A 55,311-nucleotide genomic window follows, 5' to 3' on the forward strand; every position below is an offset into this window, starting at 1 on the left:
TCTCCAACCCATCCCCAAAGAGATAGGCCGGGGTAATGCCATATTGGCACTGGCTTATCAAGCACCCTGTTGAGTTCTCAAAGAACAACCGCACATCGAATCTAAGCCCCGTTCAGAGGCCCGTCATCAAGGCAACCGTTTGAATCTACCTGGTCGGTTTTCACCGCGCAAAGTCGGAACCTTGCTGGCATCGCCCAAGTGTTTTCCCGCTGCTGCGGGAGTGGCTCATGCAGACCGGCCGACGATCGTTCGAGACGATCAGTCCGCCCGGCTCCTGCTGGCCGGTTCACTCTACCCGGTCGGTGTCGCGTTCGCAAATCCGGTTTCCCGAATGTTTCGTCCGCATCGCCCGGCGCTGAAGTTTAGCGTAACTCTCTCCAGCTGCTTGCGGGGCCCCGATCCGGATTGTCACTTTCGTGTCGTTCCGTACCGCTTTCCCGCTTGCAGAGAGAAAGTTACGGGATCAGCGGCCGCAACCGCAAATCGACGATCATGCGCGGACCACCCGGCGCGGCGGCACACCGTGAATGGAAACCGTGACAGAGTGGCGTCATGAACGCATCCGAGACGCTGGCGGTCGACGCGTTCCTCGGACTGCTGGCGCCGCTCTGGCAACTCGTGATCGGCGTACTTGTGCTGGTAGCGATGGTTGTCGCGGTCGGCAAGCTGCTGTCACGCGGCCCGTCCCGGATGGGCGGTGCGCTTCTTCTGGTGGGCAGCGCGGTGGTCGGTCTGGCCGTCGTCAGCTACCTCGTCCAGACTCTGTGACCCCGGATACATTCCGGTCAGAGCCACCGATCAGACACGGCTGAGAGTCAGAGCCGGCGGTTGGCCAGGCTCGGCAGCTCCTCGCGGATGGTCGCCTGACGCTCCAGGTCCAGATCCGCGATCGCGATCCCCACGGTGTCCGGCGCCTGCGCGAGGACCGTCCCCCACGGGTCGATGATCATGCTGCGGCCGAAACAGGTCCGCCCCGGCTCGTGATCGCCGATCTGCCCGGCCGCGAGCACGAAGCACTGGTTCTCGATCGCCCGGGCGCGCAGCAGCACCTCCCAGTGGTCCCGCCCGGTGTGCAGCATGAACGCCGCGGGCACCACGAGGACCTTCGCGCCGGCGATCGCCAGGCTCCGGTACAGCTCGGGGAAGCGCAGGTCGTAACAGATGCTCAGCCCGACCGGGACGTCGCCGACCGCCGTGACCACGGTCTCCTCCCCCGGAGCCACGGTCCGCGACTCCTGGTACGAGACCCGTCCGGTGAGCTCCACGTCGTACAGGTGAATCTTGCGGTAGGAAGCGGCCAGCGAGCCGTCGGGCCGGAACAGCAACGTGGTGTTGAAGGTCCGCCCCTCATCCGGGCCGGTCTCGTGGAAGGAGCCCGCGTGCACCCAGAGGCCGAGCTCGCGCGCCGCGTCCGCGAAGAAACGGGCGAACTCTCCGTCGGCGGGCTCGGGCTTCGGTGCGTCGGCGGAGCGGCCGAGGAAGTCCACGTACTCCGGGAGCACGGCCAACTCGGCACCACCGGCCGCGGCACGTTCGAGCAGTTCACGGGCGACGGTCAGGTTGTGGGCACGGTCTTCGCGGGAGTTCAGCTGGCAGACGGCGACGCGCATGAATTTCAGGGTACGGCCTTCGTAGCCTCGCGGTTGGACACCACCGTCACCACCCTGCGCTCCCCGGCATCAGCAGGACCTCGGAGCCGACCGGCCGGTAGCCGGCGGCGAGCAGTGCGCGCAGGCTCGCGGCGTTCCCCGGCGCGCACTGCGCCCAGACCGGCCGTGGTCCGGGGATCAGGTGCCGCGCCGCGGTGGCCAGCAGGCGGCCGTGCCCCCGCCCCTGAGCGGACTCCGCTACTTCGAAGGCGACCTCCCAGCGCCCGCCGAGACCGCGGCCGACGGTGAGCATGCCGCCCTCCCCGGTGACCCAGACCCGGACGTCCCGGCGGTAGCGCTGCGCGCGCAGTGCCCGCGGGTGGGAGCTGGTGTCGAGCGGGGTGAGCGCCAGCGGCGGATCGCCCGGGAGCGGGCTCGCCAGCAGGGTCACGTCGAGCGCCCCGGCGTGCAGGCCGAGCCGGTCCTCCAGGGCGCCGAGGAACCGGGGGCCGCTGGGCGCCGCGAAGTCCTCCCCGGCAAGCTTCTCCGCCCAGGGGTACTCGATGTCGGCCGCGACCACGACGTGCCCCGGAAACGCCACCACCGCCGCCCGGTCGGACGACGGTGGTGGTACGACTTCCAACCAGGGCTCCGGAACGAACCGGACGCCGCGCTCGACACCGGCGAGAATGCCCGCCAGGTCGCGAACGCCGATCAGGCGGACTTCTCCTCGCGCTGGTGACGACGGCGGCCGACGAACTCCCGCGGCACGATCGTCGGGTTCACGTTCTCCAGGACCACCTCACGGGTGATCACCACGCGGGCCGCGTCCGGGTTGCTGGGCACCTCGTACATCACCGAGAGGAGGACCTCCTCCATGATGGCGCGGAGGCCACGGGCGCCGGTGCCGCGGAGCATGGCCTGGTCGGCGATCGCCTCCAGGGCACCCGCGTCGAACTCCAGCTCGACGCCGTCGAGCTCGAAGAGACGCTGGTACTGCTTCACGTACGCGTTGCGGGGCTCGGTCAGGATCTGGATCAGCGCCTCGCGGTCCAGGTTGCGGACCGTGGTGATCACTGGGAGACGGCCGATGAACTCGGGGATCAGGCCGAACTTCAGCATGTCCTCGGGCATGACCTTGCTGAAGATGTCGTCGGTGTTCCGCTCCGAGACCGCACGGAGACGGGCACCGAAGCCGACGCCGCTCTGGCCCACGCGCTGCTCGATGATCCGGTCCAGGCCCGCGAAGGCGCCACCGACGATGAAGAGCACGTTGGTGGTGTCGATCTGGATGAACTCCTGGTGCGGGTGCTTCCGGCCGCCCTGCGGCGGCACGTTCGCGACCGTGCCCTCCAGGATCTTGAGCAGGGCCTGCTGTACGCCCTCGCCGGAGACGTCCCGGGTGATCGACGGGTTCTCGCTCTTGCGGGCGATCTTGTCGACCTCGTCGATGTAGATGATGCCCTGCTCGGCGCGCTTGACGTCGTAGTCCGCCGCCTGGATCAGCTTGAGCAGGATGTTCTCGACGTCCTCGCCGACGTAGCCGGCCTCGGTGAGCGCCGTGGCGTCCGCGATCGCAAACGGCACGTTGAGCATCCGGGCCAGGGTCTGCGCCAGGTGGGTCTTACCGCACCCGGTGGGGCCGATGAGCATGATGTTGGACTTGGCCACCTCGACGTCACTGCCGTTGCCGGGGGCGCTGCTCGATTCGGCCTGGATCCGCTTGTAGTGGTTGTAGACCGCGACGGAGAGGGCCTTCTTCGCCTGTTCCTGGCCCACCACGTAGTTGTCCAGGAACTGGCAGATCTCCATCGGCTTGGGAAGCTCTTCCCACTTCACCTCGCCGGTCTCGGCCAGCTCCTCCTCGATGATCTCGTTACAGAGATCGATGCACTCGTCGCAGATGTAGACCCCAGGGCCCGCGATGAGCTTCTTGACCTGCTTCTGCGACTTCCCACAGAAGGAGCACTTGAGTAGGTCGCCACCGTCACCGATCCGTGCCACCTACGTTCTCCTTGCGCTCAACGACTGACCACTGGCCGGTCCATGTCCGAGGACGGATTGCCTCGTTGCCATCTCATCGTCTGCCGACCCGCGTAACTGAGGCTGCTGGCTCGACGTTACCCGCAATGGGGCTGTTCTCCGACCCCCCAAAACGGGCGTGTCAGGGACCGGCCAGTCTAGCCCGCACCGGCCCGGCCCCTGACATCACGTGCACGTCGTCAGACGCCGGCCGTCTGGAGGCTCTTCTTACGGCTGACCAGAACGGTGTCGACCAGCCCGTACTCCTTGGTCTCGTCCGCCGTCATGATCTTGTCGCGGTCGATGTCCTTCTTGACCTTCTCGACCGACTGGCCGGAGTGCCGGGCCAGCATCTCCTCGAGCTGGGTCCGCATCCGCATGATCTCGCGCGCCTGGATCTCGATGTCCGAGCCCTGACCGTAACCACCCTCGGTGGCCGGCTGGTGGATGATGATCCGCGAGTGCGGGAGCGCCATCCGCTTACCCGGCGTGCCGGCCGCGAGCAGCACGGCGGCCGCGCTGGCCGCCTGGCCCAGGCAGACCGTGCTGATGTCCGGACGGACGTACTGCATGGTGTCGTAGATGGCCGTCATCGCGGTGAAGGAGCCACCGGGCGAGTTGATGTACATGGTGATGTCGCGGTCCGGGTCCGTGCTCTCCAGGGTGAGCAGCTGGGCCATCACGTCGTTCGCCGACGCGTCGTCCACCTGCACGCCGAGGAAGATGATCCGGTCCTCGAACATCTTGTTGTACGGGTTCGACTCCTTGATGCCCCACGAGGTGCGCTCGGAGAACGAGGGCAGCACGTAGCGGTTGTGCACCGGAGCGAACCCGGGAGGCATGGAAAGGTCGGTCATGGTTCAGCTCCTCAGTTCAGCGTTCCGGCACCGTCCGGGACCTGGACGGCCCCGGTGATCACCTTGTCGATGAAGCCATACTCCTGGGCCGCGGCGGCGGTGAACCAGCGGTCCCGGTCGAAGTCGGCGGCGATCTGCTCCGGGGTCTGACCGGTGTGGAACGCGATCCGCTCCTGGAACATACGCTTGGTGTACAGCATCTGCTCCGCCTGGATGGCGATGTCGGCGGCGGTGCCGCCCATGCCACCGGACGGCTGGTGCATCATGATCCGCGCGTGGGGCAGAGCGTACCGCTTGCCCGGCGTACCGGCGCAGAGCAGGAACTGACCCATCGACGCGGCCATGCCCATCCCGACGGTCGACACGTCGTTGTCGATGAACTGCATCGTGTCGTAGATGGCCATACCCGAGTAGACAGAGCCACCCGGCGAGTTGATCCACAGGTGGATGTCCCGCTCCGGGTCCTCGGCGGAGAGCAGCAGCAGCTGGGCACAGATACGGTTCGCGACCGCATCGGTCACCTCGCTGCCGAGGAAGATGATCCGCTCACGCAGCAGGCGGTTGAAGACCGAATCGTCGAGATTGCCGCTCAGGGCGGCGCCGCCGCGCCGCAGCACGGGCCCGGCAGGGGTGTGGAGATCGGTCATGGCAGCCCTTCACAGCTTGCTGTGTCGGCCGAGGGATCCGGCCGGCAGGTTGTCCGTCGTACGACCAACCTAACTGGTCGGATGCGCATCAGCTTCCCGCTCGGGCAGGTGTTCGCTGACAGCGCACCGGGCTCCCGCCGTACCCGGAAACAACGCGACCACCGCGCGCCGTGAGCGGTGCGCGGTGGTCGCGGGAAGACTGCCTCGATCAGTGGTTGTGACCGGCGTGCTCGTCCTCGCTGGCGGCCCGGAGGTCGTCCAGGGTGAGGACGTTGCCCTCGGAGTCCTTCATCGTGACCTGCTCCATCACCGAGGCCAGCGCCTTGCCCCGGCGCACGTCGCCGAAGACGGCAGCCGCGGCACCCGAGCGGACCAGCTGGTCGTAGTACTGCTGAGGCTGCATCTGAGCGCGCTGCGCCCGGTGCACGATCTCGTGGCCGAACTCGTCGTCGGTGACCTGGACGTCCTCGGCGTCGGCGACCGTGTCGAGCAGCAGCTGGATCCGGACACCCTCCTGGGCGGCCTCGGTCAGCTCCTGGTCGATCTGCTCCTCGGTCTTCTCCTCGGAGGCGAGGTAGTCGGCCAGGGTGGCGCCGATCCGCTCGAGCTGGTCGGTCATGGCCTGCTTGCGGCCCTCGACCTCGTCCTTGACGACGCCCTCCGGAGCGGGGATCTCGGCGGCCTCGACGAGCTGCTTGAGGGCCTCGTCGCGGGCGGCGTAGATCTGCTCGACCTTCTTCACCTTGGCGAGCCGCTCGCGCAGGTCGCCGCGCAGCTCCTCCAGGGTGTCGAACTCGCTCGCCAGCTGGGCGAACTCGTCGTCGATCTCGGGCAGCTGCTTGTCCTTGACCGTGTTCACCACGACCTTGACGTCGGCGTCGCGGCCCGCGAAGTCGCCACCCACCAGCTGGGTGGTGAAGGTGGTCTCGTCACCGGCGGAGAGGCCGACCAGCACCTCGTCCAGCCCGGGGAGCAGCTGCTTGCTGCCGACCTCGTGCGAAATGTTCTTGGCCGAACCGCCCGGAACCTCTTCGCCGTCGACGGTGGCGTTCAGGTCGAGCTGAACGTAGTCGCCCTCCGCAGCGGCGCGCTCCACGGTCTTCAGCGTCGCGAACCGCTCCCGCAGGCCGTTGATCTGCTCGTCGATCTCGCTGTCGCCGATCGCGACGGCCGGGACCTCGACGGTGACCGTGGCCAGCTCCGGGACGGTGATCTCCGGGCGGACGTCGACCTCGGCCGTGAACTTCAGCGGCGCGTTGTCGGCGAACTCGGTGATCTCCACCTCGGGACGGCCGAGCGTCTTGACGTCGTGCTCCTGGACCGCGGCGAGGATCTGCTGCGGGATCGCCTCCTGGACGGCCTCGTTGAGGACCGCGCCGCGGCCGACGCGCTGGTCGATGACAGCGGCCGGCACCTTGCCCTTTCGGAAGCCCGGCACCTGAACCTGCGCGCCGATCTCCCGGTACGCCTTCTGCAGGCTCGGCTTGAGCTCCTCGAACGGCACCTCGATGGCGAGCTTCACCCTGGTCGGGCTCAGAGTCTCGACGGTGCTCTTCACAGGCGTACTCCTTGTTGCTGCTGCGGAATAGTTGGTATCAGTCGGGGTGGCGGGATTTGAACCCACGGCCCCTCGCTCCCAAAGCGAGTGCGCTACCAAGCTGCGCCACACCCCGTGGCGTCGGCCAGTGTATGCGGTCTGCTTACCCGCGTGTGCGCTGGAGTCACCTGCTGGGGAATCCGGTTCGCGCGGACGGGAGTTGATTCAGTAAGCTGTAGCCGAGTCCCGGGCCAACCGGGGCCGCGCGGGCGTAGCTCAATGGTAGAGCCTCAGTCTTCCAAACTGATTACGCGAGTTCGATTCTCGTCGCCCGCTCCACCACGAAGGCCCTGGTCAGGGGTTACTCCTCCGACCAGGACCTTCGTCGTTCACCCGCCCGGATGATCTTGCGGGCCATTAGCTCTTCTCGGCCTTCCGGCCCTTGCTCTTCTTCTTGCCCTTCGACTTCTCACCGGCCTTCGCGATCCGCCGATCCATCGCCGACGCGATCTCGCGGTCCCGTTCGCTCGTCGCGTGCTGGTAGATCAGCGCCGCCCGCATCGACGCGTGGCCCATCCGGTGCATCAACCCCCGGGTACTCGCGCCCGACGACGCCGCCAGGGTGTTGCCGGCGTGCCGGACATCGTGGAAGTGGAAGTCCCCCAGGCCCAGGTCGGCCACCGTCTCGCGCCAAGCCGTCGCTCCGCCGAAGAACTTTCACCGCAGCAACTGGCCCTTGGAACCGGTGAACACCAGCGATTCCGGGCTCACGCCGACGAACTCGGCCATATGCTCGGTCAATGCGTTGACGGCGGCGGCCGGCAGCGCCATGACGCGTACCCCGGCCGCGGACTTCGGCGGGCCGAACTCGACCCGGCCGTTCAGGACCGCAAGCTTGCGCGCCACCCGCACGATCCCGGCCTCCAGGTCCAGGTCGCAGCGCGGCCACTCGCCCCAGCGCAACCCGGACAAGGCCGCCGTCACGATCAGCGCCCGGAACCGGGACGGCATCGCGCCTGCGAGGGCGAAGACCTGGGCTACGGTCGCGGCCGGTCGCTCCGGAGTGTGGTAACGGTCATAGCCCGGGATCCGGCACGGGTTCTGCCGAATGATCTCATCCTCCCGGATCGCCGTGTTGAAGACCGCCCGCAGCAACGCGTACGCCTTCACCGCCTGCGGCTCCGGGGTGCCGCCGTCGAGCAGCTTGCGGCGCCACGCCCGGATCGTGGTCGGCAGGACCGCGCCCAGCGCCATCCGGCCCAGGTGAGGATCGATGTGCAGGGTGAACAAGGTACTCGTAGCCCTGCCGGGAGCGCGGGGCGAGCTTGCGTTCGGCGATCCAGCCGCAGCCGTACTCGGCGCAATACCCAATGAAGACACCCGGATCGACGCTTCGCCTTCTAGGCGCAAGTTTCAGGCCGGAAAGAAGTAGCGCGCGTGCACCGGCTGGCGGACCCTGGTCGCCGTGACGACGACTCCGAGCTTGCAGCCTCCGTACGGCCTCGCCCTCAGCCACGCTTGGCTTTGGGCAAAGGCCTGCGAGGTTCCAGCAGCGCGTCTACTCGGCGACGGCAGCGGACTTCCGGATGCGCTCCTCCTGCTGGTTGCTCTGCGGAACGTCCGGCGGGCTGCCGAGCTGGCCGCCACATCGCTCACGAATCCGGAGGCACAGCGACGCCTCACCGATGCGCTGGCTGAGTTCGATGCGGCATTGCCGGGATTGAAGCCTGCCCGCGACGTCATCGAGCACCTGGACCAGTACGCCATCGGTACCGGACACGAGCAGAAGGCCCTGCAAGCCGCGAGGCCCAGCCTTACCCGGGCGGAACTCGCAGCTCAGTACGCAGTTCGACTTGAGGGCACCTACGACGAACCGATCGTGCAAGTCGGTCCGTACGCGATTGAAGCGGTCAAGGTGCCTGGTACAGCCGGGCGACTATTCGAAGCCATCGGGGCCGCCGCAGATGCAGAGGAGGGACGCCAAACCAGGCAGGAAACCCGGCAGTCATGACAGCGGGTAGGAGTCCTCGATCTCGTGCCGACTCCCAGGCATGACAATCAGCGAGGTCATGATCGCTTCACCGGTGGGACTGGTTGGCCGTGATGACGACGCTGAGGACGGCTTCGTCGGCGGGTACGTCCAGGGCGCCGGCCTCCACGTCGTCGACGCGCCTGGCAGTGAGTCGCTCGGTCGCGTAGTCGGCGCGCGGCTTCTTCCGGCTCGTGATGTGGTCCAGGAGGCTTCCTGAGGTCGGGGCCGGCTTGATCACGTCAGTCCCGACAGCGATGTCGACCGGGACGAACGTCGAGATCAGGTCGATCGGGCCGGACGGCGAGGTGGTACGCCGACACCGCTCGTAGACCGGAGTCCCCTCCGGAATCCCCAGCGCAGCCGACACCCACGGCACGGCCAGAACCGGGCCGACGTGCAGGATCTCTGTCTCGGCCGTCTCGGCCGTCTCGGCCGTCTCGTCCAGGTCGATCGCGTCGCGCGCGTACTGCGGCCGGCCGCAGTACGAAGCTGCCCTTGCCCTGCTGGGACTCGATCCAGCCGTCCTGCTTCAGGATCCCGAGCGCCTTCAGCACCGTCGGGCGGGACACGTCGAACTCGTTGCACAGTTGACTCTCAGACGGCTAGCCGGAGCCGGGAGCATAGGCCCCGTCCTCGATGCGGCCACGGAGCGCGTTCAGGACGCGCAGGTATTTCGGCGTCGGAATCTCGTACGCCATCGGGATCCACCCATCGGGCTCAGCTTGAGATCACAGCATGCCAATACAGGACCATAAGGCCTGTAAGAACGACTGAACAAGATGGGTCAGCCCGTTGGGTCCTCGACACCCGTCGACGCCTGCAACCAGCCGGACCACGCCTTGGGTGTCCCGACCTCTTCCGGTCGTGAGGCACCCGGCCAGCGCCGCGGGAGGCAGCCGTACCGGCCGAAGACCCGCAACGCGACTCGGCGGAGCGAGCACGGGTCCTCCTCGCCACAGACCGCGCAGATGCCGTCCGCGCTCGGCGCCACATGCCGGTCGAGCTGGGCTTGCGCGAAGTCCAGTTGCTCACGGACCCCACCGGAGATGAAGACGCTCATCGGTTGCGCTCCTTGTTTCCGCCGGGGTGGGACTGGTAGCGGCGCAGCCCGGCGTGCTGGACGTAGATTTCTCGGCGCTCGATCGCTTCACCCGCGCTGTTCAGCGAGTAGCCCTGAAGCCAGGCCCAGCCCTCGTAGGTCGGCTTGCTCCCGACCGAGATCACGCGGAACAGCAGCCGGCGCGTATCGGCGAACTGCACCGACGCCTTGCCGTCGACGATCACGACATCCCCGGGACGCGGAATCACGGGTCCTCCCCCACCACACCGATTGGGAAGACGCCGAGGCGGGCGGGCATCAGAGCCGCACCCGCCCCGGTGCCGGCTCATGAGGCCGTCGCCACCAAGTGGCCACGCCCACCGCAATCCATGCAGGAGCGGCGGGCGGTCACCCGCGAATCCCGGCACGTCTGCGCCACCATCCGCAGCGCAGTCCGGTGGGTCGTGTACTTCCAGCCCACACCAGCGCACGAGCGGCAGGCAGCGGCCGGGGCGGAAGGGCTGAGAACGGTCATGGAGACAGGCTGTGGCCAAAACTGCCCCAGAACCCGGAAAATCATTCCGGGGTCGCCGATCTCCATACGGGGAGGGTCAGCGGATGCACGGCATGACCATGAAGTTGACGATTGGCGAGCGAGTCGCCTGGTACCGCCGCCGGCGCGGCCTGTCTCAGGAAGTGCTCGCCGGCCTGATCGGCCGCACCGCGGACTGGCTCGGGAAGATCGAGAACAACCGCATCGAGCTTGACCGCCTGTCGGTGATCAAGTCGCTCGCTGATGTCCTGGACGTGTCGCTCGGCGATCTCCTCGCCGAGCCGTCGCTGGTCGAGTGGACGACGGACAGCGGGATGGAGACGGTGCCGGCTCTGCGTACCGCGCTTATGGAGTACCGGACTATCACCGCGCTCGGCGCTCAAGACGAGGGTTCCGTTCCACCGGACCTGGATGATCTCCGGAAGGAGACCGAGAAGCTCTGGAACGCGTACCAGGCGTCGCGCTTCGGGTTCGTCACCGGCCGACTCCCTGGGCTGCTCCGCCAAGCACAGGCCGCCGCCGACGAGTTGGAGGGCCGTGAGCAGGAGGATGCCCGGAGTCTGCTCGGCCTCACCTATCAATTGGCGGCGACTCAGCTCACCAAGCTCGGCGAGACCGATCTCGCGTGGATCGCGGCCGACCGTGGTCTCACGGTTGTCCGGCCGACGGGAGACCCGACGATCACCGGGTCGCTGTTCCGTTCAGTCAGCCACGCGCTCTTGTCTACCGGGCGCTACCAGGACGCGGTGCGGCTAACCACCGACGCCGCCGACTACCTGGACAAGCACCTCACCGACGCCGGGCCGGAGCTGCTGTCTGTCTACGGGACGTTGTTGCTCGGCGGTTCGGTCGCCGCAGCCAGAGCGAACGACGCCGGCACAGCGCGGACCTTCCTCGCCGCCGCCGACGAGGCCGCGGGCCGGCTCGGAGGGGATGCCAACCACCTGTGGACAGCTTTCGGACCGACGAACGTCGCGATCCACCGAGTTGCCACAGCCGGTGAACTCGGAAACGTCCAGGTGGCGATCGACCTCGGACCACGGGTGAACACCGCCGGCCTTCCGATGGAACGGCGAGTCCGTCACGCCCTGGAGGTGTCCCGGGCCTACGGCGCCTGGAACCGCCAGGACGAAGCCCTATCTGCTCTCCTGGACGCCGAGCAGATGGCCCCAGAGCAGGTTCGGCACCACTACCTCGGTCGCCAGCTCGTACTTACCTGGATCAGACAGCAGCGCGGCAAGCCGTCCTCGGAGCTTGTCGGCCTTGCACGCCGTCTCCGCGTGCTCGACTGATCCGCTCGCTTTACCCTGCTCGATGTGACGACATCCGAGACTCCCCCGATGGCCACTCCGCGCGTCGCCGCCGGCGCTCTCTTCTTCGACGACGCCGGCCGTGTTCTGGTCGTCAAGCCTTCATACAAGGATGGTTGGGACATCCCGGGCGGCTATGTCGAGCCCGGGGAGTCACCACGAACAGCCTGCGTTCGGGAGATTCGGGAAGAACTCGGCCTGTCGACCGCCGTGGGCAGCCACCTGGTAGTCGACTGGGCACCAGCCCCGGGCGAGGGCGACAAGGTGCTCTTTATCTTCGACGCCGGAGTCCTACCCGAAAGCGAACGCGATCAGATCAAATTCCGCGACGGCGAGTTGACCGAGTGGCGTTTCATCGCTGACGACGACCTAGACGAACTCATGCCTGCCCGCCTAGCGCGACGGATCCGCACCGCCCTCGCGGCGCAGAGGCGCGGCATTCCGGTTTACGCCGAGCACGGAAGCGCACCACAGGCGCTGTAACCAGCACTGCACCGCGCGGATCCGCAACAGGCCGGGCAGCCATTCTTTGATCCGATATAAATCATGCTTCGACCAGGCGACTCTCAATCAGGCGCGCCAGTATCAACGATGTCGCAGACGACGCGCCTAAAACTTAGATATAGAACGATAGGTCATCGCACCGTTTAGCCAAGTCTCAAGACAATTGTTTTTAAGCGGCAGAATCATTAGTAGTATCGTCGGCGTCGGCGTCGGCGTCGGCATCGGCATCGGCATCGGCATCGGCATCGGCATCGGCATCGGCATCAACGAGAGCCTCAGGCGGAAGGTACTCCGCATATTTCTGCCGGAGGTGAGCTAGGCCGGTGTCATGGGTCGACTCGTACTGCAAGGACCGCTCCACAAACTTGAGACGGTGGCGCGCATCAGCAGTAACTTCCGACCACGTGCGAACAATGATTCGGTACTTCTTACTTTTTTGAACTACGCCGAATGGCAAGTGGTCCTGCTCGCGCATTTCATCGACTTCACGCGTTGTCGCATTACCGACGAGCCAGAAGTCCCAGGCCACATCCGGTCTGTCAAAGCGTTCATCATTGACGATCGCGCTGGCATAGCTTCTCAATTGCGTCACATCATCGGCATCCAGCCGGTGACTCGGCCTCTTGAGTTCAACTACCAACTGAGCGGTATGCGCCTCACTGGTCTGAAGACTTCGCCCGAGTACCAGATCAGGTATCGCCTTGGAACCATCTTCCCTCAGAATGGGAGTTCCGGAGGCAAGTTCTACATCCTCACCGAGCTTTTCAAGAAAATTGCGAAGCACCGCAACTAGCGGCTCGTCGTCTCCTGTCAGCGACCATTCTTCCCCAAAGATCCAGGTCTCATGAGCAAGAATACGGTGCAACTGCCGTCGTTCAAGAAGCCTCTTCCGTATCTGACGGTCGAAGAGGATCATGTCTAATCCGTTCAGGAAGTCAATTCTACTCCCGACTTCCTTACCCACTTGGATGAGCTGGGCCAAGGAGGTGCGTTCCAAAATTTGACGAAGCTCTTCTATACGCGTACCAGGAAGCTTCGCCACCTTCTTCAAGATGGGAAGAAGAGACTCTGGATTGTTCTCTAGCGTCTCGCGCATGAGACTAAGAGAAAGTGCCTTAACATCTCGCGATCGAGAGTCTTCCAGCGCACGAGAAGTAGCCATAGCCACTACGTTAAATACATCCCTGGCCGCACTTTCGACTGCATCTCTAGGACGACCCCTGTACGGATAAACACCCTCAGCCTGCCAGCGCTGAACCGTCCGCGCTTCACGACGCCTGAGACTTTTAAGCAGATAATCCCTTAAAGCATCTCGGCCAGCCGTGATAATCCTGCCCGCGGGCGAATCTAAGTCACCCTCCAAACGAAGGGGGTCACTTGGCGCAAATCCACCCCATTCTAGATAGGCGGTAAATTCCGCTCCGGGTGCCTGGACCCCGGGAGGCAACTCATCAACAATCGCACCCTCGCCAGAGCAAAGATAGAGGCGGCGCTCAACGCCAGATATTTTCCATTCAATAATTGTTAGCCGCGCGACCTCCTCCACACCTTCCGCCTGGACTTCAATAGTCTCCCTTTCCTCAATGACGACACTCGGGTCTATCAAAGCGCCCAGGAACGTTATTGAGAAATCACTATACCTATCCAGGTGCAAAGCAAATTCCGCAAGAATTTTGTTACGTAGATCGTCGGTCTTATCGAAAGCTGATCTAGCGTCATCTGACAATAGACCAATATGAACACGAGTCCCTGGCGTCGAGTCCTCGGGCGGAGATACGGAAATCTCCATGTACTGAAGGTGCGATCGGCTACCCGCGACATGGACAGTCTTCAGCCCACCCTCGATGGCAACAGCCGTAGAGTGCCACTGGACCGAGTCACCCAGGCCAAATGCGGCGAAACGACCCCGCCCATAACGCCCATGCACAGGCCGATTCCCGCCACTACGAGTGCCCGGCATGTGTTTCCAACTGTCGCCCACGGTAGAGAACGCTTTTTCAGCACGCTCCAAAGTCATGCCGTTGCCGTTATCCTCGACCAGAATCTCTTCGAGGCCACCCAAGTCATTACTGACGATGTTCACTCTAACGTCAGTTGCATCCTCGTCGAAGGCGTTCCAAATCAGCTCGCACAGTCCAACTCCGGGCTTCTTAACATAGCTTTCGAGCATGGAGTGTCCGGCTTGGACCTGGATGCGAGTCATAAGCGCATCGTTGCACAGCAAGCTAGTCCAACACTACCCAGCGGATGGGAATCGAGACAGGGGGTCACTGCCGATTGTCGGGATCGTCAGCTAAGTGTGGCTACCCCTTGCCGAATTGATCTCTTCTAGATCAAGGCGCCGCGCGAGCGCGGCGCGGCCGGACCGCTCGGCCTGCTGGCGGCCTTCGGCCGGCATCGGCCGGCGGGCCGGCCAGACCTGGAATCTCGTTCGAGGCGACCCGTGATCGCTGCGATCATGCGGCAATGGAGATCTGGTCCCATGACGGCAAGCTGTACGAGATCGTCTCGATGTACAGCCTTCCCGACGACGCCTGGCAGTACGAGCTGACCGGGCTGTCCGGATCTCCCGGCACCGGACCCTACCTAGCCGTCGACATCCCTGACGCGACTCCGGACGGTCCGTTCACGCCCCGGGCAGCTCGACACGTCGTGGTTCACGCAGGCGGTGGCGTCGTGCCCTGGCTAATCCTGGAGAAGCTGATCGCACTTCTGGACTCCAGCGGCGACCTGGTCGATGAGGACCGGGACTTGTCCAGCGAGGCAACCGCTCTGCCCTTGACGCTCAATGTCTGGTCGCACGGAGACCGACGCTTCGAGGTCAACCAATTCCACTACGGCGACGCCGATTCTTGGAGCTACGAGCTGTACGAGGTCGACTCAGGCTCTACCGAGAACAACTACCTGGACGTCCGGATACCCGACGCATCGCCGGAGGACGGCCCGTTCATACCCATGCTGGCCGACCATGTGACCCTGACCATGCACGGCCGCTGGACGCTCCCCTGGCCGGTCTTCCGGTGCTACGTCGACGCCATCCAGGCCGCTGGGGACATCGTCACGCCCATCGGCGAGAAACCCGCACCCGCGGACCGGCCCTGACGATCGCTGCGGGTGGTCACCCGCCGCCGTGCGTCCGGCGATCGCTGCCGCGCCGCTTCGCGGCTTGCCACCGGGACAGGTGGTCACCGCGGGCGGTAGGCCGGCGGTCCACGGGCAGGCAGGGCGGTGCGGATCCGGGCCATTCGCGGGCCAGTAACCGAGATCAACAAGGGCCGTGAGTGGTCATGATCGGGCAGTCAGTCAGGCATCCTGAGCAGGTCATACGCCTAGATCATGATTCTCGGGGCGATCTTCCAAACTGATTACGCGAGTTCGATTCTCGTCGCCCGCTCGCCGATAGGCGGGCGCTGCTCACGGAAAGCGTGAGCCTCGCCGCCTCGCCTTTCCCCCCGGGGGCCGAGCCCCCGGACCCCGCGGTGCGAACTCCAGACCCGCCGTTCGGCGTCTGGCCGCGGGTGGATGCGCTCTGGCTTCGCCAGACTTCTCAACCAAGCCTTCTTGTACGGCTATGGGTCTACTTGCGCCTCAAAAGGTAGTGATCTACGCCACTTGCTGGGGTAGATTGCCTGCGGTGAGCGGCGGGGGTTTGGCCGGTTTCGTGGTGGATTGCTCTTGTCATGTGGGGCTGGTCGGCGAAACCGGCGTTCGTGGCCACCGTGGCCAGGTCGGCCGAGGGATCCGTCAGGGCGTCCAGGGCGGCGCGGACCCGCAGGCGGCGGCGGTAGGTGCTCAGGGTGCAGCCGGTGGCGTGGTGGAACTGGCGGGAGAGGTACCACGGGGACCAGCCCACGTGTGTGGCCAGCTCGGTCAGGGTCGATGCCGGGACCGTGTGCAGGAGCGTGCGGATCTCCTCGATCTCCGGGCGGGGTGGACGGGCCTCTCCGGGTGGGATCAGGGCTGCCAGCAGGTCGGATGTCAGGGTGGCGCGGTCGGCGGGGTGGGCCGTGAGCAGGTGGCGGTGCAGCAGGTCGGCCGGGGTGGTGACCCGGAGCGGGCCGGCGTGCGCGAAGCGGTCGGCCATCTCCGGCGGGATGCGGATCGAGGTGCAGACGTCGCCGCCGCGGGGATGCGTGATCCGCTGGGACTGGCCGGGGAGCGCGACGTAGCCGGTGGTCACGTCGGCCGCCGCGGGGCGGCCGTCGACGGTCCGGACGAAGACTCCACGGCGGACCAGGACCACGGCGGGCGCGGTGACCGGCTCCTCGGGCGCCGTCCGGCCGGACCTGCTGTGGCCGGGCGCCGTGTGGCCGGAACAGCGGACGGCCGAGACGCGGGCCCAGGTCTCGTTCAGGAGCGGGGTGGAGTCCAGCACGGGTTCGACCGTAGAGCGCGGGTACGACAAGACCGTTCAAGACCGGCGGGCGGGCGCCGGGACACGATGCGGGCATGGGACTCATCGAGGTGCTCGGCGCGAGCGTCACGGAACCGCGGGCCGGTCTGGAACTCTACGGACGGCTGGTCGGGGCCTGGGACGTCAATAATCGGTATCGGTCACTGGACAGTGGAGAGTGGACGACCGGGACGGCGGTCTGGACGTTCGGCTGGGTGCTGGACGGGCTCGCCGTCCAGGACGTCATGTGGTTCACCGACCGCGGGGCCGACGGTTATCCGGTACGGAGGACCGGCAGCACCATGCGGCTCTACGACCCCGGAGCGGGCCTCTGGCACGTGGTCTGGTTCTCGCCCCGCGGCCACACGGTCACGCTGACCGGCCGCCCCGGCCCGGACGGCGGGATCGAGCAGGAGGGCCGCCGCCTCGACGGCACCCCGGTCCGCTGGACCTTCGAGGACGTCACCGCGGAGAGCTTCCGCTGGCTCGGCTACACCTCCCCGGACGACGGCACCACCTGGGACCTGGAACAGGAGATGCTCGCCCGCCGCCGCACGGCGGGATAGGCCCGGCGGCCGTTCGGCCGGAACCCGTCAGCCGTACGGGCGATATGGCCAATTTGCGGCAATCCGGCGGGCGCCGGGCCCCGAATCGGGCGGACAGGGTCGTCACCGACGACGGCCCGTTAGCCCGAAGGGGGCACCACCATGAACGTTCTGACTCGTCGCCGGACCGGACCCGCCCGTACTCTGCGGAGCTGGGCGGTTCCGACCGCCGCCGCCGCGGTGGTGCTCGCCGGCGGCGGTGGCGCCATCGCGAACGCCGCCGTCGACGCGGACGCGGGCGCCGGAACCTCGGTCGCCACGGCCGACGGTCACGGGCCCGACGAGTACGGCATGACCATGGGCAACCACGCCGGCCACACGTCGTCCTTCACCTACAACCACGGCTTCTATTGCGACACCCGGGTCAGCGCCGCCTCGACCACCGGCTGCGAGGCCGGCGCCGCGGCCGAGAAGGCCCCGGCCAAACACTTCGACCCGCTCTTCATCACGGTGCCGCTCGGGTTCACCGCCAAGGGACTGGACTGCCCGGACAAGCTCACCTGCGTCGACCACCCCATGAGCCTGGACATGACCCGCCTGGCCACGGCTCTCGCCCCGCTGTACAAGACGACGCCGGAGAAGCTGAAGCCGGCGCTGGAGAACTTCACCACCCCGGGGCACGACCACTTCATCACCACCAAGAACAAGGGCAGGGCGGAGTGGTGGGACGTCCAGGTCGTCGGCGTGACCGATCCGGCCACCTACCGCGCCATCCAGAAGCACCAGAGCTGGAAGTACCTGAACGGCCTGATCAAGGCCAAGAACAAGAACGTGGTCGGCCCGATCCCGACCAACATGTTCCTCTTCTTCGCCGCGCACTGAGCCGCGACGGCACGAGCGCCCGGTGTGCTTCGGCACACCGGGCGCTTCGTCGTTCAGCCGACGGTGACGGTGATCGTGTGCCAGCCGGTCGCGCCGTCCGGGAACGGGGTGACGCGGGTACCGGGCTGCACGGCACCGGTCCGGTCGGTGGCGCGTACCGCGATCGAGTGGGCGCCCGGGCCCGCCGTCCACGTGTGCCGCCACTGCACCCAGGTGTCGATCGACGCGGTGGGCAACAGTTCGGCCTCGATCCACGCACCACCGTCGACGCTGATCTCGACGGCGGCGATGCCGCGCCGCTGCGCCCAGGCCACCCCCGCGACGGTGACCGGCCCGGCCGCCACCCGGGCGAAAGGCTTCGGCCGGTCGATCCGGGAGGCGGTCTTCACCGTGCCCCGGGGCGACCAGCCGCGCTTCACCCAGTACGCGTCGAACCGGTCGAACGTGGTGATCTCCAGCTCGGTCACCCACTTGCAGGCGCCGGCGTACCCGTACAGCCCGGGGGTGAGCATCCGGACCGGGAAGCCGTGCTCGGCCGGGAGCGGTTCGCCGTTCATCCCGACCGCGAGCATGGTGTCCCGGCCGTCGAGCGCGGTGGCCAGCGGGGTGCCGATCGTCATGCCCTCGACCGACCGGGCGACGATCTGATCCGCGCCCGCCCGCACACCCGCCTCACGCAGCAGGTCCGCGAGCGGCGCGCCGAGCCACCGGGCGGTGCCGGCGTACGGGCCGCCCACCTCGTTGGAGACGCAGTTCAGGGTGATGTCGCGTTCGATCAGGGGCCGCCGGAGCAGGTCGGCGAGGGAGACCACGACCTCCCGGTGGACCATGCCGTGGATCCGTAGCCGCCAGGCCGCCGGGTCGACACGCGGCACGGTCAGTGCGGTGTCGACCCGGTAGAACGCGGTGTTCCCGGTGATGAGGCCGGGTGGGGAGCCGGACGGCAGCGACGGCGCGGGATCGGCGGGTGGGGGTAGCCGGATCGCCTCGCGTGATCGCCCGGTGGCGGCCTCCCGGCGGGTGGCCAGCGTCAGCGCCGCGGCCTCCGCGAGACCGGCACCGGCCGCCAACAGCGACAGGCGAAGAACCAGGCGACGATCAACCCCCTTCTCCGGTACGGCCGGAGCCCGCTCGCGCCGTTCGCGCAGCAGCCACCAGAGCGCCACCCCGGACAGCAGAGCACCGGTCAGCGCCGGGATCGCGTCGAACGCCGTCGAGGCCGGGCGGGACAGCGCGGCCGCCGCCCCCGTCGCGCCGAGCAGACCGGCGCCGACCGGGATCGCGGCCCGCCACCTCGCCGCCGCGGCGCCGGTGACCGCCGCCAGTTGGACGAGCACCAGGGCGATCACCGTCAACAGCACCGGTTTGTCGTTGGTGCCCAGCTCGCGGACGGCGAACTCCTTGACCACCGTCGGGGTGGCGTCGATGACCGCTCCGCCGACCGCGACCAGTGGCCCGGCCGCGGGCCGGATCGCGGCGGCGAACAGTTCCGCGACCGCGATCCCGGCGCCCGCCGCGACGATCCCGCAGATCGCCCCGCGCAGACGGTGGCTCATCAGCTCGTCGGCATCAGGACGGAGTCGATGATGTACACCGTGGCGTTGGAGGTCTGCACGTTGCCGCAGACCACCGACGCGCTGTCGCCGACGGTGAAGCTCTCGCCGCTACCGGTGACCGTGAGCTCCTGGCCCTGCAGCGTGGTGTGTGTGCCGGCCAGCTCCGACGGGGTCAGGCGGCCGGGGACCACGTGGTAGGTGAGGATGCTGGTCAGCGTCTTCTTGTCGGCGAGCACCTTGGTCAGGGTGGCCTTCGGGATCTTGGCGAACGCGTCGTTGGTCGGCGCGAAGACGGTGATCCCGTCGGCGGAGTTGAGCGAGTCCACCAGGCCGGCTTTCTTGACCGCGGTGACCAGGGTGGAGAGCAGCGGGTTGCCGGAGGCCGCGGTGGCCACCGGCACGGTAGCCATCGCCTCGAAGCTGCCCGCGTCCGCCGGATCGGTCGGCACCGCGGCGCATCCCGATCCGAAGTCGACCGTGTCGGTGCCCGTGCTCGAGTCCATGGTCGTCGCCGCGGTGCTCGACATCGGCGCGGCACTGTCCGTGCCGCTGTCGCTGTCGCCGTCACTGCCGCAGGCAGCCAGGGAGACCGCGAAGACCGTGGCGGCCGCCAGGGCGGTGAGCTTCGTTACGTTCATGGTTCATTCCTCTCAAAAGTGAGGTTCCCCATCTTTGGGGACCTTCACCCCTGATTCGGAGCGAACCCGGCGCCGGATTGGCGGGATCTCAGATTGTTTTCACGGCGGCGACCATCAGCGTCGGGGCCGACGATCCCCCAGCCGGCTCCACCGAGACACCGACCGCGGAGGCCGCCGAGATGCCCTCGACGACGGTCACCACCGAGGTCTGACCGGCGGCCAGCACGCCCTCCGACACCGGTGTCCCGGATCGGACCGTCCAGAGCTGGAACACCCGGCCACCGGTGGGCGCGGCGTCCGCGGCCATCATGACCACCCCGGAGTCCCGCAGCCGCGAGTACGCCACGGTGACCTTGCCCCCGTCGGCCAGCGCCTGGTCCCGCAGCACCACGTCGGGGGCGGCCAGGATGCCCCGGATCCGGTTCTGTTCCGCCTGCGCGGCCACGGCGGCGCCGCGCTGATCGCGTACCCGCTGCTCCTGAACGACGACGGCGACACCCGCGCCGGCCACCGCGACCACCGCGGCGGCCGCGACGGCCCACCGCGACCGGGACACCCACCGCGGACGACCCGGCGTCATCGCCGGAGCCGGACGGACCGGTGTCTCCACCGGCACCTGGCGGGTGGTGGCGACCGCGGCGAGGACGGTGTCCCGGAGCCGGGGCGGCGGCACCGACCAGGCGCCGTCGGCCATCCGGGCGGCCGCCTCACGCAGCTCGGCGACCTCGGCCCGGCAGGCCTCGCACTCGCGCAGGTGCCGGTCGACGGCCGCCCGTTCGAGATCGTCGACCGCGTCCAGCACGTACGCGCCGACCAGTGAGTGAATATCCGCGGTCATACCGTCACCTCCACACCCAGGCAGTCACGCAACCGGATCAGCCCGTCGCGCATCCGTGTCTTCACCGTGCCCAGTGGCGCCTTCAGCAGCTCGGCGACCTGCGGATACGAGTGCCCCTGGTAGTACGCGAGGGTGACCACCTGCCGCTGCAGATCGGTCAGCCCGTCCAGACAGCGCCGCACCTGCTGGCGCTCCAGCCGCCCGGTCACCTCGTCGGCCACCGCGTCGTACGGGGTGTCCAGCGCCGCGGCGCCGGCCCGGACGGTCCGCTCGGTCGCGGCCTGTTCCGAGCGGACCCGGTCGACCGCCCGCCGGTGGGCGATGGTGACCACCCACGACGTGGCGGACCCCCGGTCCGGATCGAACCGGGCCGCGGTCCGCCACACCTCCACCAGCACCTCCTGGGCCACCTCCTCGGCCTGGGCGGGATCCCGCAGGACCCGCCGGATCAGGCCGAAGACCCGGGGCGCCACCAGGTCGTAGAGCCGGGCGAACGCCTGCTCGTCACCACGGCCGACGGCGCGCAGCAACGCGTCCGCGTCCGTCGGCGCCGCCGGATCGGGCACCGGGACCAGGTGCTCCGGCCGACGGCTCACGCCACGCTCCGCCATCGATTCACCGTCCTTCGTCATACGCGAGGGCTACAGCGACCATTCGGAGCCGGAACGCCCGCGGATGGGTGGAACCTCCTCATCATCGCGGGAACGGGTGCCGCCACCGCCGTGTTCCGCCATCCGGCCGCGGCGGGCGACCGCCGATCAACCGGGGATGCGGATGGTCTCGATCCACGACGGCGGGGGCGCGGCGTTCGCGGTGCCGACCAGGCCCGCGATCACCCGGGCCCCGGACGGTGCGGACGCCGGCCACGGGGTCTCGCCGTCGGTGAGGACGATGACGATGGTCGGGCGGGGCGCGGTCGTCAGCGCCCGGTCGACGCCGACGCGCATGTCGGTGCCGCCACCGCCGTCCAGGACCACCTCGCCGACCGTGCTCACCCGGCGGACCGTGTGGACGTCGGCGTCGCAGGCGAGGACCGTGACCCGGTCGCGGCCGACGCCGACCGCCCGCAGCACGCCGGCGACCTCGGCCAGCGCCGTGCGGAGCTCGTCCGGGCCCATCGAACCCGAGGTGTCCACCACCACGGCGACCCGGGGCATCGGGCGGCGCAGACTGGGCAGGACCACACCGCGGACGGCGGCGCCCCGGCGGGACGGGCGGCGGTAGGTGTAATCGACCGCGCCGGACGCCCACGACGCGGCCTCCCGGACGGCGCCGGTCAGCGCGCGGCGCCAGTCCACGACCGGCTCGAGGATCTCGTCGGCCCAGCGGCGCCAGCCCTCCGGGACCCGGCCCCGGGCCCGTACGCGCGCCCGGAGCGCCGACGCGGTCTGGCGGCGGATCGCGGCGGCCTCGACCGGGCTGACCCGTGGCGCGCCGGTGGACTCCCAGGAGCGGGCGTGGCCGTGCGCGCCGGAGCCGCAGTCCGGGGAGTGGCCGGGTGGGATCGAGGGGAGGTACTCCTCGAAGAGGCGGCCGTCCGGGAGGCCGAACATCGCCGGGCGGAGGGCACCGTCCGGCAGCGAGGAGAGGTCGTCGTTGATCTCGCAGTCCTGGGCGACGTTGAGCCGGTGGTGGTCGTGCCGGAACGCGGCGGGCACCAGCGTCGCCCGGTGGTGGTGGTCGCGCAGCAGGTGGGCGACCTCGTGGATCCAGACGGCGGCGAGCGCGGGCACCGGGGTGGCGTCGACGAAGGCGGGCGAGACGTAACAGCGCCAGTGCCGGTCCACGCCCATCGTCGGCACCTCGTGGCTGGGCACCACGGTCAGGCTGTAGAGCGCCGACGCGAGGTAGGGCTGGGCCCCGGCGGCTCGCAGCCGCGCCGCCAGCAACTTCGTCCGGTCCAGCGCCGCCGGCGCCGGGACGGATGGACCGCCCGGGGAAGACGCGGCGTCAGGCACCGGTGAGCAGTCCCGACGCGGTCAGGACGCCGATGAACGCGTCGATCGCGGGTGGGACCGGCCAGGAGGGGTCGCGCATCCGGGCCAGGTCGAAGGCGGCGCGGGCCGCCACGTCCGGCACACCGGCGTCGACCGCCTTGGCGAGCACCGTCCAGCCGGACTCCCAGCGGGCACGGTCCGGTGCGCCCTCGATCGCGGAGACCACCGCGGTCAGGAAGGCCAGCTGGCGGTCGCCGCGGTCCGGCAGGGCGAACGCGGCCGGGTCGGCGAGCACGCGTTCCGGGTCGGGCAGGTCGAGCTCGTCCAGGTAGGTGATCAGTTCCAGTCCGGCGCCGTCGCCGACCGCACCGACCAGCGCGGTGGCCAGCGCCTCCCGGGCGGTGCCGGCACAGAAGTGGAAGACCAGCAGGCGCAGCGCCATGTCCCAGGTACGCGGCGACGGCCACGCTCCCCCGCGCGCCTCCGCGTCGGCGGGCAGGTGATGGGTCAGGCCGGGACGCGCGGTCAGGAAACCCGCGATCGCGCCGCGGGCCCGGGCCAGCGCGCCACCCGCCCGGTCCGGTGCGAGAGCCGGGATCTCCACGGCCGGCCAGGTACCGGTCAGGCCCCGGGCGACCACCCGAGGATCGTGTGTCCAGTGCAGGTGAACGAAGCGGTTGGCGAGCGGCGGGCTCAGGTGCCAGCCGTCGGCGGCGCTGGCCGGCGGGTTCGCGGCGGCGACGATCCGGATCGACGGGGGCAGGGTGAGGCTGCCGACCCGGCGCTCCAGGACCACGCGGAGCAGGGCGGCCTGGACGGCGGGCGGCGCGGAGGAGAGCTCGTCGAAGAAGAGCACCCCGTTTCCGGTACGGGCGAGGCGCACCGCCCAGTCCGGCGGCGCCATCGGGACACCCTGGACCGCCGGGTCCTCCCCCACGATCGGCAGGCCGGCGAAGTCGGAGGGCTCGTGGACGCTGGCGATCACCGTCTCCAGCGGAGCGCCCAGTCCCGCGGCGAGCTGGGCCAGGGTGGCCGACTTGCCGATGCCGGGCTCACCCCAGAGCAGCACCGGCAGGTTGGCCGCGACGGTCAGCGCCAGCGCCGCGGTCCGGTGGTCGGTGACCGGCTCGGTGCGGGTGGCCCGGATCCGGTCCAGCAGCCGGTCGGCGGCGTCCAGACCGGTGGTCACGCGCGTGCTCCCGCCGAGAGAGCGACGGTCGAGACGATGGTCATGCGCGCTCCTTCACGTACGCCACGGCCTCCAGGAACGCGGGGGTGCGGTCCCCGCCCTCCTCGTACCACTCCAGGCGGTCGGTGATGTAGTCGAGGACGGAGAGGTCGTCCTGGTTGGGGCGGTGCGGGTCGCCACCCGCGTCGACGAGCGCCCGGATCAGCTCGGGTGGCCAGACGTAGACGATCGCGTGGTAGAGGGGCGTGTTCCCCTCCCGGTCCGCGGCGTTCACGTCGAGGCCCAGCTCCAGCAGGCGGGGCAGCAGCCGGGCGTGGTCGAACGAGCGGACCATGTGCAGCAGCGAGCGGCCCCGGCCGTCCCGGATGTGCGGGTCCATCCCGGCGTCGAGGAGCTCCTCCACCACCCGGGTGCCGCCGTGGATCATCCGGAGCCAGAGGTCCTCCCGGGCGGCACGCAGCCGCTTGGGCAGCCGCCCGGTGGCACCGGTCCAGGCCTGCTCGGCCGCGAAGCAGCCGGTGACCGCTCCGCCGAAGGCCCGCATCGCGCGTTCCCGCTGCTGCTCGTCGGCGGTGTGCGCGGTGAGCCGCAGCCGCCCGTGACCGTTCTCGATCACATGCCACTCACCCCGGCAGCGCACCCGGATCGGCTCCGGCTCCGACTCCGCCGACAACGCGGAGGCGGGTGAAGACGAAGACGCGGGCGCGGGCGCAGGCGCGGGTGAAGACGCGAGCGGTGGCCAGGAGGGGAAGAGCGCGGCGCGGACCAGCGGGTGCAGCGCCGCCGGGGTGAGACGGCCCTGGCGGACCAGTTCCAGGTCGATCGGGGCGTGGAGCAGGCCCGGCTGGATCCGTGGGTCGTTTCGCACCCGCTGGCGCGCGCTCCAGTCGCCGCCGAGGCGGGAAACCCTGACGAGCCGGTCGCGGACCTCGACGCGCAGGACGTCGCTCCAGGTCAGCCAGACCAGCCAGGTGGTCGTCCCGGACTGCGCGGTGAGCCGCCGGGCCTCGGCGGCGAGGACCAAGGGGTCGATCGTCGTGACCGGGCCGTCGGCGAGGTCGGGTGCGAGCAAGCCGGCCGCCCGCCAGGCCGTGGGCGTGCCGAGCGCCCGCCGCACCCGCTCGGCACGGGCCGGGGCGCTGTCGCCGACGCCGTACGCCGACGCGGGCAGCGGCTCGCCCGCCGGGGTGAACCCGGGCACCCGGTCGGCGTCGCCCCCGACGGCGGTCCGCAGGTCGGCGGCGCGCCGGGCGTCCCAGAGCCAGGGCGCCGGCCAGGCCGTCCCGGAGTCGTCGAGGTCGGCGGCGCGCGCTACGCCGAGGGTGAGCCGCTGGGAACCGAGCACCCCACGGGGCGGGTGGACCAGGAGCACGTGGTCGTCCGGGTCGAGTCGCCTGTCCGGGGCGAGTGCGTACGTCGTGGTGGTGGCGAGGGTGGTGAACCCGCCGAGCACCCGCGGGAGGTGCCAGCGGAGCAGGTCCGGCGCGAAACCGGCCAGCAGATCGGCCACCGGAGCGGCGGAGTCGGCGTCGAACGCGACGTCGATCTCACCGGCCGCGCACGCCGCCCGCCAGTCGCCCCGCTCCCGCGCCGCGGTGCACTCCTCGATCATCCGGGCCGGAACCGCGTAGCGACGGATCCTCACCCACACCGGAGTGTCCGGTGAAACCGAAATATCCGGCAAACCGGAGGTCTCGGGCGAATGAGAAGGGTCGACCGGGGAGGAAGCGCCGGGCGAAAGCGGGAGGCCGGAGGGGGAGGCAACGGCGGGTGGGGAGGGGAGGGTCATCGGTACACGCTCGCGATCGCGGCCATGTCGGCGTGTGGGGGCGCGTCGGAGCGGGGTGCGCGGCGGCGCATCCGGCGGGGGACGCCGCCGTTGATCGCCAGGTGGTCGAGGCCCGCGTCGAGCAGCAGGCGGGCGCCGCGGCCGGTCACCCCGGTGTGGCGTACGTCGAGGCGGCGCAGCGCACTGCCGGGGATCGCGGCGGCGAGGCGGGCCGCGCCCTCGTCGCCGACCACGTTGGGGCTGCCGCCGAGGGCCCGTTCGGACGGCGGGCGGCCCAGGTCGAGGGCGATCCAGTCGTGCAGCGCGGCGGCGAGCGGCGCCATCCCGGTGATCCCGTTGCCGCCGAGCCCGAGCGTCACCGGGAGGCCGGCGAGGCCCTCGGCGAGCGTGGCGCAACCCTCGTCGCCGAGCCGGTTGACCGCGAGGTAGAGCTCGCGGACACCGCCGGACCGGACCATCCGGACCAGGATCGGGACCGCGTCGGGGCGCAGGCCGTTGCCGCCGAGGAAGAGCCGCTCCAGGACCGGAGGCCGGGACTCCAGCGCGCCGGCCAGGTGCGCCAGGCCGGCGGTGGTCACCCCGGTGTTGACCAGGTCGAGCGTACGCAAACAGGAATTGACCGCAAGGGCGGCGGCCAGCGTGACCACCCCCGCATCGCCGATCGGGTTGCGCTTGAGCCAGAGGGCCCGAATCTGATCATCGGCGGCGAGCCTGCCGGCGAGCGCGCCCGCGCCCTCCGCGTCGATCCGGTTGCAGCCCAGGTAGACCGTGCTGATCCGGTGGCCCGGTGTCAGCGCCTCGGCGACCACGCGGGCACCGGGCGCGCCCAGCCCGTTGGTGCCGAGCAGCAGGTGGGTGGCGTGCGGCGAGGCGACGGCACCCCGCATCACCCGGGCCACCTGCACCGGGCCGATGCCCTGCTTACAGAGGTCGACCCGGCCGTCGGCGCGGACCAGACCGCGGGCGAACTCCTCGGCGCCGATCACCGGATCGGGTGACGCGAGCCGCCGCAGGATGCCGTCGAAGTCGGCCGGATCGGCCAGCCCACGGCCGGGGTCGCTGATGGCCGGGCACCGCACCGGAACACCGTCATCCATCCGCAACCTCCCCCGAAGTGGAACAGGGGCGAAGCCGACCGGATTCGAACCGGCGTCCTCCTGCTCGCTGCCAAGGCGCGACGACCTCTGCGCTACGACTCCGCCGCGCCGAAGCATACGAGAGCGGTCCGACATTTTTGCGCACGGTTGACATGTGACCAAATGGTCACCTAACTTAGCGTCATGGCCGACGACGATCGGGTGTTCAAGGCCTTGGCCGATCCCAGTCGTCGTCTCCTCCTCGACCTGCTGTTCGCGCGTGACGGCCGCACGCAGACCGAACTGGAGTCAGAGTTGGAGATGACGCGATTCGGGGTCGCCAAGCACCTGAGAGTGCTGGAGGAGGCGGGTCTCGTCGTCATACGCCGGTCGGGCCGGGAGAAGTTGCACTTCCTCAACCCGGTGCCGATCCGCGAGATCCACGACCGATGGATCGACAAATACACAGAGCGACATGTGACCGCACTCATCGATCTCAAACGCACCCTGGAGGAAGAGTCATGAGCGACACCAAGGTCTTCCGAATCTGGATCAAGGCGACCCCGGAGAAGATCTGGCAGGCCTTCACCGACCCCGAGTGGAACGCCCGGTACGGCTACGCCGCGCCGCAGTACTACGAGCTCAAAAAGGGCGGCCGGTTCTACTCGAAGGCGAACGAGGGCATGCTCGCGTACGCCGCGGCGAACGGCTTCACCATGCCCGAGGAGATCCTCGACGGCGAGGTCCTGGAGGCCGAGCCGCCGCGCCGCCTGGTGCAGACCTGGCGGATGCTGATGGACCCGACCACCGGCGCCGAGCCGTTCACCACGCTGACCGTCGAGATCGAAGACTCCGCGCCGGGCGTCTGCCGGGTCACCATCACCCACGAGCTGACCGGCGCGCCCGCCACCGCGGCCATGGTGCAGGGCAGCCCGGACGCGGCGGCCGAGGGTGGCGGCGGCTGGGCCTGGGTGCTCAGCGACCTCAAGTCCCTGCTGGAGACCGGCTCGGTGCTGGCCGGCTGAGGCACGGGGCGCCCCTCTGCGCAGGGGCGCCCCGTCCTGGCACACTAGCCCCGTGAGCGACGGGGAGTTGGCGGCGTACAGCCTCGTGGAGCTCGCCGTCGATCGCCTGAAGCGGGACATCCTCAGTGGCCGGACCGACCCGGGCGAGCGCCTGGTGGAGGAGCAGCTCACGCGGCGGCTCGGGATCAGCCGCGCACCGCTGCGCGAGGCGATGCGGCTCCTCGCCGAGCAGGGCCTGGTCCAGCACATCCCGCGGCGCGGCGCCCGCGTCGCCACCCTCTCCGACGACGACGTCCGCGAGCTGTACGAGATCCGCGACGTCCTGGAGCGGCACGCCGTCACCAGCACCCCGGCGGCCGCGGACCTGACCCGGCTGCGCGCCGCACTCGACACCATCCGCCGGGCCACCGACGCCGACGACCGGCTCGAGCTGGCCAACGCGCACCGCCGCTTCCACGTCGAGGTGGTCGCGCTCAGCGGCAACCGTCAGCTCACCGGCCTGTACGAGACGGTCCTGGTGCGCATCCAGCTCTACATGGCGGTCAACATGCGCCGGGAGGCCGAGACCGCCCGCGCGGCCGAGGGCGTGCACCGGCACGAGCGGCTCTTCGCGGCCGTCGAGCACGGTGACGCCGCCGCGGTGCTGGCCGCGCTGAGCGAGCACGGCGCCCGCACCTACCTGAGCTAGATCACCCTGAGAAATCCCGTCGTTACCTGACGCGATCCTCGTCGAAACAGAACTGTCGACAATCGACGATGTGACGTACGTCTAAGGCTGTCGAAGGGATTCCTTCATGTCTCCGACGATCGGGCCTGTTCAGGCCGACCCCTACCCCTGGCCCTACGACGGCGCGGCGCCGATCGAACGGACCGCGCTGATCTGCATCGACTGGCAGACCGACTTCTGCGGCCCGGGCGGCTACGTCGACGCGATGGGCTACGACATCGAGCTCACCCGCGCCGGGCTGCCGGCCACCGCCAAGCTCCTCCAGCACGTCCGAGACCTGGGCATGCTGGTCATCCATACCCGCGAGGGCCACGACCCGGACCTCTCCGACCTGCCCGCCAACAAGCGCTGGCGCTCCGCCCGGATCGGCGCCGAGATCGGCGGGCCCGGCCCCTGCGGCCGCATCCTAATCAAGGGCGAGCCGGGCTGGGAGATCGTGCCCGAGGTCGCCCCCGTTCCCGGCGAGGTCGTGATCGACAAGCCGGGGAAGGGCGCGTTCTACGCCACCAACCTGGACCTGGTGTTGCGTACGCACGGCATCACCCACCTGATCCTGACCGGGATCACCACCGACGTCTGCGTGCACACGACGATGCGGGAGGCGAACGACCGCGGGTACGAGTGCCTGATCCTGAGCGACTGCACCGGCGCGACCGACCCGGGCAACCACGCGGCCGCACTGCACATGGTCACCATGCAGGGCGGCGTCTTCGGCTGCGTGTCGACGTCGGACGCGGTCATCGCCGGAACGGCGGTGTGACATGCCCACCGTGGACGCGCAACCCTCCCCGTTCGGCTTCGACCGGGACAGCACCGCACTCCTCGTCATCGACATGCAGCGGGACTTCCTGCTACCCGGCGGGTTCGGGGAGTCGCTCGGCAACGACGTCGCCCAGTTGCGACGGACCATCGAGCCGCTGACGGCGCTCCTCACGGCCTGGCGCGCGGCCGGGCTGCCCGTGATCCACACGCGCGAGGGCCATGACTCCGACTTATCCGACTGCCCGCCCGCCAAGCTGGCCCGCGGCCCGATGATCGGTCAGCCGGGACATTTCGGTCGCATTCTCATTCGCGGCGAGTACGGCCACGACATCATCGACGAACTCCGGCCCGCCGACGGCGAAGTCGTGATCGACAAACCCGGCAAGGGCGCGTTCTATTCAACCGATTTGTCGGAGATATTGGAGAAGTCGGGCATCACCCACCTGGTCGTCACCGGCGTCACCACCGAGGTCTGCGTGCACACCACGGTCCGGGAAGCCAACGACCGCGGCTACGAGTGCCTCGTCCTGGCCGACTGCGTCGGCTCCTACTTCCCCGAGTTCCAGCGCGTCGGCCTGCAGATGATCGCCGCCCAGGGCGGGATCTTCGGCTGGGTCGCGGAGTCCCCCGCCCTGATCAAGGAGATCTCGCGATGAAGCTGCCCTACTGGGTCCGGGGCGACACGAACGCCTTCTTCGGATTCGGCGTCAACGTCCTGGTCAACGTGCTCACCCTCACCGGACTCTGCCTCGGCGTGATCAGGATGCCGGCCTCGGACGTGTTCGGCGTGATCCTGCCGGCGCTCGGCATCGCGCTGGTCGCCGGCAACGTCTACTACACGTACCTCGCCCGGAAGCTGGCCGCCACGGAGAACCGGTCCGACGTCACGGCGATGCCGTACGGCCCGAGCGTCCCGCACATGTTCATCGTGATCTTCGTGATCATGCTGCCGATCTACCTGACCACGAAGGACCCGGTGGCCGCGTGGACGGCCGGTATCGCGTGGGCGTTCATCATCGGCGTGATCGTGCTGATCGGCGCCTTCGTCGGCCCGTACATCAGGAAATATGCGCCGAAGGCTGCCCTGCTCGGCACCCTGGCCGGCATCTCGATCACGTTCATCTCGATGAACCCGGCCGGGAACATGTGGAACCACGCCTGGATCGCCCTGCCGGTCTTCGGGCTGCTGCTGGTCGGCCTGCTCACCGACGTCAAGCTGCCGTTCAACATCCCGATCGGCCTGGCCGCGCTGCTGGCCGGCACCGCGATCGGCTGGATCGGCGGCGTGATGAGCGTGCCGGACGTCACCGCGGCGGCGAAGGACATCGCGTTCGCGTTCCCGCACCTCAAGGTGGATCTGCTGATCGACGGCCTGAAGGACATGGCACCGCTGCTCGCCACCGCGATCCCGCTCGGCGTCTACAACTTCACCGAGGCGATGACGAACGTGGAGAGCGCCTCGACCGCGGGCGACCGGTACAACCTGCGCAGCGTGCTGCTCGCCGACGGCGCCGGCGCGGTGATCGGCTCCTGCCTCGGCTCGCCGTTCCCGCCCGCCGTCTACGTCGGCCACCCCGGATGGAAGGCGGCCGGCGGCCGGACCGGGTACTCGATGGCGACCGGCGTGGTGATCGCGCTGCTCTGCTTCTTCGGCCTGTTCGGCCTGCTCGGGGCGATCTTCCCGACCGCCGCGATCGTGCCGATCCTGCTCTACATCGGGCTGCTGATCGGCGCGCAGGCGTTCCAGGCCTCACCCCGGGCGCACGCCGCCGCGGTCGTCGCCGCGCTGATCCCGAACATCGCGCAGTGGGCCACCGGCCAGATGGACAACGCGCTCGCCGCGGCGGGCACCACCGCCGCGCAGGTCGGCACCGAGGCGCTGGCCGGGGCGGGCGTGGTCTACGACGGGCTGAAGACGCTCGGCGAGGGCGCGATCCTGGCCGGTCTGGTGCTCGGCGCGATCGTCGCGTTCATCATCGACAAACGCTTCTGGCACGCGGCGGTCTTCGCCGGGTCGGGCGCCGTGCTCACCTTCATCGGCCTGATCCACGCCGAGAAGGTGCAGTGGAACGCGAACGGGCAGGTCGCGCTCGGCTACCTGTTCCTGGCCCTGGTCTGCGTCGCGTTCGCCCTGACCCGGCCGGAACCGCGGGAGCCGGACCCCACGGAGGCGGCGGAGCCCGAGACCGTCGAGGCCACGGCCTGATGGAACGGAACTCCCCCGAGGTGATCGCCGAGGTCACCGCCGCGTTCGAGGGCTACGAGCGGGCCCTGGTCGCCAATGACGTCGAGGCGATGCTCGGCTACTTCGCCCCGGAGGCGGTCCGCTTCGGCATCGCCGACCAGCAGGTCGGCATCGAGGAGCAGAGGCGGTGGCGGCTCGCTCAGGCACCGCTGCCGCCGGGCCGTCGTCTCAAGGACACGATCATCTCCACGTACGGCGAAAGCACCGCGACCGTGACGACCCTCTTCGGTTACCCGGGCCGCGACGTGCTGGGCCGCCAGACCCAGGCGTGGGCGCGCCTCCCCGAGGGCTGGCGCATCATCACCGCCCACGTCTCCGAGCCCACCGGCTGAGACCGGGGCGCTCCCGCCACGCGGCGGGGGCGCCCCGTGCGTACTCAAAAAACATTCACGACCCAGTGGAAGGCGCTCATCACCCAGTCGGTCTGGCGCAGGTGCGCGAAGCCCACCCCGACCAGGTAGAGCGCGGTCACCAGGTGCGAGCCGCGGGCACTGTGCCGGGTGTGACCCAGACGCTGCTCCCACACCACCCGGCCGACCAGCCGGCAGAGCGCGAAGACGCCCACGCCGACCAGCAGCGCCACCACGAAGACGATGAACGCGGTGCCCAGGTCGCCGCCGCTGGAGAGCGCCCAGATGCCCCAGCAGACGAACGCGAAGAGCAGCGCGGCCGTGGTCCACTCGCCGCCACGGCGCCACTGGGCGATGTGCCAGGCGAGGGGGCGGTGCGGGCGCGGCGGCTCGGCGTCCGGCCAGCCGGTGCCGGTCGGCTCGTGCTCCGCCGCGTACTGCTGGGTTCGCGGGCTCACCGTGGCACGGCCCCGGCTGAACGGCGACTGCTCGGGCGCGGCGGGCTGCGCCGGCGAGGTCGGCGCGTTCGGCACGCCGGCACTGCCCCGCGGCGGGGCCGGCGAGGTCGGCACACTGGCGCCGCCCTGCGGCGCGGCCGGCGCCTGAACCGTCGGCGGGTCGGCCCACGGGTCCTGCGGCGGCATGTCGAGCGTCCGCTCAGACCACTGCGGTTGCTCCGGCATGATTCCCCTCTCACGATCGCGATCGACGTGACCGCAGTTTCGAGAGTAGCGAGCCCGCAAATAGGTCGCCCCGACACACAGCAGTCCGTTACACACGAGCCATGAGCCATGGCATTCCCCTGCGGCCGGGCACGGCCGGCGATTTCGACGCGATCTACGAACTGCTCGCCCACGTCTTCCACGAGGACTCCGAGGGCTTCAGGGACGCCGAGAAGATCGTTCTGGAGACCGACCGTTCGCTGATCTGCGACGACGAGGGCATCGTCGCCGGACACGCGACGGCGTACACCCGGGATCTGACCGTGCCGGGCGGGGTGGTGCCGGCCGCGCACATCTCCGGTGTCGGCGTCCGGGCCACCCATCGGCGACGGGGCCTGCTGACCTCGATGATGCGCCGTCAGCTCACCGAGATCCACGAGGCCGGGCGGGAGCCGGTCGCGGTGCTCTGGGCCAGCGAGACCACGATCTACCCCCGCTTCGGGTACGGTCCGGCCGCCGCCCGCCTCAAGCTCTTCATCGCCAACCGTGAGGTACGCCTCCCCGCGCCGCCCGCCACCCCGCCCCGGCTCCGGATGGGCGACCCGGCCGGGCTGATCCCCGAGATGAGCCGGATCTACGACGAGGTCCGGACCACCCGGGTCGGCTGGTCGGACCGGGCCGAGCACTGGTGGCGGTACCTCGTGTACGACCCGAAGGACCTGCGCGACGGCGCCACCCGGTTGAACGCCGTGATCCACGACTCCCCCGACGGCCCGTCCGGGTACGCCCTCTGGCGGGTCAAGGACGACTGGAACCACCACGGCCCGAACGCCGACGTGCTGGTCCGCGAGGTGGTGGCCACGGATCCGGCGGCCTATCGCGAGCTGTGGCGCTTCCTGCTCAGCATCGACCTGACCCGGAAGGTGACGTTCCGGAACGCCGCGCTCGACGAACCGCTGCAGTACCTGGTGGACGAGCCACGCCGGCTCGGCGCCGTGCTGGCCGACTCGCTCTACCTCCGGCTGGTCGACCTGCCCGCCGCACTGGCCGCCCGCCGGTACGCGGCCCCGGTCGACGTGGTGCTGGAGGTGACCGACCCGCTGATCGACGCGAACACCGGGCGCTGGCGGCTCACCGGCGGCCCGGACGGCGCGACCTGCTCCCGGACCACTGACCCGGCCGACCTGGAGTGCTCGGTGACCGATCTCGGCGCGGCCTACCTCGGCGGGACCTCGCTGGCGACGCTCGCCGCGGCCGGGCGGGTCCGCCTGCTGACCGCGAACGATCCGTCCCTGGCCTTCGGCTGGCACCGCCCGCCGAGCGCCACCGAGACCTTCTGAGGAGAGCCGCACCGGGTACCGTCGGCGTCATGGGTGAGCCCGAACGCCGACGCCGTCGCGTACGTCCCCCCTCGGGGACCACCACCGACCCGGCCCCCGCACCGGTGCCGGGCCCGCCGCCCGTCCCGGTCCCAGCGCCGCCACCCAGTGCGGCCGCCCCTGTCCCGGCACCACCGCCTGGTACGGCCGCCCCTGTCCCGGCACCACCGCCCGGTGCGGCCGTTCCGGTCCCGGCGCCGCCACCCGCATCTCCGGTCCCGATGCCACCGGCATCTCCGGTCCCGACGCCACCGGCATCTCCGGTTCCGACGCCACCGGCGGCTCCGGTCCCGACGCCGCCCGTGGCGAAGCAGCCGGCTTCGGGACAGCCCACGGTCAACCGGCGTCCCACGGTGGGCGGCCGTCCCACGTCCGGCGCCGGGGCGGGCGCCGAGGAGCAGGGTGAGCGCGGCCTGCGTGGCCTGGTCGGCTCGGGCTCGTCCCAGGTCAGTATCGGCGCGGCGCTGCGGGCCCGGGACTCCTCCCGCCCGACCGACCAGGATTTCGCCGAGGCCGACCGGGACCTGGTGATCGTCCGCCGCAACTGGCTCCCCCGCGAGGACCTGCCCCGCCGCTGACCCAGGGGGGGGTGATCCGTCGTCCGCGGTGCGGAGACACCCCTGGGCAGCGGCTGCGGTCAGGCGGCGGGAGCGGACTCCGGCAGCTCCGGGAGCTCGCGGGTCTTCTCGTAGTCGGCCAGCTGGGAGATCCGCCGGGCGTGCCGGGCGTCGCCGGAGAACGGCGTGGCGATGAAGGCCTCGACGAACGCGGTGGCCTCGTCCAGGGTGTGCTGGCGAGCGCCGATCGCGATCACGTTGCTGTCGTTGTGCTGGCGGCCGAGCTGGGCGATCTCGGTCTTCCAGACGAGCGCCGACCGGACGCCCGGCACCTTGTTGGCGGCGATCTGCTCGCCGTTGCCGGAGCCGCCGATCACCACGCCGAGCGAGCCCGGGTCGGCCACCACCCTGGCACCGGTGTGGAAGCAGAACGCCGGGTAGTCGTCCTCGGGGTCGTACGCGTGCGGTCCGACGTCCACCACGTCGTGTCCCTGCTTGATCAGGTGATTCACGAGGTGCTGCTTCAGCTCGAAGCCGGCGTGGTCGGAACCCAGGTAGAGACGCATGTGGGAAGTCTTTCAGAAGGTGAGGGCCGCGCGCAGGGCGGATGCCACCTGATCCGCGGCGGCCCGGGCGGCGTCGATGGTGGCGATCTTGCGGGCGAATCCGTGGTTCATCCCCATGTAGCGGGTGTGCACCACCGGCACGCCGGCGGCGAGCAGCGCGTCCGCGTAGTCCGCGCCCTCGTCGCGCAGGACGTCGTACTCACCCGTCAGGATGAGGGTGGACGGCATCCCGGCGAGGTCGGCCACCGCGAGCGGGGCGACGTCCGGGCTGAGCCGCTGCGCCGGAACCGGCACGTACGTCTCCCAGGCGAGCTTCATCGAGGCCCGGTCCAGGCCGTACCCGCCGAGCTCGTCGTACGACTCGGCCGAGGTGAGCGGGTCGATCACCGGGTAGATGAGCACCTGGAAGTCGAGCGGTGTCCCGGCGTCACGCTGGCGCCGGGCGGTGACCGTGGCGATCTGGCCGCCCGCGCTGTCCCCGCCGATGGCGAGCCGGGCGACGTCCACGCCCAGCTCGTCGCCGCCGGTCTTGCGCAGGTAGGCCAGGACCGTCTCGACGTCGTCGAGCGCGGCCGGGTGCGGGTGCTCCGGCGCGAGGCGGTAGCCGACCGAGAGCACGGCACAGCCGGAACGGTCGGCGACCCGGCGGCAGAACCGGTCCACGGTCTCGATACTGCCGTAACACCAGCCGCCGCCGTGCAGATAGACCAGGACCGGGGCGCCGGCCCGGGTCGCGTAGAGCCGGCACGGCACCCCGTCGGCGTCCAGGTCGGCGACGACCGGCAACGGCAGCGCCGGGCCGGTCTCCGCCTCGTTGGACGCCTCCATCGCGGCCCGGACGGCGAGCAGCCGTTCGTAGGGGGAGGCCGCGATCTCCTCGGATGTGGGGCGGCGGCGCAGGGACGCCGCCGCGGTCACCTGGGGGTGGATCATGCGGGGGTCAGCCGAGCTGGTCGGAAACGAGGCCGGGCTGCTCGGCGTCGAGGCCGAGCTGGGCGAGGACGAGACCGCCCCGGGCCTTCGGCGTGAACCAGGTGCTCTTGCGTGGGAGCTTCTGCCGGGCCAGGTTGACCTCGACGAAGTCCTCCACGGTCACCGGGGCGATCAGCAGGGCCAGCTCGGCGCGGCCGGCGTCGACCTCGCCGCGCAGCCACTCGACCGGGTAGTCGCCGCCGATGTACGAGATCCGCTTGTCGCCCGGGTCGAGGCCGAGGACGTCACGGAGCAGCACCCGCTCGACGAGAGCGTGGTCGAGGTTCTCCACCGGGGAGCCGGACGGATCGGTGGGCAGGCCGACCGCCCAGGACCGCCCGTACGCGTAAAGCTCGATCGTGCCCTTGCCGGGCAGCGCGGCGACCCGCGGCAGTTCGGTGACCGTCGCACCGGCCGCGCGCAGACCGTCGATGAGCTCGCCGGCCGCGACCGGAAGCTCACTGACCAGGCGGTTGTAGGGCTGGATGAAGACCGACGCGGGGGTGGTGACGCAGGCCAGGAAGCGGGTGAGGCCACCGGTCTGCGCGGCCAGGCTGCGGTGGTTGCCGTCGGCGACCACCAGCTCGCCGCCGCCGGCCAGCGCGGTCAGCCGGTCCTGCAGCTCGCCGGGGCCGATCTCCCAGATGGCGTGGGTGCGGCCGGTCTGATCGGTGTCGGTCGCGGCGGGCTCCCCCGCCGCGGCGCAGGCGTCCGCGAGGGCCGCATGCAGCTCCTCGCCCTTGCCGGTCTGCAGCAGGAGTACGGGCGAGAGCAGCGTCTGCAGGGAGTCGGCGAGGGCCACCCGCTCGCGGACCTTCGAGATGAAGACGTCCTCGTTGCGGATGACCAGGCCCGGCTCGTCGGCGCTGGTGGAGATCTCGGCGGTCTCCACCATGCTCCACAGGCCGTAGGCCGGCGCCTCGTCCTTGGCGGTGATCCGGTAGAGCACCACGACGTGCTCGGCCTGCCGGTAGTGGCCCTCGGCCTTGTCGCGCGCCAACCGGACGACGGCGTCCGGCAGGGCTTCCGCGAAGGTCTTGCCGAGGGACTCGGGCGCGAGATGCGGCATCTCGACGGAGAGCGCGCTGTGCGGGTTGTCCGTGATGATGTCGGTGATTTCGGCGTCGTCGGCGAACTCGTCGTAGTTCTGGGCTCCGGTACCGCCAGTGGTGATCCAGGCCCGGCTGATCGGGTGCACGACCGTCATGAGGGGCAACTTACCCAACCCGGAGGCGATCACCGCCCACCGGCGTGGTCATCGTGACCTGCTCAACTGCCCGCGACGCCGCGGGTTAACCCGCCGTTCGACCGGCCATGCGGTAACGGTCACCGGAGGAGCCACGAATCCGGCCAGCTCGGGGGACAAATCCTCCCAGACGCCGCGCTGCACCCCGATGGTGGCACCGGCGACCGAGTCACTCTGTGGCATGAAGTTCCGCCTTCGCGTTGGATGAGGTGTTGGTCACCCCATCCAACGACCGCTTCCAGCGCGAGATTCGCACTTTTCGACGCTCGCCACCCAACCGCAACCCACGTCGCACTCCGCCGTCGGTGACGAGGGCGCCGAAAACGGCGAGCGAAGCGGGGCCGTTTCGGCGCCCTCGTCACCGGCTCAGAGGCGGAGTGCCCGCCGAGCGGAGCGCGGCCATCGGGCACAGCAACTCATTCGAAGGTGGGTCCCACAGTTCGGGAACGCTTGATCTCGTAGAAACCGGGAGTTCCGGCCACGAGGAGGACGCCGTCCCAGAGCTTTCCGGCGGCCTCCCCCTTCGGGGCCGGGGTGACCACCGGGCCGAAGAAGGCGATCGTCTCGTCCGGGTTCGGGCCCGGTGCGTGGATCACCGGGGTGCCGACGTCGGTGCCGACCGGCTTCATCCCGGCGTTGTGGCTGGCGCGCAGGGCCTCGTCCCGTTCGTCGGTCAGCGCCGCGGCGGCCAGCTCCGGGTCGAGCCCGACCTCGGTCAGGGCCTCCCGGAACAGCTTCTCGTCGAGCTCGTACTTCTGCAGGTGGATTCGGGTGCCGAGGGCGGTGTAGAGATCGCGGAGCACCTCCGGGCCGGCCGTCTCGGCGGCGGCGATGCAGACCCGGACCGGGCCCCAGCCCCGGTCCATCATCGCCCGGTAGTCCGCGGGGAGGTCGCGGCCCTCGTTCAGCACGGAGAGGCTCATCACGTTGAACCGGACGTCGAGCGGGCGGACCTTCTCGACCTCCAGGAGCCAGCGGGAGGTGATCCAGGCCCACGGGCAGAGCGGGTCGAACCACATGTCGACAGCGGCACGTTCATTCATGGATCGATCCTCTCTCCGCCGTACGGAAAATGGTCGTCCTACCTCGAACCCGGTGCGGGTGAGGTGAGACACCGCCCCGCCGCATAGGCTGCGAGGAAAAGCAGTCAGCTCGAAGGAGAGTGCACGTGGCCGGTGTTCACAACCTGACCCAGGTCGAGGCTGCGGAGCGGAGTCGATTGCTCGAGGTGATCGGGTACGACATCACCCTCGATCTGACCGACGGAAACGGCGACCCCGGGTCCGAGACCTTCCGCTCCACCACGGCGATCACCTTCCGGTGTGCCGAACCGGGAGCCGACACGTTCGTCGAGGCCGCGGCGGTGAAGATCCACTCCGCGACCCTGAACGGCACGCCGGTCGACCTGAGCACGTGGTCGCCGGAGAACGGCCTGGCGCTGTCCGGGCTCGCGGCGGAGAACACGCTGGTGGTCGAGGGCGACTTCGGCTACTCGGCGAGCGGCCAGGGTCTGCAGCGCAGCCTGGACCCCGTCGACCAGGAGATCTACCTCTACAGCCAGTTCGAGACCGCGGACGCCCAGCGGGTGTACGCGGCGTTCGACCAGCCCGACCTGAAGAGCGCCTACACCTGGCACGTGACCGTGCCGGGCCACTGGAAGGCGATCTCCAACTCGCCGGTCGAGCGCGAGGAAGCGGCCGCCGGCGGCGCCCGCACGGTGCACTTCGCCACCTCGGCGAAGATGAGCACCTACATCACCGCGATCTGCGCCGGGCCGTACCACGAGGTCAGGTACGCCCACGACGGCATCGACCTGGGATACTTCTGCCGCGCTTCCATGGCTCAGTACATGGACGCGGAGGATCTCAACCTGATCACCAAGCAGGGCTTCGACTTCTTCCACGAGCAGTTCGGGGTGCGTTACCCGCTGCCGAAGTACGACCAGCTCTGGGTGCCGGACTTCAACGCCGGCGCGATGGAGAACTTCGGCTGCGTCACGCACGCCGAGGCGCACTACATCTTCCGCTCGCAGGTCACCGACTTCGAGTACGAGCAGCGCGCCAACACGATCCTGCACGAACTCGCCCACATGTGGTTCGGCGACCTCGTCACCATGCGCTGGTGGAACGACCTGTGGCTGAACGAGTCGTTCGCCGAGTGGGCCAGCCACTGGTGCAACACGCACGCCACCCGGTTCACCGACGCCTGGTCGACGTTCCTCTCGATCCGCAAGGCGTGGGGCTACCGCCAGGACCAGCTCTCCTCGACCCACCCGGTCTACTGCGAGATGCCGGACCTGGAGGCGGTCGAGGTCAACTTCGACGGGATCACGTACGCCAAGGGCGCCAGCGTGATCAAGCAGCTGGTGGCGTACGTCGGCCTGGACCCGTTCCTGACCGGCCTCCGGGAGTACTTCGCCAAGCACGCCTGGAGCAACGCCACCTTCGACGACCTGCTCACCGAGCTGGAGGCCGCGTCCGGCCGCGAGCTGCGCAAGTTCGCCGCCCAGTGGCTGGAGACCGCGCAGGTCAACACGCTGCGCCCGATCGTCGAGGTGGACGCGGAGGGTCGCTACACCAGCGTGGTCGTGCAGCAGGAGGCACCGGCGGAGTACCCGACGCTGCGTACCCACCGGATCGGCGTCGGCCTCTACGACCTGGACGGCGACCGGCTGGTGCGCCGCGAGCTGGTCGAGGTCGACGTGGCCGGCGAGCGGACCGCGATCACCCAGCTGGCCGGGGTGAAGGCCCCGGACATCCTGCTGCTCAACGACGAGGACCTGACGTACACCAAGCTCCGCCTGGACGAGCGGTCGATGGCCACCCTGGTCGGGCACATCGCGGGTTTCGACTCGGCGCTGCCGCGGGCGCTCTGCTGGGCGGCCGCCTGGGACATGCTGCGCGACGCGGAGCTGGCGGCCCGGGACTACGTGGCGCTGGTCGTCTCCGGCCTGCCCGCCGAGAACGACATCAACCTGACCACGGCCACCCTGCGGCAGGCGGCGAACGCGCTGGTCAGTTTCGCCGACCCGGCGTGGGCGCCGACCGGCTGGGCTCAGCTGGCCGGGCTGGCCGAGTCGCAGCTGGCGGCGGCCGAGCCGGGCAGCGGCTGGCAGCTGACCTGGGCGCGGGCGTTCATCACCGCGGCGCGGACGCCGGAGCAGGCGGCCGTGCTGCGCGGCTGGCTGACCGGCGAGGCGGCTCCCGCGGGCCTGGTCGTCGACACCGAGCTGCGCTGGTCGCTGCTGCAGGCGCTGGCCGCGCTGGGCACGGCGGCCGAGCAGGAGATCGACGACGAGCTGGCCGGTGACCGGACGGCGAGCGGCGAGCGGGAGGCGGCGATCGCCCGCGCGCTGCTGCCGACCGCGGAGAACAAGGCCCGTGTCTGGGCCGAGCTCACCGGTCCGCAGGCCCTGCCGAACTGGCTCAACCGGTCGCTGCTGCAGGGCTTCCAGAGCACCCGCCAGATCGCCCTGACGGCGCCGTACGCGGAGAGGTTCTTCGAGGTCGTCGCGGACGTCTGGGCCCGCTCGGACAGCGAGCCGGCGCAGGAGTTCGCCACCCTGGCGTACCCGGCCTTCCAGATCAGCGAGGAGACGGTCGCGCTGACCGACGCCTGGCTGGCGAAGGAGGGTCACCCGGCGTCGCTGCGCCGCCTGGTCGCCGAGGGCCGTGACGGCGTCCTGCGTGCCCTGAAGGCCCGCGCCAAGGACGCCTCCGCCGCCTGATCGAACGGTGGAGGGCCCCGCCGCACGAGACCGTGCGGCGGGGCCTTTGCATATGGATGAACTTCCTTGTGATTTCCCGCGTGTTACGACTCTGTGTTAGTAGGCTGGCACTCCATGTAGGCGGAGGTGGCCCGTGACAACCCTGTCGTCAGCGCGCTGGAGTGCCCCGGACGGCCGGTGGACCGAGCCCGACCTGCGCCTCTTCCCGCAGGACGGGCACCGGTACGAGATCGTCGACGGCTGCCTGCACGTCACCCCGCCGCCGCTGACCGCCGAGCACGACGCCCTGGTCGACGCGGTGGTGGCCGTACTGCGCGCGGAGGCCCCGCCGGACTGGTGGGTCTGCGACCGGCTCGGCGTCGAGCTGGACGCCAGCAGCCTGGTGCCGGACGTGACCGTGCTGCGGCCGCGCTCCTCCGGGGCGATCTGGGCCGATCCGGCGGACGTCGCGCTCGTCGTCGAGGTGGAGTCCGGGGAGACCCGGCGGTACGACCGCCTGCTGAAGCCGGACGTCTACGCCGCGGCCGGCATACCCGGGTACTGGCGGGTGGAGCCCGGTCCGGCCCTGCGGGTGTACACGCTGGACGGGGACCGGTACCGCCTGGAGCGCAGCGTGGAGAGCGCCGAGCACGTCAAGCTCGACGCTCCGTATCCGATGCGGGTGACGCCGGGAGCGTGGGGCTAGCCGCGGCCGGCGTGCGAGGCCAGCTGGTCGATGCCGATCAGCAGCCCGCTCAGCAGGTCGCCGCCGGCGAACGCGGCGGCCATCGAGAAGCCGGCCAGCTTGGCGTCCCGGTCCGAGATCCGCTTGCGGGCCTCCTCGCCCGTGATGATCTCGAGCTTGCGCTGGTTCGGCGAGACCGCGAACAGGACCGCGCGCTGCGGGTTCTTGATCTGGCCGTGCAGCTTCTCGGCGTGCTCGCGGATCGGTTCCTCGAGCTCACCGAGGTAGATGCTGAAGGTCAGGCCGGTCGCCTGGTCGGCGATCCGGAGCGCCTCGTCGAGACGCAGCAGCTGCCGGGTCGTGAAGGGACTCTCCCGGTCCACCGCGACCAGCTCACCACTTGTCACTTGCGCCTCCTGTCGGGCCGGGCCGGACCGGAGCGCCGGAACTGTCCTCGATGATCAGTCCGTGCTCGAGCGCCGGGGCCGGAGCCGTCACCCGTCCCGGGGACGACACGAACCACTGCGCCGGGAACTCGTAGGGCCGGCCGGGACGGTACCGACGGTCCTGCTTGTCGCGGTTCGATCCCGCGAAGACCAGCGATGCCACCGTACCGATGACCGCGGCCGGAATGATCACATAGACCAGGATGGTTGTGATAACAGACAACTGAACGCCCCCAGGCGCCGGTGATCCTTCTTGATTCTGAACATCAATCACGGTAGCGGAGCGCGAGACGTACCGGACCGTCGGGTCTCGAACCGGGGTCTCACGCCGTCGGGATCTACGCGGAATGTGCGCCGGGGTGCGAAAATCACCCTCACGCGCCGTCCGCGTACTTTCCGCCCGCGAACGGCAAGGAGGGGGATTCCATGCGCCTTACCGTCCCCGCCGCAGGCGCGGCACTCGTCGCGGCGATGACCGCCGGAGCGCCGATCGTGCTCCACGCCACCGCCGCCCGCGCCGCCTCGGTCTTCGTCGAGCTCAATCCCGATACGGTCCCGGCCGGAGAGGACATCACGCTCCGCGCCTCCTGCGAGGACAATCTGAAGGCCGCCACGGTGAGCGCCGAACCGCTCGGCGACGTCGAGGTCTCGCCCGAGTTCGGCTTCCTCACCGCCACCGCGAGGGTCCCGGCCGGCACCGGGGCCGGCGACTACCCCGTGCTCCTCGAATGCCCGACGGGCCGCAAGGCGACCGCGACGCTGCACGTGGTGTCGAACGTGTCACCGAAACGCGGCCCGGCCACCGGCGGCGGTGGCACCGCACCGGAACGGATCGCCCCGCTGCTGATCGGCGGGGGCCTGCTGGCGATCGGGGCGGGCCTGGCGCTGGGCGTCGTGTCGATCCGCCGCCGGCGGCTGGGCTGAGGCGCCGGTGACCAGCGACGGGCGGACCACGCCGCCGGCCGGGAACCGGGTGCCGGACGCCGTACGCCGGAAACGCCCCGCCGAGGTGGTGGTCGCGGCGCCGCCACCCGGGGTGATCACCGGGCCGCTGCCCCCGACGCCGAGCGCGCCCGGGCAGTCCCTCTTCCGGGTGCCCCGGCAGCGCCCGGTGAAGGCGCCCCGGCCCGGGCGGGGCCGCCGCCGGGTGCCGATCGGCATGATCGCGCTCGCCCTGCTCTTCATCGGGCTCTTCGTCTGCGGGATGGGCCTGGGCGTGGCCACCAACTTCGACCTGGGCGGGCTGCTGCGCGGGCCGGACGAGCCGCCGCCCCGCGCGTTCCCGGTGCTGGAGCCGAGCCGCCCGCAGCGCCTCAGCATCCCGGATCTGCGGGTCGACGCCCCGATTCTCGAGGTGGGGCTGGCCGGCGACGGCTCGGTGGACGTGCCGCCGCTGAAGCGGCACAACGAGGCCGGCTGGTTCGACGGCGGGCCGACTCCGGGGCAGTTCGGGCCCGCGCTGATCGTCGGGCACGCGGACACGCGTACCGGGCCGTCGGTCTTCCACGACCTGGGGCGGCTCAAGCCGGGCGAGAGCATCGAGGTGGACCGGGCCGACGGCACGGTGGCGGTCTTCGAGGTCAACTCGGTCGAGCACTTCGACAAGGACCAGTTGCCCGTGCACCGGGTCTACGGCGACTACAGCCGTCCCTCGCTGCGGCTGATGACCTGCGGCGGGAAGTGGCTGGGGGGCAGGGAGGGGTACTCCGACAACATCGTGGTCTTCGCCTCCCTGGTCGACTCCCGGGAGGCGTGAGACGGCCCCCGGTGGTCACCGGGGGCCGGAAAAGCGTGAGGCCGGGGCGGCTTATGCCGCCTCGGCCTCGGGCGTGGGGGTGGAGGGCATGTCGAGCCAGTCCATCCAGCGGGGATCGGGCGTACGGTGCCCGAGGACCCGCCAGGCGACGCCTCGTGGCGCCGCGGGTATCTGATGGAGCCGCCAGCCGAGTTCGGCCGGGGTCTTGTCGCCCTTGCTGTGATTGCACTTGGCACACGCGGCGACGACGTTCTCCCAGGCGTGCAGCCCACCGCGGCTGCGCGGGAAGACGTGGTCGATGGTCTCGGCCGAGCCGCGGCAGTAGGCGCAGCGGCCGCCGTCCCGGGCGAAGATGGCCCGGCGGGAGAGACCGACGTGTGTGCGGTACGGCACTTTCACGTATCGCGTGAGACGGACCACAGAGGGGACCGCCAGGGTGTGGTGCGCGCTGTGCAGCAGACCGTCACCGTCCGAGACGCACTCGGCCTTGCTGGTGAGCAGGAGGATGGTCGCCCGACGCACCGATACGACGCACAGCGGCTCGTAGGTAGCGTTCAGCACTAACGCGGAAGAGCCCACTGTGGGTCGTATGTCAGGCATCGCGATCACCCTTCCGGTGCAGTTGCTGTTCGAACTCCCGTAGCTCAGCCGTGTGTGATTCGGGCCTCGCTGACGAAGCCTGTTGCGCCAATAGTCCCTGATGGATGACCAAATTGCGAGCACAATCTGTGGCCGCGCGGTAAACGTCTGAGGTCGTCCGCTCAGCCGGACCCGGTACTTTGACTCCTCGTGCTCCTCTCCGATCCCTCCTCCTCCCCCAGCGCCTCGCTGCCCGATCTCCTCGACAGCACCGAGGTCGCCAAGGCCGTCACCGACGCCTGCGGCAACGACGCACTGTGCAAGCAGGTCTTCGTCTGGACCGGCAACCAGTGGCTCGCCAACAGCAGCTATGTGATCGTCATCAAGCCGCTCCGGGTGATAGCGATCATCCTGATCGCGATCCTGGTCCGCTGGCTACTGCACCGGGCGATCTCCCGGCTGGCCGCGAGCACCTCGCGGGCCGCGATGCCGGCACTGCTGCGGCCGCTGAAGGAGAAGGCGACGACGGCCGAGGAGGGCCAGTTCATCCCGGAGCGGCGCCGTCAGCGCGCCGAGGCGATCGGGTCGGTGCTGCGCAACTTCGTGAGCGCGCTGGTCTTCACGATGGCCGCGCTGCTGCTGCTCAGCGAGTTCGGCTTCGACCTGGCCCCACTGCTCGCCAGCGCCGGGATCGTCGGCGTGGCGATCGGTTTCGGCGCGCAGAGCCTGGTCAAGGACCTGATCGCGGGCCTGTTCATGCTGCTGGAGGACCAGTACGGCGTCGGCGACACGGTCGACCTGGGCGAGGCCACCGGCGTGGTGGAGAGCGTCGGCCTGCGGATCACCACGGTCCGCGACTCCCGGGGCGTGCTCTGGTACATCCGGAACGGCGAGATCGTCCGGGTCGGCAACAAGAGCCAGGGCTGGGCCATGGTGGTGATCGACATCCCGATCGGGTTCGTCGCCTCGGAGGAGGCGGTGGCCGTGCTGCGCCGGGCCGCCGAGCTGGTCGCGACCTCGGCCGAACACGCGACCGAGTTCATCGAGCCGCCGGACGTGGTCGGCGTCGAGCAGTTGACCGTGGACGGCGCGGTGATCCGGACGATCGCCAAGACGAGCGCCGACAGTCAGGGTGTGGTCCAGCGCGAGCTGCGCCGGGCGCTGACCGAGGCGATGGACGTGTCGGGGCTCTCCGAGCGGATCGCCGCTTCCCGGCTCGGACCGCGCGCCGCGGTGCCCCCGCCCTGGTACACCGGCCCCGAAAATTCTTCGCCTTCGATGGATGAGCCGCGGCCCGACGGATCGATCTGACCTGCGCATACGTCAGAATCTTCGGTTCTGCCCTCGACCGAATGGCCGATTTTCTCCCCAACCGCCCTAGCATTGACTCGGACGATCGGGCAGAATCCGGAGAAGCTCGCAGAGCATCTGCACATGCAACGGCACGTACGCGTCCGACCACGACCGCCCGTGCCCGACCGTCGCCGGCCCTCGGTGATCGTCGACAGCGATGGAGGGCCTGGTGTCCGACGACCCCACAGGGCCGAAGAACCCGGACCGCGAAGTAACGGAAAGTGCTGAACAAGCCACGTTCCGCGACATCTTCGCTCTCCGGGAGTACAGGGCCGTCTTCGGCTCGCAACTGATCAGCTGGGTCGGCGACTACTTCTCCCGGGCCGCGGTGACCGTCCTGGTCTACCAGCAGACCGACTCGGTGCTCCTCTCCGCCGCCTCGTTCGCCACCGGCTACCTCGCGGCGATCGTGGCGGGCCCGCTGCTCTCCTCGGTCGCCGAGCGGTACCCGTACCGGCGGGTCATGATCGCCTCCGACCTGTTCCGGATGGTGATGATCGGCCTGCTGCTGATCCCGCACCTGCCGGCCCCGGCCGTCCTGGCGACGCTCCTGCTGGCCAGCTTCGGCGGGCCGCCCGCCCAGGCCGCCCGCTCGGCGCTGACCCCGATGATCGTCGGCCGTGAGCGTCTCTCCCTGGCGCTCGCCGCCTACCAGACCGCCGGGCAGGCCGCCCAGGTCGCCGGTTACCTGGTCGGCGCGACGGTCGCGGTGACCCTCGGCCCCCGGGCGGCGCTCGGCCTCGACGTGCTCTCCTTCGCGGCGTCGGCGCTGCTGGTCACCGTCGCGGTCGCGGACCGGCCGGCCGCGCTGGCGCCGGAGCGGCGTACCCACCTGCTGCGCGAGACCGGCGAGGGTTACCGGCTGATCTTCGGGGAGCCGGCGCTCCGCTCGATCGCGATCGTGGTCTTCACCGTGATCGTTTTCAGCATCGTGCCGGAGAGCCTCGCCGCCTCGTGGGCCGCGGAGGGGTCGGCCCACGGCAATCAGGGGCTCGACCAGGGCGCGATCATGGCGGCCTCCCCGCTCGGCTGGGTGATCGGCGGGCTGCTCTTCAGCCGCCTGGTGCCCGAGGCCCGGCGGGTCCGGCTGGTCCCGCCGCTCGCCGTGCTCACCCCGCTGTTGCTGGTCCCGGCGCTTCTCGGCCCGCCGATCCCGGTGGTCGTGCTGCTGGTCCTCGGCTGCGGCATGTGCGTGGGCGCGCTCTTCCCCACGCTGAACGCGACCTTCGTGCTGCTGGTGCCGCCGAGCCACCGGGCGCGGGCGTTCGGGGTGGTCTCCAGCGGCATCCAGGCCAGCCAGTTCCTCGCGGTGATCGTCACCGGCGGCCTCGCCGACCGTTTCCCGCTGCCCCGGGTGGTCGGCCTCTGGAGCCTCGGCGGCGCCCTGCTGATGCTGGCCGTGGCGCTGCGCTGGCCGCGGCCGGAGCGGTTCGCCCTGGTCCGGGAGGCCGCCACCGGGACAGCCACGCCGGGGACGAGCACGGCGACCGAGCCGGAGCCCTCAACGACGGTGGCGGAGGTCACACCCATGCCGCGCGTCACACCCGAGCGCTCCTGAGCACCCGCGAACCGGCTGGCAGGATGGAACGGTGAGCGCACCCACCACCTTCTTCGACGCCGTCGGCGGCGAGCCCACGTTCCGGCGGCTCGTCGACAAGTTCTACGAGGGCGTCGCCGAGGACCCGCTGCTCCGGCCGATGTACCCGGAGGAGGACCTCGGCCCGGCCGCCGACCGGCTCACGCTCTTCCTGATGCAGTACTGGGGCGGTCCCAGCACATATTCGGAGAGCCGCGGTCACCCCCGGCTGCGCATGCGGCACGCACCGTTCCGGGTCGACCCGGCATCCCGCGACGCCTGGCTGCACCACATGCGGGTGGCGGTCGACTCGCTGGAACTGGCCGAGCCCCTGCACACCGAGTTGTGGAGCTACCTGGAGCGCGCGGCGTACTTCATGGTGAACACGATGGATCCCGCGGAGCCGGCTACCTGACCGCGCCCTCCGCGCGGGTTGCTCGTTGATCGGGTGTCACTCACCGATCCCCGGGAGCCGTCCCATGCGCCGACTGCTGGCCGCAGCCACCGTACTGATAGCCGCAGTGGCCGGAGCGCCGCCCGCGGCCGCCGACCCCGCGCAGAACGGGATCGTCTCCGCCAATCCGGTGGACTGGACCCCGCACGTACTGGACGGCACGGTCTGGTCGCTGGCGGTGGTCGGCGACACCGTGATCGTCGGCGGCGCGTTCACCAAGGTCGCCGACGCGAGCCGCCGCCAGACGTACGCCCGGAAGAACATCTTCGCGTACGGTCTGCGGGACGGGGCGATCCGCTCGTTCGCCCCGGAGGTGGACGGCGCGGTCTACTCGCTGGCACCCGGCGACGACGACACCGTCTACGCCGGCGGCGCCTTCAAGACCGTCAACGGCGCCGGCTCCCGCGGCATCACCCGGCTCTGGCTGGGCAGCGGCAACCGGTACACCTCGTTCAAGGCGAGGATCAACTGGGGTGACGTCCGGTCACTCTCGCACCGGGGCGACGACCTCTACGCGGGCGGCACGTTCTCCGCGGTCAACGGCGTGGAGCGGGTCGGCCTGGTCCGGGTGGACGCCGAGAGCGGCACGGTGGACGAGGACTTCGACGCCCGGCTCTCCGGCCCGGGTCTCAAGCGGGTCCGGGTCGAGCACTTCGACATCTCCCCGGACGACAGCCGCCTGGTCGCCGTGGGGGCCTTCCTCCGCGCGGGCGACGAGGAGCGGACCCAGATCGCCCTCTTCGACGTCGGCGGCGCCTCGGCCGAGCTGACCGACTGGTACACCGACGCGTACGAGCCGCCGTGCATGAAGGGCTTCGACACCTATCTGCGGCAGGTCAAGTTCTCCCCGGACGGCGCGTACTTCGTGGTCGCCGCGACCGGACGGGCCTCGTCGGCACAGAAGCTCTGCGACTCGGCGGCCCGCTTCGAGGCGGGTGGCTCCGGCCGGCACAACCCGACCTGGGTGCAGCGCACCGGCGGCGACTCGCTCTACGCCGTCGCCGTCACCGGATCGGTGGTCTATCTCGGCGGGCACCAGCGCTGGTTCGACAATCCGTACGGCACCGACGGCAACGGCCCGGGCCCCGGCGCGGTCTCCCGTCCCGGCATCGGCGCGGTCAGCCCGACCACCGGACGTGCGCTCTCCTGGAACCCCACCCGGGCCCGCGGCGTCGGCGTCCGCGCCTTCCTGGTGGTCCCGAACGGCCTGATCGTCGGCTCCGACACCGACGAACTCGGCAAGGAGTACCACGGCCGCCTGGGCATGTTCCCGCTGTAGAGCGACAGCCAATTCAAGATCAAGAGATCGTTCTCGCACCTGGTCGCGGGGTGCAGACCGTCGCTCCCGCCGAGGGTCGGGCCGGGGCCCAGCATTCGCTGGCCCTGGCCCTCCACCTGCGTGAGTGGAGAAGACCCTTACAGCAGAGCACCCTCGTCGTGGAGCCAGTCCACGAAAGACGTCGCGACCGCGGCGCCACAGTCCAGCAGCTCGACCAGGAGCGTGTCGTGCGCGCCGGCCGCGAGCGGCACCTGCAGCTCGGCGTAGATCGGCAGCTGACCCCGCTCGGTGGGATCGCCGACGTACGCCTTGCAGAACCGCCGCGTGTGGTTCCACTCGTTGACCACCCGGTACGCCCGGTCGGCCCAGTCCGGTGGAACGGTCGCGTGCGGACGGGCCCGCATCACCAGGATCTCGTCGTCCGGCCCCTCGAGCGTGAACAGCACCGCGTGCCGCTCCCACATCGCGAGCAGGCTGCCGCCGCCGTCCGCGAGGAACCGGATGTCGAGCATGTCGAGCGCCTTGCCGATCCGCGTCAGCGTCACCGGTTCGATCACATCGGACGTTCCGGTCGTCCCCGACGGCTCGGACGGAGCGCCGACCCGGGCGGGCTCGCGTTGGGCCGGGACACCGACGCGAACGGCGTTCTGCACCGCCACCTCGCCACCGGTATCCGGCTCGTCACCCGCGGCCGAGCCCGGACGCCATGACCACCACGGCATCGTGTGCACCTCACTCCCCAACAGACCCACCACCGGACGTAGCAGTAGATCCGAGGGCCGACGGTACCCGGACAGGTCGTGAAGGTCATCCCCCCAACGGGAGGGCGGGACCGGAAGAACGATGCGACATCACCCTTTCGGGTGACTAACCATCGGCATAACGGTCAATTTGTGAACGCTCTGTCGCCACGCTACTCCATATGGTGCAGAAATTCCCACCCAGCTGCCGGCCACCCGGACCCGCGCCTCGACCGGTTCGGTGTCTCGCGGACCGAGGAAACCCATCCGGGCGACCGCCTGGACGAGTCGCTGGGAGACCTGCACCGGATCGCCGTCCTCCGGCGTGACGACCAGGGCGACGTGATCGAGGAGGGCGTCGCGGACCGCGCGCTGCCCGACCGCCCGGCCGGAGACCCCGCCCGCGCTGATCTCCCGGAGCGTCCCGGCGGCCGCCGCGGCGAGCCGGTCCAGCTCGGCGCCGGAGATCGACTCGACGGCCTGGCTCGCGGCCGGCGGCAGCGGCCAGCGCCACTGGGTGTCCCGGCGCTCCGGCAGCTCGTCCCCGCCGGCGGCGAGGATCGCGAGCAGCGCGGCGGCGGAGACCGTGGCGTCCCCCGGGCCCGGGCCGGCCACCTCGCGGGTGACCAGCACGTCCCAGGGGAGTCGCGCCCAGAGCGCGGTCCGCCCACCGGACGACCGCAACCGCACCGGCGCGGCCGGATCCAGCCTGGTCAGCCGCGCCAGGAACGCGCCCGCATCGGGAACCCCGAGCAGGCCGTGCCCACTCATGACCGGTCTCCCACCGAGCGAGCCGGCTCCTCGCCGGACGCCGCGGCAGCACCCGCAACGGCGGCGCCCGATCCCGCAGCGGCCGACGTGTAGGGCTTCAGGAAGTCCCGCTCCGCCTCGGACAACCGGCGTGGATGCCCGTTGGCCAGGTTATACGGCACGCAGACCGACTTGGCCCGGCTCGCCAGCACACCGTCGTCGAAGAGCTCGTACGACACGGTGAACGCGGCCACCCGCAGCTCGGAGACCCACATCTCGATCCGGACCGGATCACCGAAGTCGACCGGCTTCACGTAGTCGATCTCGTGCCGGGCGATCACGATGCCCTCCTCGAAGGAGCCCAGCCCGTGCTCCCGCGCCCCGACGAAGAACATCGCCACCCGGGCCTCCTCGTAGAGCGTGAGGAAGCGCGCGTTGTTGACGTGCCCGTACGCGTCCATGTCGGACCAGCGCACGGGCACATCGATGACGAAACGATCAGTCACGGGTGAGCTTGCGGTAGGTGACCCGGTGCGGACGGGCCGCGTCGGCGCCGAGACGGTCGATCTTGTTCTTCTCGTACGCCTCGAAGTTGCCCTCGAACCAGAACCACTTGTCCGGCTCCTCGTCGGTGCCCTCCCACGCGAGCATGTGGGTGGCGACCCGGTCGAGGAACATCCGGTCGTGGGAGATGACCACGGCGCAGCCCGGGAACTCGAGCAGCGCGTTCTCCAGGCTGGAGAGCGTCTCGACGTCCAGGTCGTTGGTCGGCTCGTCGAGCAGGATCACGTTGCCGCCGATCTTCAGCGTCATCGCGAGGTTGAGCCGGTTGCGCTCACCACCGGAGAGCACCTTGGTCGGCTTCTGCTGGTCCGGGCCCTTGAAGCCGAAGGCCGCCACGTACGCCCGGGAGGGCATCTCGACCTTGCCGACCATCATGTGGTCGAGACCGTCGGAGACGACCTCCCACAGCGTCTTGGCCGGGTCCAGGCCCGCGCGGCTCTGGTCGACGTAGGACAGCTTGACCGTCTCGCCGATCCGGACCGAGCCCTCGTCCGGCTGCTCCAGCCCGACGATGGTCTTGAACAGCGTGGTCTTGCCGACGCCGTTCGGGCCGATGATGCCGACGATGCCGTTGCGCGGCAGCGAGAACGACAGGTTGTTGATCAGCGTCCGGCCCTCGAAGCCCTTGGTCAGGCCGTTGACCTCGATGACGGTGTTGCCCAGACGCGGGCCCGGCGGGATCTGGATCTCCTCGAAGTCCAGCTTCCGGGTCTTCTCCGCCTCGGCGGCCATCTCCTCGTACCGGTCGAGGCGGGACTTGCTCTTGGTCTGGCGCGCCTTGGCGTTCGAGCGCACCCACTCGAGCTCCTCGGTGAGGCGCTTCTTCATCTTCGCGTCCTTGCGGCCCTCGACCGCCAGACGCGCCGCCTTCTTCTCCAGGTACGTCGAGTAGTTGCCCTCGTAGCCGATCGCCCGGCCGCGGTCCAGCTCCAGGATCCAGCCGGCCACGTTGTCCAGGAAGTACCGGTCGTGGGTGATCGCCAGGACGGTGCCCGCGTACTTCGCCAGGTGCTGCTCCAGCCAGCTCACGCTCTCCGCGTCGAGGTGGTTGGTGGGCTCGTCGAGCAGCAGCAGGTCGGGCGCCTCGAGCAGCAGCTTGCAGAGCGCGACCCGGCGGCGCTCACCGCCGGAGAGCTGGGTGACGTCGGCGTCCGGCGGCGGGCAGCGCAGCGCGTCCATCGCCAGCTCGAGCTTGGAGTCGACGTCCCACGCGTCGAGGTGGTCGAGCTCCTCCTGGAGCTTGCCCATCTCCTCCATCAGCTCGTCGGAGTAGTCGGTGGCCATCAGCTCGGCGATCTGGTTGAACCGCTCGAGCTTGCCCTTGGTCTCCGCGACCGCCTCCTCGATGTTGCCGAGGACGGTCTTCTCGTCGTTGAGCGGGGGCTCCTGCGCGAGCATGCCGACGGTGTAGCCGGGCATCAGCCGGGCCTCGCCGTTGCTCGTCTTGTCGAGCCCCGCCATGATCTTGAGCAGGCTGGACTTACCGGCGCCGTTCGGGCCGACGACACCGATCTTGGCGCCTGGCAGGAAGCTCAGCGTCACATTGTCGAGCACGACCTTGTCGCCATGCGCCTTGCGCGCCTTTTCCAGGACGTAGATGTACTGGGCCACGGTGTGCCCTACCTCCGCGATCGTCGATTTTCGGTGCCGGAATCAAAGGACAATCTTTCCAGGTACCGCCGTGACGGCGAACGCCAACCCCGGGGTCAGTCGCCGACCACTTCCTGTTCCTGCTGCTCTCCATCCGGCCGAGAGATCAGCAGCCGCGCCCGGTCGACCTCGAAGACGACGTTGTCCCAGGAGACCACGCGGTAGCTGTCACCGCCCAGGTCCTGCACACCGTCCAGGAAGAGCGCGGTCTTCCCCTCCACCCATTCGGCGTCGGTGCCACCCTTGTTGGCGTGGTAGTAGAGCCGCCCGGCGGCGTCCCGGCAGATCCAGACCACGGTCTTGCGGTCGGTGGTGACCCGCAGGACCTGGTACAGCTCCCCGGTGGCGCCGTTGCGGGCGGCGACCTCCTGGGTCTGCTCGGGGCAGAGCGGCCCGGAGAGGGACGCGCTCGGGTAGACCACCGACGAGGTCGGCGAGGTGGCCGCCGCCCGATCGCGGCGCTCCCCTAGCAGATGACCGCCGATCATACCGATGATCGTGAGCAACACCGTGGCGATCACCACAGGGAAGAACAGCGGGCGCCGTTGCTGGGAATGATCATCGAGGGGTGTCACCGGCCCAGGATGGCACCCCGTGACCAGGCCGGACCAGAGTGGGTGAGACCGGGGAGGCTACGCACAGTAGGCTCGGTCTGGGAACAGAAACCACCCGGAGGTGTACTCAGCGTGGCCCAACGAAGTTCCTTCGTCGTCGTCGCCAACCGCCTGCCCGTGGACGAGGTGACCCTGCCGGACGGCGAACGGCAGTGGCGCCCCAGCCCGGGCGGCCTGGTCACGGCCCTGCATCCGGTGCTCACCGAGCATCGCGGAACCTGGATCGGCTGGGCCGGCGGGGATGGTCCCGCGCCCGACCCGTTCGATCTGGAAGGTATTCACATCCACGCGGTGCCGTTGAGCGCCGACGAGCTGGAGCGCTACTACGAGGGCCAGTCGAACGCCACGATCTGGCCGCTGTACCACGACGCCGTGGAGACTCCCGTCTACAAACGGCGCTGGCGCGACACGTACCGTGCCGTCAACCAGCGCTTCGCCGAAGCCGCCGCCGAGGTCGCCGACGAGGGCGCCACGGTCTGGGTGCAGGACTACCAGCTCCAACTGGTTCCCGCGATGCTGCGGGAACTCCGCCCCGACCTGCGGATCGGCTTCTTCCTGCACATCCCGTTCCCGCCGATCGAGCTCTTCATGCAGATGCCGTTCCGGGCCGAGATCCTGCGCGGCCTGCTCGGCGCCGACCTGGTCGGCTTCCAGCAGCGGCTGGCCGCACAGAACTTCGTGCGGCTCGCCCGGCACCTGCTCGGGCTCCGCTACGAGGGCCAGTCGATCCAGGTCGACGGCCGCAAGGTCAAGGCCGGCGCGTTCCCGATCAGCATCGACACGCTCGGCATGGAGCGGATGGCCGCCGACCCGGCGGTGCAGGCCCGCGCCAAGCAGATCCGCGCCGAGCTGGGCGATCCCGAGACGGTCATCCTCGGCGTCGACCGGCTCGACTACACCAAGGGCATCGAGCTGCGCCTCAAGGCGTTCCGCGAGCTGCTCGCCGACGGCAAGCTCAAGGTCGGCGACGCGGTGATGGTGCAGGTCGCCACGCCCAGCCGGGAGCGGGTGGAGCACTACCAGTCGCTCCGGGTCAAGGTCGAGCGCGAGGTCGGCCGGATCAACGGCGAGTTCGGCAAGGTCGGCGTGCCCGCCGTGCACTACCTCCACCAGTCCTACAACCGCCAGGAGCTCGCCGCGATGTACGCGGCGGCCGACGTCATGATGGTGACCCCGCTCCGCGACGGCATGAACCTGGTCGCCAAGGAGTACATCGCGTGCCGCGGCGACACCGGGGGCGCGCTGGTTCTCAGCGAGTTCGCCGGCGCCGCCACGGAGCTGCGCCAGGCGTTCCTCTGCAATCCGCACGACCCCGACGGGGTCAAGGAGGCGCTGCTGCGCGCGGTCGGTGCCGAGCCCGCCGAGCTCAAGCGCCGCATGCGGGTGATGCAGCGCCACCTGCGGACCCACGACGTCGCTCGCTGGGCCCGCAGCTTCCTCGACGAGCTGGGTGTCGGGGAGAGCTCTATCTGATTGCTCCGCGGCGATTTGCCTGGTAACCGCTGAGGAGGAGGTCGGTTTTCCGCCAAACGCAAACCCCGCGGGCGTCGAAGAACCGGGCTCCTCCTCACCGGCGGCAAATCGCGTTCTCCACCCGGCCGAGATCAGCCGGCCGTCGTCCTGATGCCGTCGGCGACCGCGACGACGTCGCCGATCACCACCACCGCGGGTGGGCGGATGCCCGCGTCGGCGACGGCGGCCGCGACCTCGCCGAGCGTGCTGCGCAGCGAGCGCT

58 protein-coding genes, 3 tRNA genes and 2 pseudogenes (1 of these 63 only partly in view) are annotated in these 55,311 nt (G+C 69.9%); 26 read left to right on the plus strand and 37 right to left on the minus strand.

Features of this window, described 5'->3' with window-relative positions; all coding sequences use genetic code 11:
* The first annotated feature begins 552 nt into the window (after positions 1-552).
* Positions 553-768 carry a hypothetical protein gene (locus tag AB0M08_RS16735; protein ID WP_364493448.1) on the plus strand — a complete coding sequence of 72 codons (216 nt, stop codon included), beginning with the start codon at positions 553-555 and terminating at the stop codon, positions 766-768.
* Between the two features lie 47 nt (positions 769-815).
* Here AB0M08_RS16735 and AB0M08_RS16740 read toward each other — a convergent pair whose 3' ends face one another.
* The 7 genes from AB0M08_RS16740 to AB0M08_RS16770 all read right to left on the minus strand — a co-directional run bounded on the left by AB0M08_RS16740 (position 816) and on the right by AB0M08_RS16770 (position 6,788).
* The gene (locus AB0M08_RS16740) at positions 816-1,610 is read right to left on the minus strand and encodes a carbon-nitrogen hydrolase family protein (protein ID WP_364493450.1); all 795 of its coding nucleotides are present in this window, start codon (positions 1,608-1,610) and stop codon (positions 816-818) included.
* A gap of 46 nt (positions 1,611-1,656) precedes the next feature.
* Positions 1,657-2,232, minus strand: a complete 576-nt coding sequence (locus tag AB0M08_RS16745; RefSeq protein ID WP_364493452.1) for a GNAT family N-acetyltransferase — start codon at positions 2,230-2,232, stop codon at positions 1,657-1,659.
* Positions 2,233-2,303: 71 nt separating this feature from the next.
* Positions 2,304-3,593, minus strand: coding sequence for an ATP-dependent Clp protease ATP-binding subunit ClpX (clpX, locus tag AB0M08_RS16750; RefSeq protein ID WP_364493454.1), 1,290 nt, complete (start codon positions 3,591-3,593; stop codon positions 2,304-2,306).
* Between the two features lie 218 nt (positions 3,594-3,811).
* Positions 3,812-4,468, minus strand: coding sequence for an ATP-dependent Clp protease proteolytic subunit (locus AB0M08_RS16755; RefSeq protein ID WP_364493456.1), 657 nt, complete (start codon positions 4,466-4,468; stop codon positions 3,812-3,814).
* An 11-nt stretch (positions 4,469-4,479) separates the two neighbouring features.
* Positions 4,480-5,115, minus strand: coding sequence for an ATP-dependent Clp protease proteolytic subunit (locus tag AB0M08_RS16760; RefSeq protein ID WP_364493458.1), 636 nt, complete (start codon positions 5,113-5,115; stop codon positions 4,480-4,482).
* A gap of 208 nt (positions 5,116-5,323) precedes the next feature.
* A complete protein-coding gene (gene tig, locus AB0M08_RS16765; protein ID WP_364493460.1) occupies positions 5,324-6,673 on the minus strand; it encodes a trigger factor in 1,350 nt (449 codons plus the stop codon).
* Between the two features lie 41 nt (positions 6,674-6,714).
* Positions 6,715-6,788: transfer RNA gene (locus tag AB0M08_RS16770), tRNA-Pro, on the minus strand.
* Between the two features lie 129 nt (positions 6,789-6,917).
* Between AB0M08_RS16770 and AB0M08_RS16775 the strand changes: the two genes are divergently transcribed.
* Positions 6,918-6,991, plus strand: a tRNA-Gly gene (locus AB0M08_RS16775).
* Between the two features lie 78 nt (positions 6,992-7,069).
* Here the strand turns inward: AB0M08_RS16775 and AB0M08_RS16780 are convergent.
* Positions 7,070-7,339 (minus strand): annotated as a pseudogene (locus tag AB0M08_RS16780) (tyrosine-type recombinase/integrase); the annotation flags it as partial.
* Between the two features lie 30 nt (positions 7,340-7,369).
* Complete coding sequence (locus tag AB0M08_RS16785; RefSeq protein ID WP_364493462.1) at positions 7,370-7,942, minus strand: hypothetical protein; 573 nt, start codon at positions 7,940-7,942, stop codon at positions 7,370-7,372.
* Between the two features lie 175 nt (positions 7,943-8,117).
* On the opposite strand from AB0M08_RS16785, the gene AB0M08_RS16790 reads away from it, so the two are divergent.
* Positions 8,118-8,663 (plus strand): hypothetical protein, encoded by a 546-nt coding sequence (locus AB0M08_RS16790; protein WP_364493464.1) that lies wholly within the window; start codon positions 8,118-8,120, stop codon positions 8,661-8,663.
* Between the two features lie 67 nt (positions 8,664-8,730).
* On the opposite strand, the gene AB0M08_RS16795 is transcribed toward AB0M08_RS16790, so the two are convergent.
* From AB0M08_RS16795 to AB0M08_RS16805, 3 genes are all read right to left on the minus strand, one after another.
* The gene (locus AB0M08_RS16795; RefSeq protein ID WP_364493466.1) at positions 8,731-9,051 is read right to left on the minus strand and encodes a UTRA domain-containing protein; all 321 of its coding nucleotides are present in this window, start codon (positions 9,049-9,051) and stop codon (positions 8,731-8,733) included.
* Positions 9,052-9,468: 417 nt separating this feature from the next.
* Entirely contained in the window at positions 9,469-9,744 is a 276-nt protein-coding gene (locus AB0M08_RS16800) for a hypothetical protein (protein WP_364493468.1), read from the minus strand.
* The gene (locus tag AB0M08_RS16805; protein ID WP_364493470.1) at positions 9,741-9,992 is read right to left on the minus strand and encodes a hypothetical protein; all 252 of its coding nucleotides are present in this window, start codon (positions 9,990-9,992) and stop codon (positions 9,741-9,743) included. The genes AB0M08_RS16800 and AB0M08_RS16805 overlap by 4 nt, the downstream gene beginning before the upstream one ends.
* A 358-nt stretch (positions 9,993-10,350) precedes the next feature.
* On the opposite strand from AB0M08_RS16805, the gene AB0M08_RS16810 reads away from it, so the two are divergent.
* Both AB0M08_RS16810 and AB0M08_RS16815 read left to right on the plus strand, forming a co-directional pair.
* A complete protein-coding gene (locus AB0M08_RS16810) occupies positions 10,351-11,568 on the plus strand; it encodes a helix-turn-helix transcriptional regulator (RefSeq protein WP_364493472.1) in 1,218 nt (405 codons plus the stop codon).
* Between the two features lie 48 nt (positions 11,569-11,616).
* On the plus strand, positions 11,617-12,069 hold the full coding sequence (locus tag AB0M08_RS16815; protein WP_364493474.1) for an NUDIX hydrolase: 453 nt from the start codon (positions 11,617-11,619) through the stop codon (positions 12,067-12,069).
* A 190-nt stretch (positions 12,070-12,259) separates the two neighbouring features.
* Here AB0M08_RS16815 and AB0M08_RS16820 read toward each other — a convergent pair whose 3' ends face one another.
* Entirely contained in the window at positions 12,260-14,293 is a 2,034-nt protein-coding gene (locus tag AB0M08_RS16820; protein ID WP_364493476.1) for an ATP-binding protein, read from the minus strand.
* A 263-nt stretch (positions 14,294-14,556) separates the two neighbouring features.
* Between AB0M08_RS16820 and AB0M08_RS16825 the strand changes: the two genes are divergently transcribed.
* Positions 14,557-15,192, plus strand: a complete 636-nt coding sequence (locus AB0M08_RS16825; RefSeq protein WP_364493478.1) for a hypothetical protein — start codon at positions 14,557-14,559, stop codon at positions 15,190-15,192.
* A 475-nt stretch (positions 15,193-15,667) separates the two neighbouring features.
* Here the strand turns inward: AB0M08_RS16825 and AB0M08_RS16830 are convergent, their stop codons facing one another.
* On the minus strand, positions 15,668-16,465 hold the full coding sequence (locus tag AB0M08_RS16830) for an AraC family transcriptional regulator (protein ID WP_364493480.1): 798 nt from the start codon (positions 16,463-16,465) through the stop codon (positions 15,668-15,670).
* 74 nt (positions 16,466-16,539) lie between these two features.
* On the opposite strand from AB0M08_RS16830, the gene AB0M08_RS16835 reads away from it, so the two are divergent.
* Entirely contained in the window at positions 16,540-17,049 is a 510-nt protein-coding gene (locus AB0M08_RS16835; protein WP_364493482.1) for a hypothetical protein, read from the plus strand.
* A gap of 141 nt (positions 17,050-17,190) precedes the next feature.
* Positions 17,191-17,910 carry a hypothetical protein gene (locus AB0M08_RS16840; protein WP_364493484.1) on the plus strand — a complete coding sequence of 240 codons (720 nt, stop codon included), beginning with the start codon at positions 17,191-17,193 and terminating at the stop codon, positions 17,908-17,910.
* 53 nt (positions 17,911-17,963) lie between these two features.
* Here AB0M08_RS16840 and AB0M08_RS16845 read toward each other — a convergent pair whose 3' ends face one another.
* The 9 genes from AB0M08_RS16845 to AB0M08_RS16885 form a co-directional block, all read right to left on the minus strand.
* Positions 17,964-19,466 (minus strand): molybdopterin-dependent oxidoreductase, encoded by a 1,503-nt coding sequence (locus tag AB0M08_RS16845; protein WP_364493486.1) that lies wholly within the window; start codon positions 19,464-19,466, stop codon positions 17,964-17,966.
* Positions 19,466-20,104 carry a fasciclin domain-containing protein gene (locus AB0M08_RS16850; RefSeq protein WP_364493488.1) on the minus strand — a complete coding sequence of 213 codons (639 nt, stop codon included), beginning with the start codon at positions 20,102-20,104 and terminating at the stop codon, positions 19,466-19,468. The genes AB0M08_RS16845 and AB0M08_RS16850 overlap by 1 nt, the downstream gene beginning before the upstream one ends.
* An 88-nt stretch (positions 20,105-20,192) precedes the next feature.
* Complete coding sequence (locus tag AB0M08_RS16855; RefSeq protein WP_364493490.1) at positions 20,193-20,942, minus strand: anti-sigma factor; 750 nt, start codon at positions 20,940-20,942, stop codon at positions 20,193-20,195.
* Positions 20,939-21,553: a sigma-70 family RNA polymerase sigma factor gene (locus tag AB0M08_RS16860; RefSeq protein WP_364493492.1), complete on the minus strand. Its 615-nt coding sequence runs from the start codon at positions 21,551-21,553 to the stop codon at positions 20,939-20,941. Before AB0M08_RS16860 ends, AB0M08_RS16855 begins: the two co-directional genes overlap by 4 nt.
* 147 nt (positions 21,554-21,700) lie before the next feature.
* Complete coding sequence (locus AB0M08_RS16865; RefSeq protein ID WP_364493494.1) at positions 21,701-22,900, minus strand: VWA-like domain-containing protein; 1,200 nt, start codon at positions 22,898-22,900, stop codon at positions 21,701-21,703.
* Positions 22,893-24,068, minus strand: coding sequence for an AAA family ATPase (locus AB0M08_RS16870; protein ID WP_364493496.1), 1,176 nt, complete (start codon positions 24,066-24,068; stop codon positions 22,893-22,895). Before AB0M08_RS16870 ends, AB0M08_RS16865 begins: the two co-directional genes overlap by 8 nt.
* Positions 24,069-24,108: 40 nt before the next feature.
* Positions 24,109-25,713 carry an ankyrin repeat domain-containing protein gene (locus tag AB0M08_RS16875; protein WP_364493498.1) on the minus strand — a complete coding sequence of 535 codons (1,605 nt, stop codon included), beginning with the start codon at positions 25,711-25,713 and terminating at the stop codon, positions 24,109-24,111.
* Between the two features lie 140 nt (positions 25,714-25,853).
* Positions 25,854-26,954: a gala protein gene (locus tag AB0M08_RS16880; protein ID WP_364493500.1), complete on the minus strand. Its 1,101-nt coding sequence runs from the start codon at positions 26,952-26,954 to the stop codon at positions 25,854-25,856.
* Between the two features lie 29 nt (positions 26,955-26,983).
* A tRNA-OTHER gene (locus tag AB0M08_RS16885) sits at positions 26,984-27,056 on the minus strand.
* Between the two features lie 81 nt (positions 27,057-27,137).
* Here AB0M08_RS16885 and AB0M08_RS16890 point away from each other — a divergent pair.
* The 7 genes from AB0M08_RS16890 (at position 27,138) to AB0M08_RS16920 (ending at position 32,024) form a co-directional block, all read left to right on the plus strand.
* The gene (locus tag AB0M08_RS16890; protein WP_364493502.1) at positions 27,138-27,458 is read left to right on the plus strand and encodes a metalloregulator ArsR/SmtB family transcription factor; all 321 of its coding nucleotides are present in this window, start codon (positions 27,138-27,140) and stop codon (positions 27,456-27,458) included.
* A complete protein-coding gene (locus tag AB0M08_RS16895) occupies positions 27,455-27,958 on the plus strand; it encodes an SRPBCC domain-containing protein (RefSeq protein ID WP_364493504.1) in 504 nt (167 codons plus the stop codon). Before AB0M08_RS16890 ends, AB0M08_RS16895 begins: the two co-directional genes overlap by 4 nt.
* Positions 27,959-28,010: 52 nt before the next feature.
* Complete coding sequence (locus tag AB0M08_RS16900; RefSeq protein WP_364493506.1) at positions 28,011-28,646, plus strand: GntR family transcriptional regulator; 636 nt, start codon at positions 28,011-28,013, stop codon at positions 28,644-28,646.
* Between the two features lie 106 nt (positions 28,647-28,752).
* Complete coding sequence (locus AB0M08_RS16905) at positions 28,753-29,445, plus strand: isochorismatase family cysteine hydrolase (protein WP_364493508.1); 693 nt, start codon at positions 28,753-28,755, stop codon at positions 29,443-29,445.
* Between the two features lies 1 nt (position 29,446).
* Positions 29,447-30,103 (plus strand): cysteine hydrolase, encoded by a 657-nt coding sequence (locus tag AB0M08_RS16910; RefSeq protein ID WP_364493510.1) that lies wholly within the window; start codon positions 29,447-29,449, stop codon positions 30,101-30,103.
* Positions 30,100-31,653 carry a regulator gene (locus AB0M08_RS16915; RefSeq protein WP_364493512.1) on the plus strand — a complete coding sequence of 518 codons (1,554 nt, stop codon included), beginning with the start codon at positions 30,100-30,102 and terminating at the stop codon, positions 31,651-31,653. Before AB0M08_RS16910 ends, AB0M08_RS16915 begins: the two co-directional genes overlap by 4 nt.
* Positions 31,653-32,024: an AtzH-like domain-containing protein gene (locus AB0M08_RS16920; RefSeq protein WP_364493514.1), complete on the plus strand. Its 372-nt coding sequence runs from the start codon at positions 31,653-31,655 to the stop codon at positions 32,022-32,024. Before AB0M08_RS16915 ends, AB0M08_RS16920 begins: the two co-directional genes overlap by 1 nt.
* 44 nt (positions 32,025-32,068) lie before the next feature.
* On the opposite strand, the gene AB0M08_RS16925 is transcribed toward AB0M08_RS16920, so the two are convergent.
* Positions 32,069-32,725, minus strand: a complete 657-nt coding sequence (locus AB0M08_RS16925; protein ID WP_364493516.1) for a DNA-directed RNA polymerase II — start codon at positions 32,723-32,725, stop codon at positions 32,069-32,071.
* A gap of 101 nt (positions 32,726-32,826) precedes the next feature.
* Between AB0M08_RS16925 and AB0M08_RS16930 the strand changes: the two genes are divergently transcribed.
* Both AB0M08_RS16930 and AB0M08_RS16935 read left to right on the plus strand, forming a co-directional pair.
* Positions 32,827-34,044: a GNAT family N-acetyltransferase gene (locus AB0M08_RS16930; protein WP_364493518.1), complete on the plus strand. Its 1,218-nt coding sequence runs from the start codon at positions 32,827-32,829 to the stop codon at positions 34,042-34,044.
* A 260-nt stretch (positions 34,045-34,304) separates the two neighbouring features.
* Positions 34,305-34,661, plus strand: coding sequence for a hypothetical protein (locus tag AB0M08_RS16935; RefSeq protein ID WP_364493520.1), 357 nt, complete (start codon positions 34,305-34,307; stop codon positions 34,659-34,661).
* 59 nt (positions 34,662-34,720) lie between these two features.
* Here AB0M08_RS16935 and AB0M08_RS16940 read toward each other — a convergent pair whose 3' ends face one another.
* The 4 genes from AB0M08_RS16940 to AB0M08_RS16955 form a co-directional block, all read right to left on the minus strand.
* Complete coding sequence (locus tag AB0M08_RS16940; RefSeq protein WP_364493522.1) at positions 34,721-35,206, minus strand: ribose-5-phosphate isomerase; 486 nt, start codon at positions 35,204-35,206, stop codon at positions 34,721-34,723.
* A gap of 12 nt (positions 35,207-35,218) precedes the next feature.
* Positions 35,219-36,139 carry an alpha/beta hydrolase gene (locus AB0M08_RS16945; RefSeq protein ID WP_364493524.1) on the minus strand — a complete coding sequence of 307 codons (921 nt, stop codon included), beginning with the start codon at positions 36,137-36,139 and terminating at the stop codon, positions 35,219-35,221.
* A gap of 7 nt (positions 36,140-36,146) precedes the next feature.
* The gene (locus AB0M08_RS16950) at positions 36,147-37,385 is read right to left on the minus strand and encodes a DUF1015 family protein (protein WP_364493526.1); all 1,239 of its coding nucleotides are present in this window, start codon (positions 37,383-37,385) and stop codon (positions 36,147-36,149) included.
* Between the two features lie 455 nt (positions 37,386-37,840).
* Positions 37,841-38,467, minus strand: coding sequence for a disulfide bond formation protein DsbA (locus tag AB0M08_RS16955; protein ID WP_364493528.1), 627 nt, complete (start codon positions 38,465-38,467; stop codon positions 37,841-37,843).
* Between the two features lie 125 nt (positions 38,468-38,592).
* Between AB0M08_RS16955 and pepN the strand changes: the two genes are divergently transcribed.
* Both pepN and AB0M08_RS16965 read left to right on the plus strand, forming a co-directional pair.
* The gene (gene pepN, locus AB0M08_RS16960; RefSeq protein WP_364493530.1) at positions 38,593-41,151 is read left to right on the plus strand and encodes an aminopeptidase N; all 2,559 of its coding nucleotides are present in this window, start codon (positions 38,593-38,595) and stop codon (positions 41,149-41,151) included.
* A gap of 133 nt (positions 41,152-41,284) precedes the next feature.
* Positions 41,285-41,836 (plus strand): Uma2 family endonuclease, encoded by a 552-nt coding sequence (locus tag AB0M08_RS16965; RefSeq protein WP_364493532.1) that lies wholly within the window; start codon positions 41,285-41,287, stop codon positions 41,834-41,836.
* Here AB0M08_RS16965 and AB0M08_RS16970 read toward each other — a convergent pair.
* Positions 41,833-42,222, minus strand: coding sequence for a DUF5130 family protein (locus tag AB0M08_RS16970; protein WP_364493534.1), 390 nt, complete (start codon positions 42,220-42,222; stop codon positions 41,833-41,835). The genes AB0M08_RS16965 and AB0M08_RS16970 overlap by 4 nt on opposite strands.
* On the minus strand, positions 42,209-42,484 hold the full coding sequence (locus AB0M08_RS16975; protein WP_364493536.1) for a hypothetical protein: 276 nt from the start codon (positions 42,482-42,484) through the stop codon (positions 42,209-42,211). Before AB0M08_RS16975 ends, AB0M08_RS16970 begins: the two co-directional genes overlap by 14 nt.
* 203 nt (positions 42,485-42,687) lie before the next feature.
* Here AB0M08_RS16975 and AB0M08_RS16980 point away from each other — a divergent pair, with 203 nt between their 5' ends.
* Both AB0M08_RS16980 and AB0M08_RS16985 read left to right on the plus strand, forming a co-directional pair.
* A complete protein-coding gene (locus AB0M08_RS16980; RefSeq protein ID WP_364493538.1) occupies positions 42,688-43,185 on the plus strand; it encodes a hypothetical protein in 498 nt (165 codons plus the stop codon).
* Positions 43,186-43,192: 7 nt separating this feature from the next.
* Complete coding sequence (locus tag AB0M08_RS16985) at positions 43,193-44,017, plus strand: class F sortase (RefSeq protein WP_364493540.1); 825 nt, start codon at positions 43,193-43,195, stop codon at positions 44,015-44,017.
* A 51-nt stretch (positions 44,018-44,068) separates the two neighbouring features.
* Here the strand turns inward: AB0M08_RS16985 and AB0M08_RS16990 are convergent, their stop codons facing one another.
* Positions 44,069-44,617 (minus strand): HNH endonuclease, encoded by a 549-nt coding sequence (locus AB0M08_RS16990; protein ID WP_364493542.1) that lies wholly within the window; start codon positions 44,615-44,617, stop codon positions 44,069-44,071.
* Between the two features lie 228 nt (positions 44,618-44,845).
* Between AB0M08_RS16990 and AB0M08_RS16995 the strand changes: the two genes are divergently transcribed.
* The 4 genes from AB0M08_RS16995 (at position 44,846) to AB0M08_RS17010 (ending at position 49,258) form a co-directional block, all read left to right on the plus strand.
* Positions 44,846-45,907 carry a mechanosensitive ion channel family protein gene (locus tag AB0M08_RS16995; RefSeq protein ID WP_364493729.1) on the plus strand — a complete coding sequence of 354 codons (1,062 nt, stop codon included), beginning with the start codon at positions 44,846-44,848 and terminating at the stop codon, positions 45,905-45,907.
* Between the two features lie 211 nt (positions 45,908-46,118).
* On the plus strand, positions 46,119-47,507 hold the full coding sequence (locus AB0M08_RS17000; protein ID WP_364493544.1) for an MFS transporter: 1,389 nt from the start codon (positions 46,119-46,121) through the stop codon (positions 47,505-47,507).
* Between the two features lie 31 nt (positions 47,508-47,538).
* Positions 47,539-47,940 (plus strand): globin, encoded by a 402-nt coding sequence (locus AB0M08_RS17005; protein WP_364493546.1) that lies wholly within the window; start codon positions 47,539-47,541, stop codon positions 47,938-47,940.
* Positions 47,941-48,004: 64 nt separating this feature from the next.
* Positions 48,005-49,258 (plus strand): PKD domain containing protein, encoded by a 1,254-nt coding sequence (locus AB0M08_RS17010; protein ID WP_364493548.1) that lies wholly within the window; start codon positions 48,005-48,007, stop codon positions 49,256-49,258.
* A 137-nt stretch (positions 49,259-49,395) separates the two neighbouring features.
* Here the strand turns inward: AB0M08_RS17010 and AB0M08_RS17015 are convergent, their stop codons facing one another.
* The 5 genes and pseudogenes from AB0M08_RS17015 to AB0M08_RS17035 all read right to left on the minus strand — a co-directional run bounded on the left by AB0M08_RS17015 (position 49,396) and on the right by AB0M08_RS17035 (position 53,537).
* On the minus strand, positions 49,396-49,980 hold the full coding sequence (locus AB0M08_RS17015) for a YbjN domain-containing protein (RefSeq protein WP_364493550.1): 585 nt from the start codon (positions 49,978-49,980) through the stop codon (positions 49,396-49,398).
* 129 nt (positions 49,981-50,109) lie between these two features.
* On the minus strand, positions 50,110-50,769 hold the full coding sequence (locus AB0M08_RS17020) for a hypothetical protein (RefSeq protein ID WP_364493552.1): 660 nt from the start codon (positions 50,767-50,769) through the stop codon (positions 50,110-50,112).
* Between the two features lie 89 nt (positions 50,770-50,858).
* Positions 50,859-51,254, minus strand: a pseudogene (locus AB0M08_RS17025) (thioesterase family protein); the annotation flags it as partial.
* A complete protein-coding gene (ettA, locus tag AB0M08_RS17030; RefSeq protein WP_364493554.1) occupies positions 51,247-52,923 on the minus strand; it encodes an energy-dependent translational throttle protein EttA in 1,677 nt (558 codons plus the stop codon). The gene ettA and the pseudogene AB0M08_RS17025, both read right to left, overlap by 8 nt.
* A gap of 95 nt (positions 52,924-53,018) precedes the next feature.
* Positions 53,019-53,537, minus strand: a complete 519-nt coding sequence (locus tag AB0M08_RS17035; protein WP_364493556.1) for a hypothetical protein — start codon at positions 53,535-53,537, stop codon at positions 53,019-53,021.
* 111 nt (positions 53,538-53,648) lie between these two features.
* On the opposite strand from AB0M08_RS17035, the gene AB0M08_RS17040 reads away from it, so the two are divergent.
* The gene (locus AB0M08_RS17040) at positions 53,649-55,049 is read left to right on the plus strand and encodes a trehalose-6-phosphate synthase (protein ID WP_364493558.1); all 1,401 of its coding nucleotides are present in this window, start codon (positions 53,649-53,651) and stop codon (positions 55,047-55,049) included.
* A gap of 131 nt (positions 55,050-55,180) precedes the next feature.
* On the opposite strand, the gene cobA is transcribed toward AB0M08_RS17040, so the two are convergent.
* A protein-coding gene (cobA, locus tag AB0M08_RS17045; RefSeq protein ID WP_364493560.1) for a uroporphyrinogen-III C-methyltransferase crosses the window boundary here: on the minus strand, positions 55,181-55,311 show its 3' end. It continues 1,078 nt past the right edge of the window; 131 of the gene's 1,209 nt are visible here — the last part of the coding sequence; its start codon lies off the right edge, out of view — the gene reads right to left on this strand; the stop codon is at positions 55,181-55,183.

The organism is Actinoplanes sp. NPDC051851, from assembly GCF_040681165.1.
Classification (GTDB): Bacteria; Actinomycetota; Actinomycetes; order Mycobacteriales; family Micromonosporaceae; genus Actinoplanes.

Coding starts and splice junctions, on each gene's coding strand:
- AB0M08_RS16990 (WP_364493542.1), bottom strand. CDS start 44,617: ATGCCTGACATACGACCCACAGTGGGCTCTTCCGCGTTAGTGCTGAAC.
- AB0M08_RS16890 (WP_364493502.1), top strand. CDS start 27,138: ATGGCCGACGACGATCGGGTGTTCAAGGCCTTGGCCGATCCCAGTCGT.
- AB0M08_RS16920 (WP_364493514.1), top strand. CDS start 31,653: ATGGAACGGAACTCCCCCGAGGTGATCGCCGAGGTCACCGCCGCGTTC.
- AB0M08_RS16880 (WP_364493500.1), bottom strand. CDS start 26,954: ATGGATGACGGTGTTCCGGTGCGGTGCCCGGCCATCAGCGACCCCGGC.
- AB0M08_RS16910 (WP_364493510.1), top strand. CDS start 29,447: ATGCCCACCGTGGACGCGCAACCCTCCCCGTTCGGCTTCGACCGGGAC.
- AB0M08_RS16935 (WP_364493520.1), top strand. CDS start 34,305: ATGCCACCGGCATCTCCGGTCCCGACGCCACCGGCATCTCCGGTTCCG.
- AB0M08_RS16860 (WP_364493492.1), bottom strand. CDS start 21,553: ATGGCGGAGCGTGGCGTGAGCCGTCGGCCGGAGCACCTGGTCCCGGTG.
- AB0M08_RS16820 (WP_364493476.1), bottom strand. CDS start 14,293: ATGACTCGCATCCAGGTCCAAGCCGGACACTCCATGCTCGAAAGCTAT.
- AB0M08_RS16810 (WP_364493472.1), top strand. CDS start 10,351: ATGACCATGAAGTTGACGATTGGCGAGCGAGTCGCCTGGTACCGCCGC.
- AB0M08_RS16945 (WP_364493524.1), bottom strand. CDS start 36,139: ATGATCCACCCCCAGGTGACCGCGGCGGCGTCCCTGCGCCGCCGCCCC.
- AB0M08_RS16840 (WP_364493484.1), top strand. CDS start 17,191: ATGAACGTTCTGACTCGTCGCCGGACCGGACCCGCCCGTACTCTGCGG.
- AB0M08_RS16955 (WP_364493528.1), bottom strand. CDS start 38,467: ATGAATGAACGTGCCGCTGTCGACATGTGGTTCGACCCGCTCTGCCCG.
- AB0M08_RS16950 (WP_364493526.1), bottom strand. CDS start 37,385: ATGACGGTCGTGCACCCGATCAGCCGGGCCTGGATCACCACTGGCGGT.
- AB0M08_RS16850 (WP_364493488.1), bottom strand. CDS start 20,104: ATGAACGTAACGAAGCTCACCGCCCTGGCGGCCGCCACGGTCTTCGCG.
- AB0M08_RS17010 (WP_364493548.1), top strand. CDS start 48,005: ATGCGCCGACTGCTGGCCGCAGCCACCGTACTGATAGCCGCAGTGGCC.
- AB0M08_RS16800 (WP_364493468.1), bottom strand. CDS start 9,744: ATGAGCGTCTTCATCTCCGGTGGGGTCCGTGAGCAACTGGACTTCGCG.
- AB0M08_RS16940 (WP_364493522.1), bottom strand. CDS start 35,206: ATGCGTCTCTACCTGGGTTCCGACCACGCCGGCTTCGAGCTGAAGCAG.
- AB0M08_RS17020 (WP_364493552.1), bottom strand. CDS start 50,769: ATGAGTGGGCACGGCCTGCTCGGGGTTCCCGATGCGGGCGCGTTCCTG.
- AB0M08_RS17015 (WP_364493550.1), bottom strand. CDS start 49,980: ATGCCGTGGTGGTCATGGCGTCCGGGCTCGGCCGCGGGTGACGAGCCG.
- AB0M08_RS16895 (WP_364493504.1), top strand. CDS start 27,455: ATGAGCGACACCAAGGTCTTCCGAATCTGGATCAAGGCGACCCCGGAG.
- AB0M08_RS16815 (WP_364493474.1), top strand. CDS start 11,617: ATGGCCACTCCGCGCGTCGCCGCCGGCGCTCTCTTCTTCGACGACGCC.
- AB0M08_RS16825 (WP_364493478.1), top strand. CDS start 14,557: ATGGAGATCTGGTCCCATGACGGCAAGCTGTACGAGATCGTCTCGATG.
- AB0M08_RS16740 (WP_364493450.1), bottom strand. CDS start 1,610: ATGCGCGTCGCCGTCTGCCAGCTGAACTCCCGCGAAGACCGTGCCCAC.
- AB0M08_RS16930 (WP_364493518.1), top strand. CDS start 32,827: ATGAGCCATGGCATTCCCCTGCGGCCGGGCACGGCCGGCGATTTCGAC.
- AB0M08_RS16915 (WP_364493512.1), top strand. CDS start 30,100: ATGAAGCTGCCCTACTGGGTCCGGGGCGACACGAACGCCTTCTTCGGA.
- AB0M08_RS16755 (WP_364493456.1), bottom strand. CDS start 4,468: ATGACCGACCTTTCCATGCCTCCCGGGTTCGCTCCGGTGCACAACCGC.
- AB0M08_RS16980 (WP_364493538.1), top strand. CDS start 42,688: ATGCGCCTTACCGTCCCCGCCGCAGGCGCGGCACTCGTCGCGGCGATG.
- AB0M08_RS16905 (WP_364493508.1), top strand. CDS start 28,753: ATGTCTCCGACGATCGGGCCTGTTCAGGCCGACCCCTACCCCTGGCCC.
- AB0M08_RS16925 (WP_364493516.1), bottom strand. CDS start 32,725: ATGCCGGAGCAACCGCAGTGGTCTGAGCGGACGCTCGACATGCCGCCG.
- AB0M08_RS16855 (WP_364493490.1), bottom strand. CDS start 20,942: ATGACCGCGGATATTCACTCACTGGTCGGCGCGTACGTGCTGGACGCG.
- AB0M08_RS16835 (WP_364493482.1), top strand. CDS start 16,540: ATGGGACTCATCGAGGTGCTCGGCGCGAGCGTCACGGAACCGCGGGCC.
- AB0M08_RS16845 (WP_364493486.1), bottom strand. CDS start 19,466: ATGAGCCACCGTCTGCGCGGGGCGATCTGCGGGATCGTCGCGGCGGGC.
- AB0M08_RS16735 (WP_364493448.1), top strand. CDS start 553: ATGAACGCATCCGAGACGCTGGCGGTCGACGCGTTCCTCGGACTGCTG.
- AB0M08_RS16760 (WP_364493458.1), bottom strand. CDS start 5,115: ATGACCGATCTCCACACCCCTGCCGGGCCCGTGCTGCGGCGCGGCGGC.